The sequence below is a fragment of the Actinacidiphila sp. bgisy160 genome, assembly GCF_057707815.1.
In genome coordinates this window covers 56326-111777 of record NZ_JBYIQW010000022.1, presented here as the reverse complement: position 1 = coordinate 111777, position 55452 = coordinate 56326, and the positions used below count along the sequence as shown (strand labels likewise).

Sequence of the window (55452 nt, the reverse complement as noted above, 5' to 3'; positions counted from 1 at the left end):
AAGGTTGTGTCCGGCCCCGCGGGGCCGTGCGTGGCGCGGTGGGGGCTCAACCGCCGTCGGTGAGGCGCTTGGTCAACAGGAAGTCGGTGACTCCCGGCGGATAGTCGGGTACCGCGGCGACGACCCTGTACCCCAGGCCCTCGTAGAACCTCGGCGCCTGGAAGTCCCAGGTGCTGACACGGGCATGGAGGCAGCCGCGGTCGCGTCCGATGGCCTCGGCCCGGCGGACCAGTTCGCCGCCCACACCCCTGCCGCGGGCGGACTCCGCGACCCAGAGCAGGTCGATGTGGAGCCAGCGGGCCCAGGTGTGGCCGGCGAGACCGCCGGCCAGGCTCCACCCTCGTCCAGAGCGTGGACGTCGACGCCGAGTTCCCGGTCCGCGTCCGTGGCGCGCATCGATGCCAGCACCGGCGACACCGCTGTGTTGGAAGCCCGCAGCCGCTGCCGAAGCTCCGCGCGCCGTTGTTCGTCCACCGCTGTGGAAAACCGCACCATGGGTCACAGCCTGGCACGTTCAGGGGGAACTTCGTCCCGCAAGTTTTTCCATTCGGGCGCCTTTGTCTCTTCCTGCCCCTACGCTTTTTGGCAGCGCCGGTGGGGGCCGGCGGCATCAGGGGGCGAGACACAAGGGTTCGGCACCTGGTTGGGGACGGCTGCTAGCCCGGCGGCGTGCGGCGTCCGCTCCAGGTGCCGGACCTCCGTGCACATCGACCTCATCCGTGGGGGGAAGTGCCGAATGCCGGGAGTGGGGCCCGTGGGACGAATCCGCGTTCTCGTCGTCGACGACCACCGCATCTTCGCCGAATCGCTCGCGGCCGCCCTCGCGGCCGAACCCGATGTCGACGTCTCGGCCGCGGGGAGCGGGGCGGCCGCCCAGCGCTGCCTGGAACGCGCGGCCTCCGACGGCCGCCGCTACGACGTACTGCTGGTCGACGCCGACCTCGGGACGACCTCCGCCATGGGGGTCCGGATGATGGGTACGCCCAAGGCCGCCCCCCTGGGCGCGGCCGACGGCGGCGCCGCCGGACTGGACGGCATCGCCCTGGTGGAGCGTGTACGGTCCGAACACCCCGCCACCCGGACGGTCGTGCTCGCCGAGCGCGACGACGCGCGCCGCGCCGCCCGGGCGCTACAGGCGGGTGCCTCCGGCTGGGTCGCAAAGGACTGCTCGCTGTCCCGGCTGCTGGCCGTGATGCGTGGCGTCCTGCGCGACGAGACACATCTGCCGCCGGCCCTGCTCACCGGCGTGCTGCGGGAGTTGACCGCCGCGCGCCGGCACCGGACGGAGAGTGAGCGGCTCGTGGAGTCGCTCACCCCGCGCGAGCAGGAGGTGCTGCGCTGCATGGTGGCGGGCCTGGGCCGCAAGGCGGTCGCCGAGCGGCTGTACCTGTCACCGCACACGGTCCGCACCCACATGCAGAACGTACTTGGCAAGCTGGGCGTGCACTCGACGCTGGCCGCCGTGGCACTGGCCCGGCGGGCCGGGGTGCCCCCGGTGGACGGCGAGGGCGGCCGCGTGGGTTCGGCGGCCCCTGTCCAGCACGCCTGACGGTACGGCGCGCGGCGGATCGCCCTCCCCGCGACCGGGGAGAGCGACCCGCCGGGTCACCGCGGATACCCGCGGTTATTCACCGCCGACGCCGGTGGCCGGCGCCGAGCGGCTGGTGTCACGGTCATTGGGACGGTCGCGCTGACCGTTCTCCTGACCGCGGTCATTGAGGCCGTCGAACGGGTCGCGCTTGCTGTCGGCACGGTTGTTGTCGGTGCGGTTGTTGTCGGTGCGGCCTGTGTCGGTGCGGCCTGTGTCGGTGCGGCCTGTGTCGGCGTGGTTGTTGTCGGTGCGGCCTGTGTCGGTGCGGCCTGTGTCGGCGTGGTTGTTGTCGGTGCGGCCTGTGTCGGCACGGTTGTTGCCAGTGCGGGAGTTGTCGGCGTGGTTGTTGCCGCCGCGGCCGTTGTCACCGCGGCCGTCGAAGGGGTCGCCGCGGTTGTCACCGCGGTCGTCGAAAGGGTCGCTGTCATTCCCGCCGCGGCCGTTGCCCCCGTGGTTGCCCCCGTGGTTGCCCCCCTGGTTGCCGCCGCGGCCGTTGCCGCGGCAGTTGAAGCCGGGGCCGCCGACGAAGCCAGGCGCACCGATGAAACCGGGGCCGGCGATACCGCCGACGCTACCGGGAGCACCGACGAAGCCGGCGCCACCGATACCGCCAACACCGCCGACGAGGCCGGGTCCGGCGATACCGCCGACGCCACCGACACCGCCCACGAAGCCGGGACCGCCGACGCCACCGACACCGCCCACGAAGCCGGGACCGCCGACGCCACCGACACCGCCCACGAAGCCGGGACCGCCGACGCCACCGACACCGCCCACGAAGCCGGGACCGCCGACGCCACCACGGCCGCCGCCGGGGCCGTCGCTGCGCTTGGCGAGGGCGACGCTGTTCAGGGGCTCCTCGGCGCGGTTGTCCTCGCGGAACGGGTCCTCCACGCCGTTGAAGCGTTCGTCGCCGCGGCCGTGCTCACGGCCGCCGCGCCCGTTGTTGCGGCAGAAGACGCCGCCGATCCCGCCGATCCCGCCGACGAAGCCGGGGACGCCGATGCCTCCGACCCCGCCGATGCCGCCGACGCCGCCGATGCCGCCGACGCCGCCGCCGACGCCGCCGACGCCGCCGACGCCGCCGACGCCGCCGACGCCGCCGATCCCGCCGGTGCCGCTGCACCAGCCAGGCGCCGGGCCGACGTTGGCGACGAAGCGGGCCGAGGACCAGGCCCAGTAGTTGCCGCTGAGCTGGTACCAGCGCGGGTTGCCGGCGATGGTGCTGCCCACGGACTTGCAGACGATGGCCACCAGGGCGTTGAAGGGGATGACGCCGACGCTGGGGAATTGGACGCCCGGTCCGCTGCGGACGCGCAGACCCGTACGGGCGACGACGCGGCCCTGGAACAGGGCCGCGTTGGGGGAGCGTGCGGACTTCACCGCTACTTCACGGGACAGGTCCCGAAGGCGCTCCGAAGGGGAAACGAGTTCACTTTGGCCGTCCGGACCAGGAGGGGCAGGCACCCCGGCGGCAGGCCGGCCGTCGGTGGCGAAGGCGGTGCCCATGGTGCCGATGGCGAGGGTGCCGGCCAAGGCGCCGGTCACCGCGGTTGCGGCTATCTTGCTTGCGCGGGTGTGCAGAGTCATCTGCATCTCCAAGGTGGAGCGGGACCCGGCGGGGTCCAGGGAAATGGAAGCCGGACGCGCCCCGACTGCCTTCCACTTGACGTTGTCGGAATGTGGTGCGCCGGCAGCCGCAAAAGTGGCCATTTGAGCCTTTAAGCGGCGTTCACGGACATCACGCTAAGTGCGCCACTTTGTGTACGCAACCGGTGGCGGAGCGTGGTCGTTTGTGATCATTCCCTGGAGGTTACGCCGGGTAATCGACGTCAGCCGGGCACGTTGTCGAAGGGCGCGGTCAACTGTCGGAGCAAGTTCGCGAGTTCTCCCCGCTGGCGGCTGGAGAGCTCGCCGAGGATGGCTCGCTCCTGGGTCAGCAGGCCCGCCAGGGCCTGGTCCGCCCGGTCCCGTCCCTCCGGGGTGAGCCGTACGAGGACGCCGCGCCGGTCCGAGGGGTCGGGCAGTCGCTCCACGAGCCCCTTCTTGGCGAGCCGGTCGATCCGGTTGGTCATCGTCCCCGAGGTGACCAGTGTCTGGGTCAGCAGTTGCCCGGGGGAGAGCTGGTAGGGCGCGCCCGCGCGGCGCAGGGAGGTGAGGACGTCGAACTCCCAGGGCTCCAGGCCGTGCTCGGAGAACGCCAGCCGACGGGCCCGGTCCAGGTGTCTCGCCAGCCTGCTGACCCGGCTGAGCACCTCGAGTGGTTCGACGTCGAGGTCAGGGCGCTCCCTGCGCCACGCAGCGACCAGCCGATCGACCTCGTCCTCCATGGAGATCAGTGTAGTGGTTGTGTCGACGTGAAGTCTCTTGACGTCAAGAGATTAGCTCTGGAACCTTGTGGGCAATGTCGGCGGCAGGAAGAGAACCATCTCTCGCCAGGGAGTTCGAACACATGCCAGCAGCAGCCTGGGATCCCCAGCAGTACCTCCGCCACTCCACCCACCGCACCCGCCCCTTCCACGACCTGCTGACCCGGATACCGGAGCTGCCCGGCGCGAGCCCGCGGATCGCGGACGTCGGCTGCGGTCCCGGCAACGTGACCGCCCTGCTCGCGCAGCGCTGGCCCGGCGCCCGGATCACCGGTCTGGACAGCTCCGCCGAGATGCTGGAGGCCGCCCGGGCCCACGAGGGCCCCACCGCCGGGGGCGGCAGCCTCACCTTCCGCGCCGCCGACGCCGCCCACTGGATCCCCGACGGCACCTACGACCTGATCATCTCCAACGCCGCCCTGCAGTGGGTCGAGGGCCACGCCGACCGCTTCCCCCTCTGGGTCGAGCACCTCGCCCCCGGCGGCGTCCTCGCCTTCCAGGTCCCCGGCAACTTCACCTCGCCCAGTCACGCACTGCTCGGCGACCTCTGCGACTCCCCGGCCTGGCGCGACCGCCTCGGCGACGGCCACGGCCGCCGCTACGTCCACATCCTGCAGCCCCCCGACTACCTGGAGCGCCTCATCGAGATCCCCGAGGTCGAGGTGGACGTCGACGTCTGGGAGACCACCTACGTACAGCTCCTGCAGGGCGAGGACGCGGTGCTCGAATGGACCAAGGGAACGGCGCTTCGCCCCGTGCTGACCGCCCTGGAGGGCGACCCGGAAGCCGCCGGGGAGTTCCTCGGCCAGTACCGCGACCTGCTGCGCAAGGCCTATCCGGCGGGGCCGCACGGCACCGTCTTCCCCTTCCGGCGGATCTTCGCCGTCGCGCGGAAGGCGGGGTGATCCCGTTGATCACCGCCCTCGACCACGTCCAGCTCGCCGCCCCGCCCGGCTCCGAGGAGATCCTGCGCGCCTTCTACGCGGGGGTCCTGGGGATGAGTGAGGTCCCCAAGCCGCCGGTACTCGCCGCCCGGGGCGGCTGCTGGTTCGCCGCGGGCCCGGTCCAGCTGCACATCGGCGTGGAGGAGGACTTCCGCCCCGCGCGGAAGGCTCATCCGGGTTTACGGGTCAGCGGCATCGAGGCCTACGCGGACCGGCTGGAGTCCCGTGGCGCCGCGGTCGTCTGGAACGGTGACCTGCCGGGCCACCGCCGCTTCTGCACCGACGACCCGTTCGGCAACCGACTGGAGTTCCTGGAGTCCGTCGATCCCGCCTGACACCCCGGCGGCGCGTCACCAGCACGGCACCCGCGCCCACCAGCAGCAGCGCGCCGACGGTGATGCCACCGACCTGCGCGCCGGTTTCGGCCAGCCCGCCGGCCTCCGTGCCGGAGTCCGTGGCGGACGGGGCCGCGGTCGCGGAGGCCGAGCCGTTCGGCTGCTCACCGGACTCCGGAGCGGAGGCGGACGGCGAGGCGGAACCGGCGGGCGACTGCGAGGCGGACGGCGACGCGGAGCCGGAGGGCTGCGTCCCGGTGCCGCCGTTCTGCTCGCCGCCGTTCTCCCCGCCGCCGTTCTCCCCGCCGTTGTCGGCGCAGTCGACCCAGAAGACCTTGTGCTTGGCCCGGCCGTGCTCCTCGTCGAAGTTCCAGAAGAGCTTGTAGTGGCCGTCGGGGAGGGCGATGTCCTGTGTGCGCTCGTGGCCCGAACCGTCGAGGGTCAGCGAGCCGGACTTCACCGTCTCGCCCTTGTCCCCGTCGGTCGGCGACCACCGCTCGATGTGCCAGTCGGCCTGCTGGGCACCGTCGAAGCGGAAACCGTCGAGGTAGAAGGTGCAGACGTGCGGCTCGTTCTTGTGGAGCTCCTCGCCGGTCTTCGCGTCGTGGATCTTCACATTGCCGTTGTCGCCGGGGGCGTTGTGCGCGAGCGCGGCGGGAGCGAGCAGCACGGACGCTGCCAGGGCCACCGTCGCCGCGCACGCCGTAGTGAGGGCGCGCATGGGCGTACCACCTGAGGGAGTGAATGACGGAATGCGGGGGGAGGTGGCCAGATTCCAACGGCCTTCCGCCCCACGTCAAGAAACACCTGTCCCATTGGTCCCGGAGCGTCACGACTGCCCCATAGATCCGGGGTAACGATAGCGCCACGCGCCTTCACAGGGTGAGGAAGGCCGCCCCCAGGAGCGCCGCACCGGCCAGGGCGGCGGTCCAGGCGGTGCGCGGCCGGCGCAGACCTCCGGCCAGGACCAGGGATACGAGGAGCAGGGCACCGCCCAGCGGGATCCAGGCGTGCAGCACACCGGCGAGTCCGGTGCGCACCACGGCGTCGGTGCCGGGCTTCACCGCGACCGGTATCCGCTCGCCGGTGCGGTGGGTGACCGCCTTGTCGATCGTCACCTTCCCGCGCACGGAGCCGAGGCCCTTGGGCACGAAGGGCCCGGTGCAGGTGTCGCCGCCACAGGCGGAGACCGTCATCGTGCCCTGCTCGCGGCCCTTGGTGAGCATGACGTGCTGGGCTGTCTTCCACGAGGTCCACACCCCGGCCGCCAGCATGACCAGGATCAGCGCGCTCAGCAGGACGATACGGCCGACCAGCAGCAGCCCCCAGGCGCTCTCGGCGGTGCGGCGGGCGAGACTCCGTTTGACCATGCGGGCGATCCTTGGCCATTGCGTGGCGCTCGGTCAACCTTTCGCCAGTCAACCGTTGTAGGTGCCCTGCGCCCGCTCCAGCCCGTCGCAGATGAGCGACTCGACAGCGTCAGCGGCCCGGTCCACGAACCACTCCAGTTCCTTGCGCTCGGCGGCGGAGAAGTCCTTGAGGACGAAGTCCGCGACCTGCATCCGCCCCGGCGGGCGCCCGATACCGCAGCGCACGCGCAGGTAATCGGGGCCGAGGGACTTGGTGATCGACTTCAGGCCGTTGTGGCCGTTGTCGCCGCCGCCCTTCTTCAGGCGCAGGGTGGCGTAGTCGATGTCCAACTCGTCGTGCACCGCGATGATGTTGCCGAGCGGCACCTTGTAGAAGTCGCGCAGCGCCGTAACCGGGCCGCCGGAAAGGTTCATGTACGTCATCGGCTTGGCCAGCACGACGCGGCGGCCGCCGACGCGTCCCTCGACGACCTGGGACCGGCTCTTGTGGGTCTTGAAGCGCCCGCCGATCCGCTCGGCGAGCAGGTCGGCGACCATGAAGCCGATGTTGTGCCGGTTGCCGGCGTATTCCGGTCCGGGGTTGCCCAGGCCGGCCACCAGCCAGGGTCCCTCGGGGGCGCTTTCCGCTGCGCTCATGCTCATGGCGTCCATTCAACAGGACCGCCGCCCCGCTCCTCGCGGAGCGGGGCGGCGGCCGGGAACCGCGTGCTGCCGTACTTACTCGCCGGCGGCCTCGGCGGCCTCGCCCTCGGCGGCCTCGCCCTCGGCGGGAGCCTCGGCCTGGGCCGCGACGACCTGCAGGACGACGGTGTCCTCGTCGACGGCCAGGGTGGTGCCCTTGGGGAGCGGGATGTCCTTGGCGAGGACGGAGGTACCGGCCTCCAGGCCCTCGATGGAGACAGTGACGCCGTCGGGGATGTGGGTCGCCTCGGCCTCGACCGGCAGCGCGTTGAGCACATGCTCCAGCAGGTTGCCGCCCGGGGCGAGCTCGCCCTCGGTGCTGACCACGACCTCGACGGTGACCTTCTCGCCGCGCTTGACGGCGAGCAGGTCGACGTGCTCCAGGAAGCCCTTCAGCGGGTCGCGCTGCACGGCCTTGGGGATGACCAGCTCGGTGCCGTCACCCTCGATGTCCAGGCTGATCAGGACGTTGGGGGTACGCAGGGCGAGGAGCAGCTCGTGCCCCGGCAGGGCGACGTGCTTGGGGTCCTGGCCGTGGCCGTAGATGACACCGGGAACCTGGTGCGAGCGGCGGATGCGGCGGGCGGCGCCCTTGCCGAACTCGGTGCGCAGCTGCGCGGAGATCTTCACCTCGGACATGGGGATCACACTCCTCGTGATGACGACGGGACTCAGGTCGGTCGCCCGGCCCACGACGGGCCGTTCCACTTACGAGGAGCGCGTCGATAACGGAGTGTGCCGCGCAAACGCGGACGGCCTCCCTCGCCGAGCAACTCGCTGAGTCTACCCGGCGGGGAGGCCGCCCCGGAAATCGATCAGTGCGCGTCCTCGAACAGGCTCGTCACGGAACCGTCCTCGAAGACCTCGCGGACCGCGTTGGCGATCGTCGGCGCGATCGACAGCACCGTGATCTTGTCGAGGGCCAGCTCACCCGGCGTCGGCAGGGTGTCGGTGAAGACGAACTCGCTCACCTTGGAGTTCTTCAGCCGGTCCGCGGCCGGGCCGGACAGGACGCCGTGGGTGGCGGTCACGATGACGTCCTCGGCGCCGTTGGCGAACAGGGCGTCCGCCGCGGCGCAGATGGTGCCACCGGTGTCGATCATGTCGTCCACCAGGACGCAGATGCGGCCGCGCACGTCACCGACCACCTCGTGCACGGTGACCTGGTTGGCGACGTCCGGGTCGCGCCGCTTGTGGACGATCGCCAGCGGCGCGCCCAGGCGGTCGCACCAGCGGTCGGCCACGCGCACCCGGCCGGCGTCGGGGGAGACGACGGTCAGCTTCGAGCGGTCGACCTTCGCGCCCACGTAGTCCGCCAGTATCGGCAGCGCGAACAGGTGGTCCACCGGGCCGTCGAAGAAGCCCTGGATCTGGTCGGTGTGCAGGTCGACGGTGAGGATCCGGTCGGCGCCCGCGGTCTTCATCAGATCGGCGACGAGGCGGGCCGAGATCGGCTCGCGGCCGCGGTGCTTCTTGTCCTGGCGGGCGTAACCGTAGAACGGCACGACCACGGTGATGCGCTTGGCGGAGGCCCGCTTCAGCGCGTCGATCATGATCAGCTGTTCCATGATCCACTTGTTGATGGGAGCGGTGTGGCTCTGGATGACGAAAGCGTCCGAGCCGCGCGCCGATTCCTCGAAGCGGACGTAGATCTCACCGTTCGCGAAGTCGAAGGCCTTCGTCGGCACAAGGTTGACGCCCAGCTCACGTGCCACCTCCTCCGCGAGCTCGGGGTGTGCGCGGCCGGAGAAGAGCATCAGCTTCTTCTCACCGGTCGTCTTGATCCCGGTCACTGCACCGTCTCCTTGGTGTTCAACGCAGCTTCGCCTTCGGTCAGGGAGCTGGCGGAATTGTGTGCACCTCACACGGTACGCGTTGCCCGGCGCGACCGCGCACGTGGGGAAGGCCACTCCCCATGGCTGCCTCGCCGGTCAGGCCTCCGGCGCGGCCTGCTGGGCCTGTTCGGCGGCGTGGGCCGCGGCGCTGCCGGGCCGCTTCCTGGCCACCCAGCCCTCGATGTTGCGCTGCTGGCCGCGTGCGACGGCGAGCGAACCGGCCGGCACGTCCTTGGTGATCACGGAGCCCGCGGCGGTGTAGGCGCCGTCCCCGACTGTGACGGGTGCCACGAACATGTTGTCGGAGCCGGTGCGGCAGTGGGAGCCGATCGTGGTGTGATGCTTGGCCTGCCCGTCGTAGTTGACGAAGACGCTGGCGGCGCCGATGTTCGTGTACTCGCCGATCGTCGCGTCTCCGACGTAGGACAGGTGCGGCACCTTGGTGCCCTCGCCGACGGTGGCGTTCTTCATCTCGACGTAGGTGCCGGCCTTCGCCTTGGCGCCGAGCCTGGTGCCCGGACGCAGGTAGGCGTACGGGCCGGCCGAGGCGGCCTCGCCGATCTCCGCGCCGACGGCCACGGTGTTGCTCACCGTGGCGCCGGGGCCGACCAGGGTGTCGGTCAGCGTGCAGTTGGGGCCGACCTCCGCGCCCGCGGCGAGCCGGGTCGCGCCGTACAACTGGGTGTTCGGCAGTACGAGGGTGTCGGGCTCGAACTCCACCGTGACGTCCACCCAGGTCGACGCCGGGTCCATGATCGTCGCACCTTCCAGCATCGCCCTGCGCAGGAGGCGGTCGTTGAGGATGCGGCGGGCCTCGGCGAGCTGCACGCGGTTGTTGATGCCGGCGATCTCGCGGTGGTCCTCGGCGACGGAGGCGCCGACGCGGTGGCCGGCCTCGCGCAGGATGCCGAGGGTGTCGGTGAGGTACTCCTCGCCCTGGGCGTTGTCGGTGGTCACCTTGGCCAGTGCCTCCGCCAGCAGTCGCGCGTCGAAGGCGAACACCCCGGAGTTGATCTCGCGCAGCGCCCGCTGCTCGTCGGTGGCGTCCTTCTGCTCGACGATCGCCAGCACCGAGCCGTCCTCGCCGCGCACGATACGGCCGTAGCCGGTCGGGTCGGGCACCTCGGCGGTCAGCACGGTGACGGCGTTGCCGTCGGCCGCGTGGGCCTCGACCAGCGCGCGCAGGGTGTCCGGGGTGAGCAGCGGGGTGTCGCCCGCGGTGATCACCACCGTGCCGGTCAGCTCCGGGAGTTCCGCCAGGCCGGCCCGGACCGCGTGACCGGTGCCGTTCTGCTCGTACTGCACGGCGGTGCGGACCGCGGCGTCGGTCTCGGCCAGGTGACCGGTCACCTGTTCGCGGGCGTGGCCGACCACGACCAGCAGGTGCTCGGGATCCAGGGCGCGGGCCGCGGCCACGACGTGTCCGACCAGGGACCGGCCGCTGATCGAGTGCAGGACTTTCGGGGTCGCCGACTTCATGCGGGTGCCCTCACCCGCGGCAAGGACGATGACGGCGGCCGGGCGGTGGGCGCTCACGGAACGGGCTCCTCGGCGTGGGGTGACAGTCACGCGAAGGATACCGGGGCGTTTCGGGCGGGTGAACGCGGAAGGGTCGCGACGGCTGCCGCGACCCTTCGGTCAGTGCTCCGCTGCCAGGATTCGAACCCGGACTTAAGGGACCAAAACCCTCAGTGCTGCCGTTACACCACAGCGGAAGGAAACCCCGGCCGAACAGGACATCCGGTCAGGGTACCCGTCTGGCCTCCACCACTATGCCGCACCGACCGCCTCCAATGCGACGACAAAGATCGGCACTTCCCCTCCGCAAACCTGGGTACATGTGTCAAGAGCCGTGTTCTCGCCGACACGCGTGCTCTGTTCCGCCGTCACTCGGCCCTGCCATACTTACGAGGCCGTAAGTTACGGTGGCGTAGCCTCCGACCTTCATTGAGGGACCACCATGACCACACAGACCGACGTGATCACCGAGTCCCCGGAACCCGGGGCCGGCGACGGGGCCCCGCCTCCCCGCGCCACCCTCGGTGGTGACAAGAAGCAGTCACTCGAGCAGATCACCCTCGGACTCTTCATCGGCATCCCCTTCCTCGCCCTCCTCGCGGCGATCCCGCTGGCGTGGGGATGGGGACTGAGCTGGCTCGACCTCGGCCTGATGGTCGGGATGTACTTCCTCGGCTGTCACGGCATCACCATCGGCTTCCACCGTCACTTCACCCACGGCTCGTTCAAGGCCAACCGCCCGCTGAAGATCGCCCTGGCCGTCGCCGGCTCGATGGCCGTCGAAGGGCCGATCGTGCGCTGGGTCGCCGACCACCGCAGGCATCACAAGTTCTCCGACGCCGAGGGTGACCCGCACAGCCCCTGGCGGTACGGCGAGACCGTCCCCGCCCTGCTCAAGGGCCTGTGGTGGGCCCACATGGGCTGGATGTTCGACGAGGAGCAGACCCCTCAGCACAAGTACGCCCCGGACCTCATCAAGGACCCCGCGATCCGCCGGATCAGCCGTGACTTCTGGCTCTGGACGGCCATCTCGCTGCTGCTCCCGCCACTGATCGGCGGCCTGGCGACGATGTCGTGGACCGGCGCCGCCACCGCCTTCTTCTGGGGCTCCCTGGTCCGCGTGGCCCTGCTGCACCACGTCACCTGGTCGATCAACTCGATCTGCCACGCGGTCGGCAAGCGCCCCTTCCGCTCCCGCGACAAGTCCGGCAACGTCTGGTGGCTGGCCGTGCTGTCCTGCGGCGAGTCCTGGCACAACCTCCACCACGCCGACCCCACCTCCGCCCGGCACGGTGTGCTCCGCGGCCAGATCGACTCCAGCGCCCGCGTCATCCGCTGGTTCGAGATGCTCGGTTGGGCCAGTGACGTACGGTGGCCGACCGCTGACCGGATCGCGGCCCGCCGCAAGGAGAGCGTCAGCGAAGCGGCATGATTGACGGGTGAGCGACGGCAGCAGTAGCAGCAGGGCCAAAGACGGTACGCCCTCGCGGCGTGCCCGGCGGGTGCGCATGACGGGCAAGGAGCGCCGCGAGCAACTCCTCGACGTGGGGCGCACGCTCTTCGCCGAACGCGGATTCGAGGGCACCTCCGTCGAGGAGATCGCGCACAAGGCGGGCGTCTCCAAGCCCGTCGTCTACGAGCACTTCGGTGGCAAGGAGGGCCTCTACGCCGTCGTCGTGGACCGCGAGATGCGGTGCCTGCTGGACATGGTCACCGGTGCCCTCACCGGTGGTCACCCCCGCGAACTGCTGGAACAGGCCGCCTTCGCGCTGCTGGACTACATCGAGCAGTACACCGACGGCTTCCGGATCCTCGTACGGGACTCGCCGGTCGCGCAGTCGACCGGCACCTTCGCCTCGCTGATCAGCGACATCGCCACGCAGGTGGAGGACATCCTGGGCATGGAGTTCAAGCAGCGCGGCTTCGACCCCAAGCTCGCCCCTCTCTACGCCCAGGCGCTGGTCGGGATGGTCGCGCTCACCGGGCAGTGGTGGCTGGACGCCCAGAAGCCCAAGAAGGCGGAGGTCGCCGCGCACCTGGTGAACCTCTCCTGGAACGGCCTGTCCGGCCTCGAGCCCAGGCCCCGGCTGATCGGCCACCGCAAGAACTGACGTCGGCCCCGCTCCGCGCACGGGACGAGGGCGGTGCTCCCCGCGGGGAGCACCGCCCTCGTCCTGCTCTTCCGCGACGGGCGGTCAGCCGGTGTTGCGCAGGCCCGCCGCCACGCCGTTGACCGTCAGCAGCAGTGCGCGGGCGAGCAGCGGGTCGGGCTCCTCGCCGCGGCCGGCGGCCTCGCGCTGCCGGTGCAGGAGAGCCACCTGCAGGTAGGAGATCGGGTCGAGGTAGGCGTCCCGGATCCGGAAGGTCTGCTGGAGCACCGGCTGCGCGTCCAGCAGGTCCGCCTCACCGGTGATCCGCAGCACCTCGGCGACCGTCAGCTCGTGCTCGGCCTTGATGACCTCGAAGACGTGCTTGAGCTCGCCGGGCACCAGGGTGCGGACGTAGTGCCCGGCGATCCGCAGGTCCGTCTTGGCCAGCGTCATCTCGACGTTGGACAGGAAGTTCCGGAAGAAGTGCCACTGCTCGTACGCCTCGGCGATGTCCGCCTCCCGGCCCGCCTCACGGGCGGCCCTCAGGCCCGAGCCGACGCCGAACCAGCCCGGCACGATCTGCCGCGACTGCGTCCAGCCGAACACCCACGGGATGGCCCGCAGCCCGTCCAGGCCCGCCCCGCTGTCCGGGCGGCGCGAGGGGCGGGAGCCCAGGTGCAGCTCGGCCAGCTGGTCCACGGGGGTGGAGGCGAAGAAGTACGCGGGCAGGTCCGGGTCCTCCACCAGCCGCCGGTACGCGCGGTGCGCGGCGTCGGAGACCACGTCCATGGCCGCGTCCCAGCGGGACAGCGCCTCCTCGGACTGGCGGGGCGCGGTGTGCAGCGCCGAGGCCTGCAGCGTGGCCGCGACCGTCAGCTCCAGGTTCTCCCTCGCCAGGGACGGGATCAGGTACTTGTCGGAGATGACCTCGCCCTGCTCGGTCACCTTGATCTCGCCCTCCAGCGTGCCCCACGGCTGCGCCAGGATCGCGTCGTGCGTCGGGCCGCCGCCCCGGCCGACCGTGCCGCCGCGGCCGTGGAACAGCCGCAGCCGCACCCCGTGGCGGTGCGCCACGTCGCGCAGGCTGCGCTGCGCCCGGTGGATCTCCCACTGCGAGGTGGTGATGCCGCCGAACTTGGAGCTGTCGCTGTAGCCGAGCATGACCTCCTGCACGTCGCCGCGGAGCGAGACGAGCTTGCGGTAGGAGGGGTCGGAGAGCATCTCGTCGAGCAGCCGGTCGGCGACCCTCAGCTCGTCGGTGGTCTCCAGCAGCGGCACGATGCCGATCTTGGCGATCCCCGCGTGCAGATCGATCAGCCCCGCCTCGCGGGCCAGCACCGCCGCCGCGAAGACGTCGTCCGAGCCCAGGCACATCGAGATGATGTACGACTCGATGACCTCCGGTCCGAAGCGGTCGAAGGCCTCCCGCACGGTGTGGAAGACGCCCAGCGTCTTCGCCCCCGCCGCGTCCAGCGGCGCCGGGGACGGCGCCAGCGGACGCCGCGAGCGCAGCTCCTTGGCGAGCAGCCTGCGCCGGTAGTCCCGCGGCATGTCCGCGTACCGCCAGGACTCCTCGCCCAGCCGGTCGAAGAGCTGGCCGAGGGCGTGGTGGTGGGCGTCGGCGTGCTCGCGGACGTCCATGGTGGCCAGCTGCAGGCCGAAGGCGGCGAGCGTGCGGATGGTGCGGTCCAGCCGGCCGTCGGCGATCAGCTCACCGCGGTTGGCGCGCAGCGAGTCCTGCAGCAGACGCAGGTCGGCCAGGAGGCCGCCGGTGCCGAGGTAGTCGCGCCCGGGCACGTGCGGCGTGCCGCTCGCCAGCCGCTCCCGGGTGTTGAGCAGCTTCTGCCGGATGCAGGTGGCCTTGAGGCGGTAGGGCTCCTCGGCGTTCAGCCGCTTGTAGCGGGGGCTGATCTCCGGCAGGCGCTGCAGGTCCTGCTCCAGGCCGGCCAGCAGCTCGGGCGAGGCGCCGGAGTTGCGGATCGAGTTCGACAGCGCCGCGCGCAGGTCGTCGACCAGCTCCAGGGCGTCGGTGATGCCGTGCTCGTGCTGCAGGATCAGCACGTCCCAGGTGACCTGCGGGGTGACGTTGGGGTTGCCGTCCCGGTCGCCGCCGATCCAGGTGCCGAAGGTCAGCGGACGGGTCTTCGCGGGCAGCGGCACGCCGATCCGCTCCAGCTCGACCGCCAGGTCCTCCAGTACGTCGCCGACCGCGCCCGCGTGCAGCTCGTCCAGGTAGTAGATGGCGTTGCGCGCCTCGTCGGCGGGTTCGGGGCGTACGACGCGCAGCTCGTCGGTCTGCCAGAGCAGGTCGATGTTCTCCGCCAGACGCAGGTCGCTGCGGCGGCGGTCCCCGCCCGCCGCGCCGGACTCCTCCAGCAGGGCGGCGATAACCCGCAGCTTGTTCAGCACGCTGCGCCGGGCCGCCTCGGTGGGGTGGGCGGTGAACACGGGACGCACGTTGAGGTGGCGCACCGTCTGGCGCAGGTGCTCCGGGTCGGCGTCCTTGAGCAGGTCGGCGGTACGGGCCAGCAGCCCGCCGTCGGCCGCCCGGCGGGACCGCAGCTCACGGCCGCGGTGTACCTGTTCGGTGACGTTCGCCAGGTGGAAGTAGGTGGAGAACGCCCGTACCAGCTTGGCCGCGGTCTCCAGATCGGTCTCGCCGAGCAGGGCGGCGGCGGCCTCGCCGTCGCTGCGGGTCAGCGCCCGCACCCTCTCGACCAGATCGAGGAGTTCCGGGCCCTCCTGCCGTACGAGCGTCCCGCCGAGGAGGTCTCCCAGACGGCGGATGTCCGCGCGGAGGGGGGCGCTGCCGGTGGTGTTGTCGGCGCTGCTCACAGGTGCGGCTCCTAGTGCAGTGGAATGGTCGGCGGCATTGTCCGGACCGCGCTGTCCGACGGCACAAGGATAGGTCGGGGCCGCGTGCCGGAACCGGGCTGACCGCCAGGCGGACACCGGCGCGTCTAGGCTGGTCCGTATGAGTACGACGGGGGAGTACGTACCGGACGGGGCCGGCGGACGAAGCCGGGTGGCCGCCGGGCCGTGGTGGTGGCCCAGGCGGCGCAGCATGGCGCTCGACGTGTCCCTGGCCTTCGTCTCGGCCGTGGAATGCCTCCTCGAGGGCGCCGCCTTCGCGGAGAAGACCGGGGTCTCGCCGGTCGTCACGGGTCTGTTCGGCCTCCTGGTCGGCTCGGTGCTGGTGCTCCGCAGGCGCTGGCCGGTCCTGGTGGTCCTGGTCTCCATCGCCGTCACGCCGGCCCAGATGGGCATCCTGCTGAGCATCGTGGGCCTCTACAGTCTGGCCGCCTCCGACGTACCGCGGCGGATCATCGCGGTGCTGTCCGGGATGACCATGCTCGGCATGCTGATCGTCACCTTCCTGGAGATGCACGGTGACCTCGGCGGCGCGGCCTACCACGCGCCACTGGCCGTGGTCGCGCTCACCTCGGTGCTCGCCGCGGTCGGCGTCACCGCGCCGCCGGTGTTGCTGGGCCTGTACGTCGGCGCCCGCCGCCGGCTGGTGGAGAGCCTGCGGGAACGGGCGGACGGCCTGGAGCGGGAACTGTCGCTGCTGGCCGAGACGGCCACGAGCTCCGCGGAGCGCGCCCGCATGGAGGAGCGCACGCGGATCGCGCGCGAGATGCACGACGTCGTCGCGCACCGGGTGAGCCTCATGGTCGTGCACGCGGCAGCACTCCAGGCGATCGCCGTCAAGGACCCCGAGAAGGCCTCCGCCAGCGCGCAGCTCCTCGGGGACATGGGGCGGCAGGCGCTCAACGAACTGCGCGAGATGCTCGGCGTCCTGCGGACGGAGCCGGTGACGGCGGCGCGGGCGGCGGCGGGTGCGGGTGCGGACGTGGATGCGGTGGTCGGTGTGGCGGTCGCTGCGGAAACGATTGCGCACCCGCCGGGTCCGGCCGCGGCCGGGGACGCCGAGCCGGAGGACGAGCAGGGGCCGTGCCTGGCCGAGCTCACCGGGCTGCTCGACGAGTCGCGGGCCGCCGGGATGGACGTCGAGCTCACGGTGGAGGGACAGGAGCGTCCGCTGGCGGCGCGGGTCGAGGCGACGGTCTACCGCGTCGTGCAGGAAGCGCTCACGAACGTCCACAAACACGCGCCCGGCGCGCGGGCCCGCATCCGTCTGGCCTACCGCGATGCGGAGGTCGCGGTCCTGGTGCAGAACGGGCCCTCCGGCGGGGCGCCGGCGCTTGTGCTGCCCAGCGGGGGCAACGGGCTGGTCGGCATGAAGGAGCGGGTCACCGCGCTGGGCGGGGGGTTCGCCGCCGGCACGACCCATGAGGGCGGGTTCCGCGTCTCGGCGATGCTGCCCGCGTGACGTCTGCTGTCGCGTACGGGTTCGGCTCGCGCCCTTCGGGCGCAAGGACGCGGGCTGCGGATGGGAGGGCGGGGGCCGGCCCGCCCGGCGGTCACGTCGTGAGGCGGTGGGGGCGCGAGCCCGTCGTGAGGGTGCCCAACGCCTCGTCGATGCCGGCGCCCAGGTAGTAGTCGCCCGTGTGGTCGACGCAGTAGACGCGCCCCTCCGCGTCGATCGCGAGCTGCCCGTGGCCCGCCGACTCCTCCCCCAGCGGCGCCACCTCCGTGTCGAGCGCGCTGCCCAGATCGCCGAGGGTGCGTGCGAAGTGGAGCCCGTGGAGCGGGTCCACGCGGACCGTGCTGGGCGCGACGTGGCGGCCGGAGGCGGCGACGGCGGGCACGGTGAGGCCGCCGAACTCGGCCCAGGCCTCGACCGCGGCGGGGAAGACGCTGTGGCGGTGGCCACCGGGGGAGGCGTAGGCGCGGAGTGTGTCGGCCCAGACCTCGGCCTGCCGGATGTCCCAGCGGCCGGGCTGCCAGCCGGCTGCGCGCAGGGCCGCGTCGACGCCGGCGGGGAAACGGGTGGTCGAGTTCATTCGGCGTCGGTTCCAGGGTCGAAGGCGCGGACGCCGAAGTGCGCGAGCAGCGCCTCGCAGGAGCGGCAGGGCGGGGCGTAGGTGCCGTGGGCGGGGTCGCCGTCCTCACGTATGCGGCGGGCGGTGAGCTTGGCGCCCTTGAGGGCCTTGCGGGCCTCGCCGGCGGTGAGCGGCTTGCGCGAGGCGCGCTTGCTGCGGGCGCCGTCGACGGTGGTGAGGTGGCGGGACAGCAGCACCGGCTCGGGACATCGCCCGGTGAAGCGCTCACGCTGGGCGACGGGGAGGGTGTCGAGGAAGTCCTGGACGAGCGGGTGCAGCGGGGGCGGCTGGTCGGCCTTGACGCCGGTGCAGGTGAGGACCTCGTCCTTGACGGACAGTGCGGCGGCGACCGCCGGCAGGATCCCGTCGCGCCGGTGGCGCAGTACCGGTGGAGCGGGTGCTTCGCCGGCTCCCCAGTTGAGCCGCGGATCCGCGGTGTCTGTCGTCAGCATTTTCGTACGGCCCTCCGATCCGTCCTCGCGGGGAGGACGTCCCCCTATGTGCGTAAGACTGCCAAACGGACAAGGCGTTACGGAAGTCGGTTGTGAGGTGAGAGGTTTATTTTGTGCCGGATGTCACGGCACCGTGCGACGTCGCGTGTCGCGGTCCGATGTGCTGCCGCAGTGGTGCTCCTTGCGTTGGCCAGTGGTTGTACGGATAGTAGCGCCGGGTCGGACGGATTCGACCAAGGCCTCCACGGGAGCGGCACAACGGACCCTGTTCAGCGCGCAGTTGAAGGTGCCGGCGCCGTCGGCCACCTGCGTCACCCGGCGCGGACAACTCGCCGCGGTTGGCCGTACACCCGTGACCTGAACCAGCGGAAGCACCTCTTGCCACACCCCATAGGCTGTGCCCAACACCAGATTCAGCATGGGGGCATCGGCAATGACGACAGGTCGGCCCGGGCATCGGGCCGCGCCACCGAACGCGGCCTACGCCGGTCAGATCGTGCACTTCCCGGACCCGGTGCGGCGCGCCCGCCACCCGCAGGGCGTACGCGTGGACGAGCGCGGCTTCCCCGACTTCTCGCCGTACGCCCGCGCGGCGGCCGAGATCGCAGAGCCGCCGGACGGCTTCGGCATCGACGAACTCCGGCTGACCGACTACGTGTCGGCCAACGCCGCGCTGCACGCCGCCGGTCACGAGCTGTGGGGCAGCCTGCCCCCCGTCGCCACGCCGCACGGGTGGACCTGGCACCACGTCGCCGGCAGCCGTCGTCTGGAGCTGATCCCCGCCGAGGTCAAGTCGCTGCTGCGGCACCACGGCGGCCTGGCCACCACCGCCTCCGCCGACCACGACAAGCGCGGCACCCGGCCGCTGCAGGAGACCCGGCCGGTCCACTTCGGGCTGCGCAAGGACGGGGTCGCCGTCACCGAGCAGCAGGTCCGGGACGTCGAGGAGGAGCTCGGCTACCGGCTGCCCGGCGCGTACCGGACCTTCCTGAAGGCGGCGGGCGGCAGCGCGCCGCGCGGCGTCGCCCTGCTGCCCATGCTGGGACTCCTGGTCGACCAGCCCTTCTTCACCGTGCGGGACGAGGCGGCGGTCAACGACCTCGGCTACGTCAACAAGTGCCTGCGGGACCACCTCACCAAGGACTACCTGGCGATCTGTTACGTCCAGGGCGGCGTGCTCGCCGTGAAGTCGCGCGGCGCCGACCTGGGTTCCATGTGGCTGTGCCCGTACGACGACGTGCGTGACGCCGACGGCGCCTTCGGCTCCACCGAGGAACGGGTCTGCGGGCTGCTGCTGCCCTGCGGCGAGGACTTCGACGCCTTCCTGGCCGCGCTCGCCGGCGACCCGCCGGAGCTGGAGACGGTGGCGAACCTGATGGTGGACGGCGGCTTCGCCCGCGCCGTTCCGGTGGAGGGGTGAGGCAGCACATGGTCACCTTCGCGCAGGCGCAGGAGCGCGCCGAGCGGTGGATCAACGCCGACGTCCCGGCCTACCTCGCCCGCGAGGTGCGGGTGCGGGAGTTCGACCGGGGCTTCGTGGTCTGGTCCGAGCCGAGGGACGGCGGTCCGACCTCGGACGACGGGGAGACCCGCATCGTCATCGCCCGGGACAGCGGCGAGGCCACGCTCTGGCCCGCGTTGCCCGTGGGCGAGATCATCCGCCGCTGGGAGGAGACCTACGGCGCAACGGCCGAGGCGGTCGCGGACGCCGTGCCGGAGCCGCCCCGGCGGATCGACCTGGAGGCGACCTCCTTCCTGCTGAGCCCGCCTCAGTGGCTGCAGGACGCCGCCGACCGGCTCGGCATCCCCGACCGCCGCAACGCCGACGGCGCCCCCGGCGACACCGTCCCCATGCCGCCGCCCGCCCCGGCGCCGGTCACCGCGCCCGGTCCCGCCACGCCCACCCAGCCGTACGTCCCCACCCCGACCCCGCCGTTGCCGACGCCGTACGGCGGGGCGCCGACCCCGCCGCCCGCGGCGTGGCGGGACGCCAACGACGGCCAGGGCGCGGGAGCCTCCGTGCCGCCGCCGGCGACGGTGTACGCGCCGCCGATCAGCGACTCGGACGACGCCCATACGCCGCTGCCGGTGACGAGCGCCGACGCCAGCACCGAGCGGCTGCCCGGTGTGGGCGAGACCGGGACGCCGCTGCCGCAGGGGGGTTACGGCTACCCCGGCGCCGGTGCGGGCGCGCCGCCCCCACCCCCGTCGGCTCCCGGGCCCGGCGCCTACGGCTACCCGGGTGGCGCGGCCGCGCCTCCGCCGCCGGGGCCTCCTCCGCCGCCCACGCCATTCGCCGGTCCGCCCCCGCCGCCGCCCGCGCCGTCCACCCCCGCCAGGCCCGCATCCGGGGACGTGCACCAGGCCGCGACGATGCTGTCCCGCCCGGACGGCCCGCCTCCGCCGCCCCCGCCGCCCGGCCCGGCTCGCGGGGTCGCCGACGTGGCCGCCGCCGAGACCTCGAAGGCCGGTCCGCCCGGCCCACCCGGGCCGCCCGCGCCGCCGCCCGGTCCGGGAGTGCCCGGCACCCCGGCCGCCGGGTACGTGCCCACGCAGCTCGTGCAGGCGCTCCCCGCGAACGACCGGCCCGGCCCGCCCGCACCCCCGCCGCCGGGGCCCGCGGCCGGGGACGTGCACCAGGCCGCCACGATGCTGTCCCGCCCGGAGGGCGGCGCCGGAGCGCCGGCACCGCCTGCGCCCTCTCCGCCGGGCCCGGTGGCGCCGCGGCCCGCGGCGTACGGCTACCCCCAGCCGCCGCAGCCCCAGGCCCAGGCGCCCACCGGGGTGCCCACGGTCGGCCCCGGCTACATGGCCGTACTCCGCTATCGCGCGCAGGACGGCTCGGAGCAGCAGCTGATCCGCCGTTCCGCCCCCGGAACGCCGCACCCGGAGTGGCAGATCCTGCACGAGCTGCGCGCCCTCGGCGTGCCTCCGCAGGCGGTGCTGGAGCTGCACACCGAATTGGAGTCGTGCGACCTGCCGGGCGGCTACTGCGCCCGGATGATCCGCGAGACCTGGCCCCAGGTGCGGATCAGCAGCACCGCCCCGTACGGCAAGGACCACGCGAGCCGTCGAGCGGGCGTCCAGCACCTGCTGACGCACCTCGGCGAGCTGCACCAGGTGGCGAGCGCCCCGGCGCACGCCCACCCGCACCGGGTGCCGCTGCCCGAGCCGCACCGGATCCAGCGCGTCCCCCCGGTCCCGCTGGACGCGATCGGGCACGAACTGGCGCAGTCCTTCGGGCCGCAGGGCGTGTTCCGCTTCGACCAGCGGGCGGTCGCCCGCCAGGGCGTGCCGGACCTCGTCGCGCAGACGCTCACCTGGTCCGGGCTGCCGGTGGACTTCGGCCCGTTCTTCTGGGCCCAGGCCCAGCCCGGGCGGCCGGTGCCGACCCTGGCCGAGCTGGCGGCCGAGCGCGGCGCGCAGCCGGCCCCGGACGCGGGCTCGTACCTGGTGATGGGCAACGACTTCGGCCGGCAGCTGTGCGTGCAGTACGGCACGGCGCACATCGTCGCGGTGCCGCTGGAGGCCGGGCCGGGCGGTGCGGCGGCCGTGCCGCAGTTCGTCAACTCCAGTCTGCCGGAGTTCGTCCGCTGCCTGGCGCTGCTCGGGAAGATGTGGCGCTGGCGGCTGGGCCTGACACCCGAGCAGGCGGGCCGCTGGACGGTCGACTTCCAGAACCAGCTGGCCGCGCTGGACCCGGCGGCGGTGGCGTCGCCCGAGCACTGGTGGCCGGTGCTCATCGAGCAGATGTGGGACGGAATGCTCTAGTCGGCACAGGAGGGTCACCGGACGGCGGACCGCCTGCCCGGCAGGCGTCCGCCCGCCCGCCGGGGCCACGGGCAGGGAACCGGGCCGTCCGGGGGGAAGTGTCCTGGAGCCGGCTCGCCGGGGTGCGAAGGCGGCGCGACATCGCCACCGGCACGCCCCGGCCTGCTACGTGACGACTCGCCGGGAAGCCGGAGCGCGGTGCGGCCGCTTCGGCGGTCACTCCGGGGACGGGACGGGGGACGTGAAGGGCCGGGTGTGCTGGCGGCAGACGGTGCCCCGGGGAGGCAGTGCGCCGGTGAGGAAGTAGCGCACCTCGTGCAGGCCGGCGCAGGTGCTGGGGTTCAGCAGCGTGGTGTGCCCGTAGCCGCGGACGGTGATCAGACGGGCGTTCCCCAGGTGCCGGGTCGCCGCCACCGCTGCCCGGTACGGGGTCGCCGGGTCGTACGTGGTGTTCACGGTGAGGAGGGGGACGGTGGAGCGGTTCCACGGTCCCGTGTAGGGGTGGGCCGCCCGCGCGGGCCAGGTGGCGCACGGTTCGGGCAACCACGTCCAGTACGATCCGACGTCGCCCGACCGGGCCCGGGCGTACCGTTCGAAGTGGCGGTAGCGTCGTGGATCGCGCGGGTTGGGGCTCTCCGAGCACTCCACGGCGAGTGGCGGTTCCACCTCCGGGTACGCCGGTTGCTCCTCCGCCTTCGAGGGCACCGGGGCAGCCGCGGGGGTGGCGGTGGAGTCCTGCCGGGAAGGCGCGCGGCCTTCCCACAGGTCCTGGAGGTCCTGGGCGAGTTCGGTCCACCCGGGGGCGACGACGTACAGCCCGTTGACGACCGCCGCCACGGTGGCCGCGTAGGTCCACTCTCCCTGAGGGTGTTCGCGCAGGCGCCGCAGCAGCCGCTGGTACTTGTCCCGGGTGGCTCGCGGGGTGCCGGCCGAGAAGGCGCAGCGGTCGGCCGTCGTACGGCCGCATAGTTCCAGGAAGCGGGACAGGGTCCGGGCCGACCCGATGTCGGCCCCCTGCCGCAGCTCGGTGGGCAGTTCGGGACGCATCCGCACCCACCTGACCGGATCGACGTTGCCGTCCAGGACCACGGCCCGGACCCTGCGGGGGAAGAGATTGGCGTAGGTGGCGCCGAGGAACGTCCCGTAGGAGACGCCCAGGTAGCTGAGCCTCCGGTCGCCCACCGCGCGGCGCAGAAGGTCCAGGTCGCGGGCGGTGTCCGCGGTGGAGACGTGCCGCAGCAGAGCGGGGAGGCGGTGCCCGCAGATCCGGCCCAGCTCGGCGAAGGCGGAGATCCACGCCTCCCGTTCACGGGCGCCGACGGGGAAACCGTCCGGCACCCGCGCCGCCCACGCGGTGAACTCCTCCACGGAGCGGAAGCACCTGACGGCCGTCGAGCGCCCGACGCCGCGGGGGTCCCAGCTGACGATGTCGAACCGCTCGCGCAGTTCGCGGGGGAACCTTTCGTACGCCAGGGGCAGCGCCGCCGTTCCGGCGGCCGCGTTGCCGGGGCCGCCGGGATTGAAGAACAGGGAACCGACGCGGCGGTCCGGGTCGGTCGCCGGCCGCTTGATGACGGCCAGTTCGATCATTCGCCCGTCAGGGTGCAGGTGGTCGAGCGGGACTTCGGCCGTCGCGCAGGTGAAGCCCGGCGCGTCAGGGCAGGGGCTCCATGCCAACGAGGGCACGGTGGCCGGTGCGGAGCGGCCGGTGGCCGCGGCCGGGGCGGCGGCCACGGCGCAGGCCACGGCCGCCGTCACGGCGATGCCCTTCCAGCACGGACCCTTTCGGACTGACATGCGTGACCCTTCCCGAACTCCGGCTCGCGGGAGCTCCGCCCTCACCCGCAGCCTGTGTGAGTCGGGCCACGGGTGCCCGCGGGGGTGACCTGTACGGGCGCTGCTGCAGGTCCGTCCGGATGAGCCGGGCGGTCGGCCGCCCCGGTGGACGGGCCATGGGTCCCAGCCCGTCGACGGATAACGGCCCCTCAGGCCCGTGGACGGGTGCGAGACCGTGCCGGCGACCTCGGCGTCCGCACCCGCACCCGCACCGTTCCTCGCCCCGGCCGGCTTCACCTTGCCGGCCACCCGTCGCGACAGCCGCACCGCTCGGGCGGCCGCATCACCGCGACCAGCCCGGCCTGCGTGATCAGATTCGGATCATCGAAAGCAGTGGGGACCGTCGTCCGCGGCCGATCGCGCTCTGTTCCGCGGCTTCGGCCGTCCGGAACCGCGGTCGGAGTGTCGCGTTATGAGCAAATCGGGCAAATCCCCGAGAATGGAGGCATGAGTACGGCACACCCCCGCGGCCACGGCTTCGCCACCGTCCGTGGCCGCGGGTACCGCACCGAACAGGTCGACCGCTTCCTGGAGGAGCTGTCCGAGGACCGCGACGCTGCCTGGGAGCGTGCCGCGCGGCTCACCGTCCTGGCCAACGAGATGAGCTCGGAGTGCGCGGCTCTGCGCGACGTGGTCTCCACCCTCTCGCCGCCCACCTACGAGTCCCTGGGGAAGGGCGCGCTGGACCTGCTGCGGCTGGTCGAGGAGGAGGCCGCCTCCGTCCGCGAACAGGCGGAGGAGGAGGCCCGGCACGCGCACGACGCGGCCGAGGCCGCCCGCCGCACGCTCATGGACGAGGCCCGCGCGGCCGCACACGCCCGCCGCGGCGCCGCCGACGAGGAGGCCGAGCGGCGGCTGGAGCAGGCCCGCGCCGTCGCCGGGCGCGTCCTCGGCGACGCCCGCGAGGAGGCCGGCCGGCTGCGGGACGACGCCGACCGGGACCTCGACGCCGCACGGCGGGAGAGCGAACACACCCTCGCCGAACTGGAGAAGGAGCACCGCGAGCGCTTCGACACCCAGGAGCACGAACTCGCCGAGGGCGAGGCCGGGGTCGACTCCCGCCTGGCCGAACTGACCTCCTACGCCGAGGCCATGGTGGACGACGCCCGCCGGGCCCTGGCGGAGACGGAGGAGGCCGCCAGGCGCCGCCAGGAGAAGGCCGACGCCACCGCCGCGGAACTCCTCGCCCAGGCCCGGGTCCGGGAGGAGCGCATCCGGCTCGCCGCCGAACGCGAACTGCGCGAGCACGAGGTCCGCCGGGAGGAGATCCGCGAGCACCTCGCCCACGTCCGCAGCAGCCTCGCCGCCCTCACCGGCCGTGAGGTCCCCGAGACCGAGGACGATCCCGGCCCCGCCGCTGCCGACGTGCCCGCCCCCTCCCCCGGGGACGATCAGGAACCGTCGTAGGCGGGGAACTCCCCGCTGTCCACGACCCACGGCCCCACGGGGACGGTGTCTCCGAAGGCGTAGTCGTGGCGCGCCCGGTAACGGGGGCCGTCATCGCCGGGCGCCGGTCCCGGATCGGAGAGGACGGCCAGCGTCTTGTCGCGCGGGTCGATGATCAGATAGAGCGGGATGCCCATGGCGGGGTAGTCCCGGGTCTTGTCGCGGTAGTCGTTCTCCGGGTTGGACGTCGACACGACCTCGGCGACCAGGGCGACGTCGGCGGGGTCGAGGAAACCGAGCGTGTCGAGGGCCCGTTCCGGCACGACGACCAGATCCGGGCGGCGCATGCGCCCTATGGCGGGTGCCTCGATCTCGGGGCCGCTCCAGGCGGTGTGGCCTGTCCATTCGGCATCGCTGTCGATTTGCCGCTGAAGTTGACGTGCCAGCCGCAGGGCGATCAGCTCGTGCCGGTTGACCGGCGGCATCATCATCGTGATGACACCCTCGCCGATCTCCACGGCCCAGGCCTCTTCCCGGGTCATGAGGTCCTCGGCGACGGCCCGCATGCGCGCGTAGGTCTTCGCGTCCATGGGCTCACCGTACCGCCGGGTCCTCCTCCAGGACCGGGAAGCGGCGGGGGGCCACCAGGAGGACGGCGGCCAGGGACAGGACCGCCGCGACGGCCGCGCCGGCGTAGACGTGGTCGACCGCAGCCGCGACGGCGCGGCGCACCTGGTCGTCGACGTGGGCGGCGCCGGCGATCGAGTCGAGGTCGGTGCCGGAGCCGTGCAGCCGGGACGCGAGGGTGGTGTTGGCGACGGCGCCGAAGACGGCGGCCCCCACGCTCTGGCCGACCTGGCGGCAGAAGAGGATCGACGAGGTGGCGGTGGCCCGTTCGCTCCACGGGACGGTGGACTGCACACCGACGATCAGCGGGAGCTGGAAGAGGCCGAGGGCGGCGCCGAGGGCCAGCATCACCAAGGTGGGCTGCCAGGCGGGACCGGCGTACGGGAGCGTCACCAGCACGACGAGGACGACGGTGGCCGCCGCCATGCCCAGGGCGGCGGTGTTGCGGAAGCCGATGCGCAGGTAGACGCGGTTGCTGAGGGCCGCGGAGACGGGCCAGCTGAGCGTCATCACCGACAGCACGAAGCCCGCCGCGATCGGCCCGAGCCCGAGCACGGTCTGGGCGTACGTCGGGAGGAAGACCGTCGGGGCCACCATGAGGACGCCGAGCATGCCCAATGCCAGGTTGACGGCTACGATCACCCGGCGCCGCCAGACCCAGCCGGGGATGATCGGCTCCGCGGCCCGGCGTTCGGCCCACACGGTGAGGGCGCCCATGACGAGGCTGCCGCCGAGCAGCCACCACCGGGCGGGCCCGCCCTGGACGAGGCCGGTGATCAGCAGCCCGCCGGAGAGGAAGAGCAGCAGCGCGCCGGGCCAGTCGACGCGGTGCCGGGTCCGCTCGCCGACCCGCTCGCGCAGATGGCGGGAGATGAGCAGGAGCGCGACCGCGCCGATCGGCAGGTTGATCAGGAAGATCCAACGCCAGCTGGCGTACCCGGCGAGCAGCCCGCCGCACAGCGGCCCGAGAACGGCCGAGACCGCCCAGACCGTGGAGATCGCGGCCTGGATGCGGCCACGCTCCTTCAGCGGGTACAGGTCGCCGGCGACCGTCTGCACGGTCCCCTGGATGGCACCGCCGCCGAGCCCCTGCACGATGCGGAAGGCGATCAGGCCGGCCATGCTCCACGCCCCGGCGCACAGCACGGAACCGAGCAGGAAGATGCCGATGCCGGTGAGCAGCACGGGCTTGCGGCCGAAGGTGTCGGCGAGCTTGCCGTAGACCGGGAGGGTCACCGTGACCGCGAGCAGGTAGCCGGAGAAGAGCCAGGAGAAGACGGAGAAGCCGCCCAGCTCGCCGACGATCTGCGGCACGGCGGTGGAGATGATCGTGGAGTCCATCGCCGCCAGCGCCATGGCCAGCATGAGCGCGGCGACCACCGGGCCGCGCCGCTGCGGCCCCTGCCGGCGCGCGGTGGCGGCTGCGGTCGCGGTCTGCTCGGTGCGCTCCACGGGACCCCCTGGTTGTGTGTACGACACACGATTTCATGCCCGGCCCCCGTGCGCACAGGGGGTTCCCGCAGGCCGGACGGCGCGGCTTGAACCTCCCGCGACCGGAGGGCGCACTCTCGACCCCGAGCCGGGTCAGCCGAAAGTCGCAGTCCCCCTAGGGGTCCCACCGAACTTTCTCCTACCCCCGGTTCGTACCGGCGGAGGACGAGGGGGCCCTCCTGGGCTCCCTAGCCTTCTGGTGGGGCTAACCCCCGGGCCGATACGGAGACGCGCACCATCGTCCCGGCCCCCTCCCCGAAGCCAGTCTTGGTACGCGACGAAGCACGCCCCGAACCGGCGGCGACGACCACTCGAACAGGAGCATTCCAGTGACAACGGCAGTATCGATTCCCAAGTCCGGGGGCAGCGGAGAACGTACGGCCGTGGCCGCCCGGGCCCGTCAGGTCACCAAGGCGTACGGCTCGGGCGAGACCCGGGTCGTGGCCCTCGACGCGGTCGACGTCGACATCGACCGCGGCCGCTTCACCGCGATCATGGGGCCGTCCGGCTCCGGCAAGTCGACCCTGATGCACTGCCTCGCCGGTCTCGACACGGTGACCGAGGGCCAGATCTGGGTCGGTGAGACCGAGATCACCAAGCTGAAGGACAAGAAGCTCACCCAGCTGCGCCGGGACAAGATCGGCTTCATCTTCCAGGCCTTCAACCTGCTGCCGACCCTGAACGCGGCCGAGAACATCACGCTGCCCATGGACATCGCCGGCCGCAAGCCCGACCCCCAGTGGCTGCAGCGCGTCGTGGAGACCGTCGGCCTGGCCGGCCGCCTCAAGCACCGTCCCGGCCAGCTCTCCGGCGGCCAGCAGCAGCGCGTCGCCGTGGCCCGCGCCCTCGCCGCCCGTCCCGAGATCATCTTCGGTGACGAGCCGACCGGAAACCTCGACTCGCGCGCCGGCGCGGAGATCCTCGGCTTCCTGCGCCGCTCCGTCGACGAACTCGGCCAGACCATCGTCATGGTCACGCACGACCCGGTCGCCGCCTCGTACGCCGACCGCGTCCTCTACCTCGCCGACGGCCGGATCGTGGACGAGATGCGGGACCCGACCGCCGACTCCGTCCTGGAGCGCATGAAGGACTTCGACGCCCGCGGGAGGACGTCGTGACCGTCGTCAAGACCTCGATGCGCAACTTCGTCGCGCACAAGGGACGCATGGCGCTGTCCGCCATCGCCGTCCTGCTGTCGGTGGGCTTCGTCTGCGGCACGCTCGTCTTCACCGACACCATGACGTCCACCTTCGACAAGCTCTTCGCCGCCACGGCCTCGGACGTCACCGTCACGCCCAAGGGCGCGCCCACCGACGACGAGATGCAGATGACCACCAAGGCGGCCACCGTGCCCGCCTCCGTGGCCGGGGAGCTGCAGCGGGTCGAGGGCGTCAAGTCCGCGACGGGCGAGGCCAACAGCCAGACCCTGACCGTCACCGACGCCGCCGGCGACAACCTCGGCCCGACCTCCGGTGCCCCCACCATCGGCACCAACTGGGACCCCACCGAGCTGCGTTCGGTCGACGTCACCTCCGGCCACGCCCCGCGCGGCCCCACCGAGGTGATGGTCGACGCCGACACCGCCGACAAGAAGCACCTGGAGCTGGGCGACGAACTGCGCGTCATCGCCATCCCCGGTGAGTTCCGGGCCCGCATCAGCGGCATCGCCACCTTCAAGGTCACCAACCCCGGTGCGGCGATCTTCTACTTCGACACCGCCACCACCCAGACCAGGCTGCTCGGCGCCAAGGACGTCTTCAGCAGCGTCGGCCTGACCGCGAAGCCCGGGGTCAGCGACGAGCAGCTGAAGAAGAACGTCACCGCCGCCCTCGGCGCCACCGCCGGCTACAAGGTGCAGACCCAGGCCGAGTGGACCGCCGAGAACCAGAAGGACATCGCCGGCTTCCTCGACGTCATCAAGTACGCGATGCTCGGCTTCGCCGGGATCGCCGTCCTCGTCGGCGTCTTCCTCATCGTCAACACCTTCTCGATGCTGGTCGCCCAGCGCACCCGGGAGATCGGCCTGATGCGGGCCGTCGGCGCCAGCCGCCGCCAGGTCAACCGCTCGGTGCTGGTCGAGGCGCTGCTGCTCGGTGTGGTCGGCTCGGTGCTCGGCATCGGCGGCGGCGTCGGGCTCGCCGTCCTGCTCATGAACCTCATGGGCAGCGCGGGTATGAACCTCGACACCTCGTCCTTGACGATCAAGGCCACGACCCCCGTCATCGGGCTCGTCCTCGGCGTGGTGGTGACCGTCCTCGCCGCCTACCTGCCCGCCCGGCGGGCCGGCAAGGTCTCCCCGATGGCCGCGCTGCGCGACGCCGGCACCCCCGCCGACGGCCGTGCCGGCAAGGTGCGCGCCGTGATCGGCCTGGCCCTCACCCTCGCCGGTGCCGCCGCGCTCCTGGCCGCCGTGCGGGCCACCAAGGCCGCGGACGGCTCGATGTTCCTGGGCCTCGGCATCCTGCTCACCCTGGTCGGCTTCGTGGTCGTCGGGCCGCTGCTCGCCGGCGTCGTCGTCCGGGTGATCAGCGCGGGCGTCCTGCGGATCTTCGGCCCGGTCGGCCGCCTCGCCGAGCGCAACGCGCTGCGCAACCCGCGGCGCACCGGCGCCACCGCCGCCGCCCTCATGATCGGCCTCGCGCTCGTCGCGGGCCTGTCGGTGGTCGGCTCCTCGCTGGTGGCCTCGGCGACCGACCAGCTCGACAAGTCGGTCGGCGCGGACTTCATCATCGCCTCCGACAGCGGCCAGCCGATCACCCCGCAGATCGAGCGCGCCATCAAGGCCGCGCCTGACCTCGCCCACGTCACGGACTACAAGTCCCTGGACGTCGAGCTCACCGCCCCCGACGGGTCGGTGTCCGACACCTCACTGACCGCCGCGGACCCGACGTACGCCCAGGACCTCCAGGTCAAGACGGTCGCCGGGGAGCTGTCGGCCGCGTACGGGGCGAGCGCGATGTCGGTCGGCGAGAGCTTCGCCGACAAGCACAAGGTCAAGCTGGGGGACAAGCTCGCCGTCCGCTTCGAGCACGGCGACACCGCCACGCTGACCGTGGCCGCCATCACGTCCGCGGACACCGTCTTCGACCAGGGCGCGATGTACACCAACATCACGACCGCGGCGCGCTACGTGCCGGCCGACCGGATGCCGGTCAACGACATCATGTTCGCCGCTGCCAAGGACGGGCGGCAGGACGCGGCCTACGCGGGGCTGAAGAAGGCGCTGCACGACTTCCCGCAGGTCCAGGTCCGCAACCAGGCCGACTACAAGCAGATGCTCAAGGACCAGATGGGCCAGCTGCTCAACCTGATCTACGGCCTGCTGGCCCTGGCGATCATCGTCGCGATCCTGGGCGTCGTGAACACCCTCGCTCTGTCGGTGGTGGAGCGCACCCGGGAGATCGGCCTCATGCGGGCGATCGGCATGTCGCGGCGGCAGCTGCGACGCATGATCCGCCTGGAGTCGATCGTCATCGCCCTGTTCGGCGCGGTGCTCGGCCTCGGCCTCGGCATGGGCTGGGGCGCCTCCGCCCAGCAGCTGCTGGCGCTCCAGGGGCTCGGCGTCCTGGAGATCCCCTGGCCGACGATCATCACCGTCTTCATCGGCTCCGCCTTCGTCGGACTCGTCGCGGCGCTGGTGCCGGCGTTCCGGGCGGGTCGGATGAACGTGCTGGGCGCGATCGCGACGGAGTAGCGCGCGGGCGCGCTGCGGCCCCGGGTACGTGCTCATCGTGCCCGGGGCCGTTGTCGTGTGCGGGTGCGTCGTGATCGCGGTTGCGGTATCTCCCCCCGCCCGCCCGATCGGGGGTGCCCCGGCCGAAGGCTGGGAACCGCCCGCCGCGGGCGCGACGGACCCGTACCCGGCGAGCGAGCCGCACAGCTCACGGCGCCGGGTGTCCGCGGAGCGTCGTACGCTGGGACACCCCGGCTCGTTCGACGCGTCGGGCTGTTCGCGTTGCCCCGCCTGTCTGCCCTTGGGACGGAAAGCCACATGAGCCTGAACGGTCTGCTCGACGTCGTCGTGGACGACCCCGCGCTCGCGGAGGCCGTGCGCGGTGCCGCGGACGGCAACCGCCCGCACGTCGACCTGGTGGGCCCGCCCGCCGCCCGCCCGCTGGCCATCGCCGCGCTCGCGGCCCGCGCCGGCCGCACCCTGCTGGCGGTGACCGCCACCGGCCGCGAGACCGAGGATCTGGTCGCGGCCCTGCAGTCGCTGCTGCCCGAGGACTCCGTCGTGGAGTACCCGGCCTGGGAGACGTTGCCGCACGAGCGGCTGTCGCCGCGCTCGGACACCGTGGGCCGGCGCCTGGCCGTGCTGCGCCGGCTGGCCCACCCCAGCGCGGACGACCCGACCGCCGGCCCGGTGCGCGTCGTGGTCGCGCCGATCCGCTCCGTGCTGCAGCCGCAGGTCAAGGGCCTGGGCGAGCTGGTCCCGGTGGCGCTGCGCACCGGGCAGACCGCCGATCTGAACGACGTCGTGGACGCCCTGGCGGCCGCCGCGTACGCCCGCGTGGAGCTGGTGGAGAAGCGCGGCGAGTTCGCCGTGCGCGGCGGCATCCTGGATGTCTTCCCGCCCACCGAGGAGCATCCGCTCCGGGTGGAGTTCTGGGGCGACGACGTCGAGGAGATCCGTTACTTCAAGGTGGCCGACCAGCGCTCCCTGGAGGTCGCCGAGCACGGCCTGTGGGCGCCGCCCTGCCGGGAGCTGCTGCTCACCGACCAGGTGCGGGCCCGCGCCGCCGAGCTGGCCGAGGAGCACCCGCAGCTGCGCGAGCTGCTGGACAAGATCGCCCAGGGCATCGCCGTGGAGGGCATGGAGTCCCTCGCCCCGGTGCTGGTGGACGACATGGAGCTGCTGCTGGACGTGCTGCCGTCAGGGTCGCTGACCGTGGTCTGCGACCCCGAGCGGGTCCGTACCCGGGCCGCCGACCTCGTGGCGACCAGCCGGGAGTTCCTGGAGGCCTCCTGGGCCGCCTCCGCCGGGGGCGGCGAGGCGCCGATCGACCTGGGCGCGGCCTCGCTGTGGAGCATCGCCGACGTGCGCGACCGGGCTCGTGAGCTGGGCGTTCCCTGGTGGTCGGTGAGCCCGTTCGCGGCCGATGACGAGCTGGACGCCGACACCCTCAAACTCGGCATGCACGCCCCGGAGGTCTACCGGGGCGACACCGCCCGGGCGCTCGCCGACACCAAGGGCTGGCTCGCCGACGGCTGGCGCACGGTCTACGTCACCGAGGGCCACGGCCCCGCCGCCCGCATCGTGGAGGTGCTGGGCAACGAGGGCATCGCCGCCCGGCTGGACACGGGGCTGGACGGGCCGTTCGAGCCCTCCGTGGTCCATGTGGCCTGCGGCTCGCTGGAGAGCGGCTTCGTCGATCCCGCCCTGAGGATCGCGGTGCTCACCGAGACCGACCTGTCCGGCCAGAGGTCCTCCACCAAGGACATGGGCCGCATGCCGTCCCGGCGCCGCAAGACCATCGACCCGCTGACGCTGCAGGCGGGCGACTTCATCGTGCACGAGCAGCACGGCGTCGGCCGCTACGTGGAGATGGTGCAGCGCACCGTCCAGGGCGCCACCCGCGAGTACCTGGTGGTCGAGTACGCCCCGGCGAAGAAGGGCCAGCCAGGGGACCGGCTCTTCGTTCCCACCGACCAGTTGGAGCAGATCACCAAGTACGTCGGCGGCGAGTCGCCCTCGCTGCACCGCCTGGGCGGCGCGGACTGGACGAAGACCAAGGCGCGCGCCAAGAAGGCGGTCAAGGAGATCGCCGCGGACCTGATCCGGCTGTACTCCGCCCGGATGGCCGCGCCCGGCCACAGCTTCGCGCCGGACACCCCCTGGCAGCGGGAGCTGGAGGACGCCTTCCCGTACGCGGAGACCCCGGATCAGCTCACGACGATCGCCGAGGTCAAGGAGGACATGGAGAAGTCGGTCCCGATGGACCGGCTGATCTGCGGCGACGTCGGCTACGGCAAGACCGAGATCGCGGTGCGCGCGGCCTTCAAGGCCGTGCAGGACGGCAAGCAGGTCGCCGTCCTGGTGCCCACCACCCTGCTGGTGCAGCAGCACTTCGGCACCTTCTCCGAGCGCTACTCGCAGTTCCCGGTGGTGGTCAAGGCGTTGTCCCGCTTCCAGACCGACACGGAGGCCAAGGCCGTCCTGGAGGGCCTGCGCGAGGGATCGGTGGACGTCGTCATCGGCACCCACCGGCTGTTCTCCTCGGAGACCAAGTTCAAGGACCTGGGCCTGGTCATCGTCGACGAGGAGCAGCGCTTCGGCGTGGAGCACAAGGAGCAGCTGAAGAAGCTCCGCGCCAACGTCGACGTGCTGACGATGTCCGCCACGCCCATCCCGCGCACCCTGGAGATGGCGGTCACCGGCATCCGTGAGATGTCGACGATCACCACCCCGCCGGAGGAGCGGCACCCGGTGCTGACCTTCGTCGGCCCGTACGAGGAGAAGCAGATCGCCGCCGCGGTCCGCCGCGAACTGCTGCGCGAGGGCCAGGCCTTCTACATCCACAACCGGGTGGAGAGCATCGACAAGGCCGCCGCACGGCTGCGCGACCTGGTGCCCGAGGCGCGGATCGCCACCGCGCACGGGCAGATGGGCGAGTCCGCGCTGGAGCAGGTCGTGGTCGACTTCTGGGAGAAGAAGTTCGACGTGCTGGTCTCCACGACGATCGTCGAGTCCGGCATCGACATCTCCAACGCCAACACCCTCATCGTCGAGCGCGGCGACAACTTCGGCCTCTCCCAGCTGCACCAGCTGCGCGGCCGGGTCGGCCGGGGTCGCGAGCGCGGTTACGCCTACTTCCTCTACCCGCCGGAGAAGCCGCTCACCGAGACCGCCCACGAGCGGCTGGCGACGATCGCCCAGCACACCGAGATGGGCGCCGGCATGTACGTCGCGATGAAGGACCTGGAGATCCGCGGCGCGGGCAACCTGCTCGGCGGCGAGCAGTCCGGTCACATCGCGGGCGTCGGCTTCGACCTGTACGTCCGCATGGTCGGCGAGGCCGTCGCGGACTACCGGGCGTCCCTGGAGGAGGGCGGCGGCGCGGCCGAGGAGGCACCGCTGGAGGTGAAGATCGAGCTGCCGGTCGACGCGCACGTGCCGCACGACTACGCGCCCGGCGAGCGGCTGCGCCTGCAGGCCTACCGGGCGATCGCCTCGGTGAACTCCGAGGAGGACATCACGTCCGTCCGCGAGGAGCTCACCGACCGCTACGGCAAGCTCCCGGAGCCGGTGGAGAACCTGCTGCTGGTCGCCGGGCTGCGGCTGCTGGCCCGCCGTCTCGGAGTCTCCGACATCACCCTGCAGGGCAACAACGTGCGCTTCTCCCCGGTGGAGTTGCGCGAGTCGCAGGAGCTGCGGCTGAACCGCCTCTACCCCCGCACGGTCGTGAAGCAGGCGGCCAGGCAGATCCTGGTGCCGCGCCCCGCCACGGCGCGGATCGGCGGCAAGCCGGTGGTCGGCCGGGAACTGCTGGCGTGGACGGCCGAGCTGCTGACCGCGGTCCTGGACAGCTGAGGCGCTCGCCGCCTCCGGGGACGCGACAGGGCCCCGTCCGCGCGAGGTCGAGGTGCGCGGACGGGGCCCTGTCGTTCCGGGGCGCCCCGCGGTTCAGCCCAGCAGGCGCCGGAGGTTCAGCCGGCCCCACAGCAGGCTGGCGGAGAACGACAGCACCATCACCGCCAGGACCAGCCCGACCAGCAGCAGCGCGGCCACCGGTCCGCTCAGGTGCGGCGAGACCGCGCGGTGGACCAGTTCCTCGACGAAGAGCACGTGCACCATGTACGCGCCCAGCGCCGCGCCGGCCAGGTGCTTCAGGCGCGGCCGGAAGCGCTCCGGGACGCGGATCCGGCTGACCAGCAGCAGGACGCAGACGCTCATCGCGGCCACGAACGCGTGGGCGTTGGGGATGACGTAGTGGACCCGCGTGTTGTACCAGAGGCACCCGGCCATGGTGAGCGGGAGCAGCACGAGCAGCCACCGGCGCCACGGGACGGCGCCGGCCGGCAGGGCGAAGAGCATGGCGCCACCGACCGCGTACACCAGGGAGTAGGTGCCGAAGCCCCAGGCCACGGGGGGCAGGTCGGTGTGGGTCAGATCCCCGACGAGGGCGATGACGCTCGGCAGGACCGCGATGCCCAGCAGCGCCGCCCCCAGCCCCCAGGGCCGCTTGCCCTCCTTGACGAGCATCGCGAAGGCGAGCAGCACGATGATCGGGATGTAGTTGTACATGAACCACAGGTGGTAGGCGGGCTGCACGGAGCCGAGGAGCGAGTCCCTCGCGAGCTCGGTCATCGGCCGCTCGTTGCGGTCCCGGAGCCAGGCCCACACCAGGTAGACCGCCGTCCACGCGAAGAGCGGGACGGTGTTGCGGACGACCCGCTGCCACATCCGGGCGCTGTCCCGCGGCGGGGAGCCGACCAGCACCGCCCATCCGGCGATGGCGAAGTACATGGGCACCGCGAACGGGTTGACCGCCTCGGCCACGTGCCCCGCCCAGTACGACCCGGCCCCGTGGGACGCGTCGTTCCCGGTAGAGCGGATGAACTGGGAGCCCACGTGGCCCAGCATGACGGTGGCGGAGCACAGCAACCGCATCAGGTCGATGTCGTAGCGGTGTTCCCGCGCGCCGGCGGAGTGACCGGAGGAGGCGGAACCGCGCTGCAACGGCAGTCGTACGGCTGTTTCATTCGACACCGCGCGATGATCGGGCACACGGGTGTCGAGGAACCGAACGGTCGCCCAACTCCCCGGATCCCGCGGGCATCGGAACGGTCTCGTTCCGACGGGCGGCCCCGCTCGTCTCCGCCGGGCGCCGGCGCGCCCGTTCACCCCCGGCCACCGGTCGCGCCGGTGCCTTTCCGGTGGTGCCGGCCGCGCTCTCCTCCGGGGACGTGGTCGTCCCTGGTGTCGTCGCTCCACGGCACGCCGCCGAGTACCGCGCCGGCCGCCTCCGGGGTGACCTTCTTGCCGGTGCGGTTGCACCCGGGCGGCGGACGGCTGTGGGAGGGGTCGCGCGTGACGGACGGCACCCGCGTGACCTGCGGCGCGATCGCGTCTCCACGCCGGATTCACCTGGACGCCACCCCTCGGCCGCCGGTCTTCACCAGGTTCGCACCCCCCGCCCCCCCCGCGGTGTCGCATAGTCTGCCGGGGCAGGTGAAATCGGACAGCGACCGGAGCGGATCCATGCACATCGCCGTCTTCGCCGAGGCGCCGGGCCGTGGGCCTGGCCACCGCGCTGCGCGGCGCCGACCCCTTCGCGGAGCACGCCGCCGAGGACTCGCCCGAATCGACGCTCACCGCGATCGGCGACGTACTCGGCGACGAAGCCGGGGAACCGGGGTACACGGAGGTCCGGGAACTGCTCGGCGTCACCCGGTTCGGAGAACGGATGGACCTCGCGTCGGGGCCGGCGGGCACGGACGGCCCGGCCGTCCCGCCCACCGATCCGCTGCCCACCGGGCCCGCGCCGACGGACCGGACCCCCGCAGCCCACCTCGCGCACGTCAGGGAACCGGCAGGCGCGGGCCGGACCGCGGACGCCCTCGCCGACGGTGTCCGTGTACTCCACGACCATCCGATCCCCGAGCCCGGCCGGACCCTGGCCGAGCTCCGCGAGCGCACCCGGGAGTGACCGCCGATCTCCGCCCAGACGACCACCGACGCCCCCGCCCTCACCACCGGTCCCGCGACCGGGGCGAGCGAGGCCTCCGCCGCGTCCGCCGCCCGGCCGCGTGAGCACAGATACGACATCGACCTCCTGCGCGTCCTGTGCTCCATCGGTGTCATCGTCTGCCACGCCGCCGGTCAGCTTCTCAACGCCGTGGGCCGCGAGCCCTCCGGCGGCCGGCCCGTCTACTGGACCGGGCTCGTCTCGGACGGGCTGACCCGGTGCGCCGTGCCGCTGTTCTTCGCGATCGCCGGCTGGGTCGTGCTGGTCGGCGCGACCCCCGAGGACAGCACGCAGGTCCGTAGACGGCTGACCCGCATCGTGCTGCCGATGGGCGTGTGGACCGCCGCGTACCTCGCCTGGGACTGGATCCGGCACACCAACTCCCGCCCCACGCAGCGGCTGGTCTTCGAGTCGCTGTTCGGCTCGATCCAGCCCGCGTTCCACCTCTGGTACCTGTACGCCTACGTGCCGGTGATCCTGCTGCTCTCGCTCGCCGCCCTGATCAAGGCGGGGAAGCGGCCCTGGGGCCTGGGCACCGTGTTCGTCCTGCTGGCCATCGCGCCCACCTTCACGGGCGACATCGGCAAGGTCCTGCATGTGAACCTGCCCGGCTTCGCCTGGACCCTCTCCCCGTACCAGGTCGCGTACGCCGCCGCCGGGTCCGCCCTGCTCGCGCTGCCGCTCGCGGCCACCACCGGCCGCCGTCGGCGTCTGAGGTGGCTGGCCGCCGCGGTCTGCGCGTGGGCCGCGGTCGTCGCGTACGAGCGCTGGCTGCACTACCCCTCGCCCTATGCGGGCCTCGCCGTGCCGTTCCTGGCGGGCGCCCTGGTGATGGCCCTCAACCGGATCAGCATTCCCGAGCGCTTCCGCCCGCTGGTGTCCCGGCTCGGCGGTGCGGCCTTCGGCGCCTACCTGGTGCACCTGATGTTCCTGCGGGCACTCGCCCCGCACCTGGTCTCCGCCGACGCGGGCTGGCCGGGCGCCGTCCTCATGATCACGCTGCTGGTGACCGGGACCGTGGTGCTCTCGTTCGCCGCCAGCCTGCTGTGGACGCGCCTGCGGCTCAACCGCTGGCTGGGCTGACACCCCGTACGACAGCGGAGCCCCCCACCCGGGTGAACACCCCCCGGGAGCAGGTCGGCCTGGTGCTGTGCGCCCCGACCCGATCAGGCCGTGCTCCCGCACCGGCATGATGAACAGCGGAAGCGGCGGACGGAGGGGCGCCGTGTCAGCGACACGGCGCCCCTCCCCGAAGGCCCGGCCCTGCGGGGAGGCTCAGCCAAGGACGGTCTTCAGCTTCGCGACGTTGTCCTGCGTCACCTTCCACAGCGCCTCCTGGCGTCCGTGGACGTCGGCGATGGTGGCCGACAGGTTGTCCAGGATGCCGACGGAGCGCTCCGCGAGGACCGCGCCGAGGTTCCGGTCGTGGACCGAGACGCCCCACTCCGGGCGCTCGATGTCGGACAGGAAGTACGCCATCTTCGGGTGGGAGATCAGGCTGATGATGGGCGTGCCGCAGCCGAACGGGATCATGCCCGCGTGGCCGCGCATGCCGATCACCAGCTTGGTGCGCGCGAAGGCGGTGCGCAGCTGGTCGGTGTCGAAGTCGTACATCGGCTCGACCGGCATCGAGATGCCGTACTCGCGCCGCAGGTCGAAGACGAAGCGCTCGTCGTCCAGGGCGTGGGCGGCGTACCGGACCTCGGCGTGCTTGCCGATGGCGCGGACCGCGGTGGCCATCTCCCGCAGGAAGTGGTCGTAGTCGTGGCCGAAGCGCAGCCCGGCGCGGTCGTAGGCGCAGTTGATCAGCACCGTGTCGTCGCGCTTCACCGGGTCCTGCCAGCCGGGCACCAACTGACGGGAGACGGTGGTCGGGCAGGGCTGGAAGATCACCCGGTCCCGAAGCTCCGCGGGGAGCAGCGCGCGCACCTTCTCCACCGAGCCGTGGTTGCGCAGACCGAAGAACGCCGACTTGGAGACCAGCAGCCGCAGGCTCTCCTCGAAGCGGCGGCGGGTGTACGACTGGCCGTCGAAGGCGTTGTAGCCGACCGCGAAGACCGCCAGCGGGACGTCGATCTTCTCCAGCAGCCGGTCCGGCACGTTCCACTGCCACGCGCTGTTGCCGTTCGGCGAGGTGTCCGGGATGAACAGGCCGCCGCCGCCGATGACCAGACCGCGGCGGGAGTTCACCCGCTCCAGGGCCGCCTCGTCGAAGAGCTTGTGCGCGTGGATGGAGTGCCAGCTGCGGTCGCCGGTGTCCGGGCCGAAGCACAGCCGTACCGTCTCGGGCAGGATCTTGTCGCCCGCGTTGCCCTGCCGCTCCATGTAGAACGCCACGTGCGCCAGCTGCTCGGAGGGCGTGCCGGTCTCGGCCGGGCGGGCGGCGATCGCCTCCGCGCGCTCGTACGAGATCCGGCAGGCGCGGTCGCTGACGTCCGCGTTGAGGCCGGCCAGGGCGTACTCGCGGGAGGCCGCGTTGTCGCCCAGGACCCACGCCATGTTCGCCAGCCGGCCGAAGGGGCGGGCGGCGGCCGGGGCGTGGGCCGTGGAGAGCAGCAGGTGGGCCGTGGCCTCCTCGTAGCGGGAGGTGGCCATCAGGGCCTGGCCGAGCAGCTCGTGGGAACGGCTCTCGTCGGCGGGGATGGGGGAGCGGCCGAGGATCTCCACGGCGTCCTCGTACCGGCCCTTGGACAGGTAGGCCTCGGCGACCTGGCGGACGCTCTCGTGCCGGCCCTCGCTCGCGACGAGGTGGCGGCCGAAGTGGATCAGCAGGTCCGGGTGCTTCTCGTCGGGCAGGGCCAGGAAGCGCTCGACGAACTCCGCGTGGGGAAGGTCGTACTCCTGCCACGCGGCCTCGGCGCCCGAGTAGCCGTGCTCGCCGCCGTTCCACGGCTTGTGACGGCCGGTGAAGTGCAGGATGACGACGTCTTCCTCGTCGGGGGAGCGGTCCCCGTTCAGCCGCCGCTTCACGAAGTTGTAGCGTGGGTCGATCTTGATGAACTTGCCCGCGAGCAGGGCGTTGAGGATGCCCTGGTCGTGCTTGTCCAGCTCGTACGTGCCGGCGGTGCCGACGGAGTCGATCTGCGCGCAGAACTCGTCGGTGAGGTACTCCTTCTGGATCACCAGCAGTCCGCTGTTGAGCTTGGACCGGTCCAGGAAGAACTGCGCCACCGCGCCGATGCCGTACCGCATCCGCAGCAGCTCGCTGATGTCACCGAGGACGACCATGTCGGTGTCGAGCGTGATGATCGTGTCGTAGTCGCGGATCCGGAAGACGTCGAGGATGAAGTACGCCTTGCGGACCAGGTAGTTCTCCGGGTCGCCCTTGACGAAGTCGTCGTAGCGCTCGGGGACCACGCGGCGCATGACGACACGCGGGTGCAGCTTGCGGATCTCGGTGATCGAGGACGGCTGCAGGTCGTCGTAGAGGACGACGAAGTCCTCGCACAGGCCGGGGTTGGTCAGTGCCAGGCTGCGCAGCAGGGTGAGGAAGCCGGGCAGGTAGTTCTCGTCGACGTACGACGCGAAGGCGACGCGGCGCTTGCCGGTCAGCGTCTCGCTCCGGGGCGCCGGAACCAGGACAGGGGCGGTCATCGGAGCGATATCCTCATTTCAGTGACGTCCTGGGCGCGGGCCATGACCCAGTCCTTCTCGTCCGCGTAGCCGTGCGCGGCGGCGATCGGCAGCTTCATCGCTTCCTGGAGGCGGTAGGCACCGGTGTCGTAGAAGTCGAAACCGATGAGGTCGATCTTCGGGTTGACGTCCAGGAAGTCCAGCAGCCACAGCATGTTGAAACCGCTGGTGGGGATGGACGGCATCGCCTTCTCGTCGATCCTGCCGATCTCGCGCACCGGCCAGCGCAGCGTCCGGTCGCCCACGTAGCGCTGGGCGCCGGGGACGAGGCGGCGGCGGAGCGAGTTGCGCCACTGGTGGTGGATGCCGCCGAAGACCAGCCGCGTCTCGACCTTCTTGTCCCAGTTGAAGTCGTGCATGTGGATCGTCGCGTGGATGTCGGTCCTGGTGCCGGTGGCCGGTGCCTCGATCCGGTAGGAGTTGAAGCGGACGACGAGGTCGTAGGAGTCGATCTCCCGCCCCATCGTGCCGGTGCCCACGCGCTGGGAGTTGGCGACCAGGCAGATCGTCTTCCCCGCGATCAGGTTGCGGAAGTCGCTGAGGCCGACCATCTCCGAACCGGTCAGCCCGGGGTCGGGGATCGGGTCCAGATCGCGCAGCCGGCGGTCGTCGGCGTACATGCGGAGCAGCCGGGTCGAGCCGGCCAGCCGGCCGCGGTCCCGCTCCAGGCGGAGGTCGACGTAGTCCGTCAGCGCCGCCCGCACGGACGTCGCGGGACGCTCCTGCTCGGCCATCGAGACCAGCGCCGCCACGAGCCGGGACTCGGCGCGCTCCCAGTCGCCGGCGTCCTTGAGGGCCAGGCCTTCCGCCCACAGCTCGGTCTCCGGGACGCCCTTGAACTCACCGGCGCCCGGGGTCTCCCGCTGGAGCAGGTCCAGCGTCTCCGCCAGGCGCTCGCCGCTCTGCCGGAGCCTGGTGATCCGGCCCGCGATGTTGAGGTCGTCCTTGGGGGTGAGCGCCAGGAAGCGCTCGTACGCCGCGACGGTGGCGGCGTCGTCGCCGAGCGCGTCCATCAGGCGCGCCCGCAGCCGCCAGCCGGCCCGGGACTGCTTGCGGACACCGAGGACCGTCTCGGTGATGCGCGTCGCGAGCCGCAGCTCGTCGGCGCCGCGCACGTCCACGGCCTTGTTGCCCACCTCGAGCAGGGCGTCGAAGACCTCGGGGCTCGACTTCGGCCAGGTGCTCTTGCCGCCGGAGAGGGCGGCCGCGTCACCGGGGTCCGTCATCGCGGCCGCGTACCGGGCCAGCAGTTCCCGGATCGCCTCGGCGAGCCGGCCCTTCTGCGGGTCCAGGTTCTTGACGAGCTTGCCGCCATGGACGGCGCAGGACCGGACGCACTCGGCCACGGAAACCGAAGCGATAGGAATATCCGCCCCCGCGGCATTGTCCAATCTTTTCTCGAGCCATCCAGCCCGGAACTTGACCATGCTGCTCCCAACAATGACACGGCCGCTGGGGAGAACTGCATGGGTTTCCCGCGCGGATCAACAGACGCCGCCCGGACGCCTCGACGCACATGGACACGCGCACGGCACATGGGGCGGAGCGATCACGATAGGGAGTGGATGTGACGTTCAAGTGAACGAGGATCCAATCGGATGCGAACGACCATGGCCGCCGTCGACGAGCACCGCGGACGACGTGGGAAAAGCGGGAATTCGCATTCCGTATTCCGTGCGTTCACCTTGCCGAAGCATTTCCGACGCCCGGTCCGGATCTAGTCCGATACGCTTGTCCCCCGGCGTCGTCCGGAGGGCCGGATTCCGTGGCCCGCCTCGAGATCGTGTGGATTCCCAGGTGCCCAAACTTTCGGTAATCGTCCCCTTCCGCAATATTCAGGCATACGCGCACGACATGTTGTGCGGGCTGGCCAACAACGCGGGGGAGGGCACCGAGTTCATCCTCGTCGACGACCACTCGACGGACGGCACCCCGGAGATCCTGGAGCACTGGGAGCGCCGACTGCCGGGCATGAGGGTGATCCGGCACGAGGTGAACAGAGGCGTCGCCCAGTCCCGCAACAGCGGACTGGACGCGGCCGGCGGGCAGTACGTGACCTTCCTGGACGGCGACGACTGGTACGCCCGCGGCTACCTCGACCGGCTGGTCGCAGGCATCGAGCGGCTGGGCTGCGACTTCGTGCGCACCGGGCACATCAAGGCCACCGGCACCGAGCGGACCGTGCACCGCCCTCCGGCCAGGCTCTGGGACGCGGTGCTCCACCCGCGCGACGCGATCACGCCCTCGCACGTGTCGACCATGGTCGACTACCCCTTCGTCTGGGCCGGGATCTACCACCGCCGGCTCTTCGAGGGCGGCGGCATGCGCTACAGCACCAGCCTGCGGACCGCGGAGGACCGCGAGTGGGTCTGGCGGCTGCACCTGACGGCCGAGTCCTTCGCGGTGATCCGCCCGCTCGGGGTCTTCTACCGGCGCGGGGTCAGCGACTCGCTCACCCAGATCGGCGACGGCCGGCAGCTGGACTTCATACCCGCCCACGACGCGATTCTCGAGAACGTCCGCGCCGACCGCGAGGCCGAGCGCTTCCTGCCCAAGATCGTCCGTACCTACTGCGCGCTGATCGCCTTCCACATGTCCAACCTGCGGCGCTACGACCCCGAGACCGGCCGGCAGCTCAAAAGGCGGTCCGCCGCGGCCCTGGCCCGCATGCCGCAGGAAGTGCTGGACCGGACCCTGGCCGAGATGGACATCGAGCGCGCCGGCGTGCTCCTGCGGCTGCGCGCCGACGCGCGGAAGGCGGCGTGACGATGACCCTGTCGACGGCCGGGCGGGCCGGGGAGAGCATGAACCACGACCGGGCCCAGATCTTCGAGGTCTCGACCCTCTACGGCGCCGCGACGCTCGCCGCCGCCCTGGACGCCGGCGCCTTCGGGCCCCGTACCGGCACCCGGCGCATCCTGCTGGTGAGCAACAACGCCCCGATCCCCGAGACGGTCGCGCAGCTCTCCGACATGCACGGGTACCAGCGGATCGTCACCCGCTTCGACGAGGTCGTCTCGTGGAACGAGGTGATCCACCCGCACCTGCCCGCCAAGTGGGCCCCGCTGGAGGACGAGAGCTCCATCTGGGAGCGGCTGTTGCGGCACTCCTGGGGCCTCGGTGACGTGTCCGTCGAACTCGTGGTGGAGTCGATCCAGGTCAACCCGGCACGCGCGCTCGCCACGATCTTCGCCGAGAGCGCCGTCCACGTGTACGCGGACGGCCTGATGAGCTACGGGCCCACCCGTGAGAAGCTGCCGGGCCCCCTCGGCAACCGCGTCCAGCGGGTCCTCCACCTCGACCTGGTCCCGGGGCTTCGCCCGCTGCTGCTGGCGGAGACCGGTGCGGAGCCCGAACTCGTCCCCGACGAGGCGTTCCGGGCCGTGCTCGAGGAGATCGCCGTCGATGCGGCGGACGACCCCCGGCTCACCGCGCTCGCCGAGGACCCGCCGACCGCGGTGCTGCTCGGCCAGTACCTCGCCGCCCTGCGCATCCTCACCCCGCAGGAGGAAGAGGAGTTGCACGTCTCGATGGTCCGCGGCGCGGTCGCCGCGGGGCACCGCTCGATCGTCTTCAAGCCCCATCCCACGGCGCCGGCCGGCTACTCGAAGGCGATGGAGGAGGCCGCGGCGGCCGAGGGCGCACGGCTGCGGGTCCTGGACGGCCCGCTGCTGGCCGAGACGCTGTACGAGGTCTGCCGGCCGCAACTGGTCGTCGGCTGCTTCTCCACCGCGATGCTCACCGCGAGCGCCTACTACGGCGTCGCGATCGCACGGGCCGGCACCCGTCTGGTCCTGGACCGGCTCACGCCGTACCAGAACAGCAACCGCATGCCGCTCACCATCGTCGACCACCTCGTGCCCGACGTCGCCGTTCCGGCCGGCCAGGGCGGCGCGGCCGGTGAACTCACCGCCCTCGTGCGGGCCGTGGGCTTCTGCATGCAGCCCAGGATGCACCCCGGGCTGCGCGAGGAGACCGCGGCGTGGCTGCGGGACCACCTCGGCCCGGACACCGAGCACTACTTCCGGCGCCGCCGCCTCACCTCGCTCGGGCTGCCCGGTGGCGGCCCGCTCAGCGCCACCCAGCGGCTGCGCGGCAACACCACCGTGCGCCGCATGGTGCGCGTGGCCCGCCGCCTCCGCGCCCGCGCGGGCCGGTAGGGTCAGGCCCTAACGTCCCACCTGCCCCAGCCAGGTCAGCGTCCGCCGTACCTCCAGCGAGAAGGGGTGGTGCGGGCCGTGCACCCGGTCGGAGTCGTACAGCAGGCGGGACAGCACGTCGTGGGCGGCCGCGCGATCGCCCACCGACAGCAGCAGATGGCCGATCCGGCGCCGCACCTCCAGCGGCAGGTCCGGGTCGGTGGCGCGGTACTGCTCGAAGGAGGGCAGCAGCGCCCGGTACTCGGCGAGTGCCGCCGGGGCCTCGCCCAACTGCTCCAGACACTGGGCGGCCTCGTAGCGGTACTGCAGCGACTGGCGACCCAGCGGCCCCGACTCGGCGGCCAGTTCGTCCGCGAGCCGGCGCAGCTCCGGCAGGGCGCGGCGGTACTGGCCGTCCTCCATCAGCGTGGCCGCGTACTGCTTGCGCAGCATCCGCACGACCGGGGACTGCTCGCCGTGCTTCTCCGCCGCGGCCGGCAGCACCCCGCCCAGGATGTCGACCGCCTGCGTGATGCGGCCGGCGTCGAGCAGCCGCTTCACCTCGTCGACGGCCTCCGCGATGCCGTGGCCCGCGGGAGCCGCGGTCGCGGTCGCGGCCGGGGTGGGGGTGGGCTGCGGCGGGGCGGCCGGCCGGTCCGGCCAGGGAGCGAGCGGGCGCAGGAAGGGGCGGGTGGGGTCCATCGGCCCGAGGGGGCGGTGGACGACGCCGGGCACCGGCAGCAGCGGCGCCAGCCGGCGATAGGTCTCCTGGGCGTCCGCCGGGCGTTGCTGCGGGTCCTTCGCCAGCAGCTGCAGCACCAGTGCCTCCAGCGGCTCCGGCACCTCCGGGCGCACCTGCCGCAGCGGCACGGGCTGCTCGTACAGGTGCCGGTGCAGCACGCCGAGCGCCGTGGCGCCGGCGAACGGGACCGTTCCGCTGACCAGTTCGTGCAGCAGCACCCCGAGGGCGTACAGGTCCGTACGGGGCCCGACGGCGCCGCTCATCGCCTGCTCCGGCGCCATGTACGCGGGCGTCCCGATAGGCGTGCCGGTGTGCGTGAGCCGGGTCGTGTCGGTGTCGAGCACGGAGGCGACGCCGAGGTCCAGGACGACCACGGTGCCGTCCGGACGCACCATCACGTTGCGGGGTTTGAGGTCGCGGTGCACGATCGGCACCGCGTGCACCGCCGACAGCACGGCGCACAGCTGCACCGCGACGGCGACCGCCCACGGCCAGGGGTACGGGTCGTGCTCGGCGAGGTGGTCGGCGAGGTCGGCGCCCTCCACGTACTGCATGACGAAGTACAGCTCGTCGGCGTCGCTGCCCGCGTCGTGGACGGTGACCAGCCCCGGATGGTCGACCTGGGCGGTGACCCGGCACTCCCGCTCGAAGCGCCGGCGCAGCTCCTCGGCGTCGGCGCCGCCGGCCACCTTGTCCGGGCGCAGCAGCTTCACGGCCACCCGCCGGTCCAGCCGCCGGTCGTACGCGGTCCACACCTGGCCCATGCCGCCCTGGCCGAGGACCGTGGCCAGCTCGTAACGGCCGGCGACGATCCGTCCGTTCACCGACCGCCCTCCTGCTTGCGCAGCAGGTCGCTCAGCTCGTCCAGTTCGGCCCGCACCTGGTTGATCCGCGGTGGGTGCGGGGGCGGGGGCACGGGCGACTGCGGCGGTACGGGGGCCTGCGGCGCGGGGGACGGGGGCGGGGTCGTGCGGTACGGGTTGTAGTCCACCGGCGGCTGCGGCGGCGCCGGGTGGTGGGGCTGCGGGTACGGCACGGTCGTGGCGTACGACGGGTAGCCGGGCACCGCGGCCGCCCGGTGCAGCGCCAGGTCGGCCACCAGGTAGTGGACGCCGACCAGGGGGACGAGGGCGATGGCGGTGAGCATCGCCACGTCGGTCCAGGGGCTCTCCTCCGGCAGCGTGCCGACGGTCGCGAAGGAGGCGATGCTCACCGCGGTGCAGATCCAGAAGAACACCCAGTCCATGGTCCGGCGCCGCTGGATGGCCAGGTGCAGCAGCGGGAGGCCGGACAGGAAGCCGCAGCTGATCGCGGTGATCGTGAGGAAGATGGCACGGAGCGTGATCGCCGTGGCCTTGGACTGAGCGGGTGGGTACGGCGGGACCGGGCCGGGGCCGTTCATCACTGCTCTCGGACTCCCTGGACATCAGTGCGGAGGACAGCTGCGGGTGGTATCGCGAGAGTATCCGCCGTCCCCGACGGGCTGTCACCCGATCCCGTAACTATTCGGGACGCACCGTGCCGTCGGTCAGCCCGTCGTAGAGCCCCTGCACCAACTGCTCACCCAGCTGTCCCGCCAGCCGCAGGGCCTCCTCGAAGGCGGCCATGGTGCGGAAGCGTTCCCCGTACCGGCGTTGTTCGGACAGCGGCAGCCGCGGCACCTGGAGCCGGCGGACGTCCAGCCGGGTCGCGGTGGAGGCGTAGCTGCTGGCCTGGCGGTTGTTGGCGGTACCGCGCAGGAAGCCGGCGAGGAACCAGGGGTCCAGGGCTGCCGGGTCGGGGCGCAGCAGGTGGAGGTTGCGGCCGAGGGCCGCCCCCGCGGTGGCGGCGTCGACGACACGGGCGGCCGGGCCCCGGCCGAGCACCGGCACGACCACGTCGCCCTCCCGCGTCAGGACCGGCTCCTCCGCGGTCGGTACTTCGGGCAGGGTGCCGCTCGGGGCGCCGCCGCCGAGGACGTCGTGCTCGGTGAGCACGGCGGGACCCTCGCCGGGGCGGGCGCCCCCGGTGCCGCCCGCGCGCAGCACCAGCGCTCCGGCGCGGGCCAGCTCGCCGACCGTGGTGAGCGGCCAGCGGGCGGGCTCGGCCGCCCCGGCGGGGGCGGGGGCGAGTTCGGCGGTGCGCAGCAAGGTGAGGGCCAGCCGGTCGCGCACCCCAACGAGTTCGGCCGCCCCACCGCCCGCGGCGGGCGGCGGCAGATGGCGGGCGGGGGCCAGGTCCACGTCGTCGTCGAGCAGGTCGATGACCTTCAAGGCGCGGCTGACCCCGGGCCGCTCCTCCGTGGTGCCGTGCCGGTCGAAGGACTGCCAGGCGTCCAGTACGGTGGCGCGCACCGTCTGCCAGGGCACCTTCTCGCCCCCGGGGGCGGTGTCCTGCGCCCCCGCGGTGTCGACCAGCAGCAGATGCGGGGAGGCCGCTGTGCCGCCGTCCGGCCTGCGCAGCACCCACAGGTGGAGCGGGATGCCGTACGGGGGCGCGGCGCCGGCCGGGAGCGCGACCACCGCGCGCAGGGTGCCGCGCCGCAGCAGGTCGGCGCGGATCCGGCGGCCGGAGCGGCGCGAGGCGGCGGCGGGCGGCATCAGCAGCACCACCGTCCCACCCTCCCGGACCCGCGCCAGGCAGTGCTGCACCCAGGCGAGTTCGGACTCCGTGCGGGCCGGGAAGCCGTACTCCCAGCGGGGATCGTAGGCGAGCTCCTCGTGACCCCAGTTGCGCTCGTTGAACGGCGGGTGGCACAGCACCGCGTCGGCTGCGAGCCCGGGGAAGGCGTCGGCGCGCAGGCTGTCGCCGCCGGCCACCCGTACCACCGCGGCCGGGTCGGCGTGCAGCGCCAGCCGCAGCGCCGCCAGCGCGGCCAGGTCCGGGTCGGCCTCCTGGCCGTACACCTCGTGCGGGGCTTCGACGGCGCGCAGCAGGGTGCCGGTGCCGCAGGCGGGATCCAGCACGGTGCGGGCGGGGCCGGCGAGCGCGGCCATCAGCTCGGCGGGCGCGGGCGGGGTCAGCGTGTACTGCCGGGGGTTGGCGTCCAGATAGCGCCCGAGCAGGAACTCGTAGGCCTGGCGCGGGCCCATTCCGGCGGCGAGCCCGGCCGCGCCGCGCAGCAGTTCGGCGTCGAGGGGGGTGCCGAGGGCGAACCGTCCCCCGAAGTGCCGCTCGAAGAGTTCCCGTACGGCGTCCTCGGCCGCCGCGCCCTCCAGCTCGGGCGCGCCGGCTGGACGTTCACGGACCAGCAGGCAGACGGCGCCGGCCTGCCGGAGCGCGGCCGCGGTGCCCACCGGATGGGACTCGGCCCGCTGCCAGACCCGTTCGCGCAGCGGGACCTCGGCCAGTTTGCCCTGGGCGCGGAGCCAGCTCTCGACCTCGGACAGCGCGAAGGCCGGGCTGGTGTCGGTGCCCCCCACCGGCTTGGGGAAGTCGGCGTGCCTGCGGCGCCAGTTGCTGACGGCCGCCCGCCCCACCCCGGCCAGCCGTGCGATCCCGGCGGCGGTCACCTCGCTTGCGTTCTCCGGCACCTGGCTGGCTCCCTTCCCGTGCGGGGTGCGGCTGTGGCCACGAGCATACCGGTGAACACAAGGCGTACCCCTTCACGCCGTGAATCCATGTGAATCGAGAATTCGTGTTGACTCGGTTCACAGCTCATGCTGTGATTGTCCCATCGGTTCACGGAGTTCCTGGGGCGTTCGGCCGGCCCGCAACCGTCATCCACACGCTGTCCACCAAGGGGGACGACCCTCATGACCACCACTCGCGGCGCGCTCACGGCGCTCGGCTGTCTCACCGCCGCCCTCACCATCGCCGCCTGCGGACCGCTCGACAGCACGGCGGAACCGGCCTCCACGGCTCTCGCCGACCAGCCGTCCGCCACCATCGAGAAGAAGGCCGTGGCCGCCATGAAGTCCGCCCCGGCGATGACCGTCGCCCTCGACGGCATCTCCGACGGCGAGCGGATGAAGTTCCGCATGACGATGAGCACGGCCGGCGACTGCAAGGGCGAGGTCACCGTCGAGGGCGGCACCGTCCGGCTCGTCAAGGCGGGCCCCTCGCTCTACATGAAGGGCGACGACGCCTTCTGGAAGGCCCAGGGCTCCGACGGTGCCGCCATGAAGGAGCTGCTCGGCGACCGGTGGATGAAGACCAAGGCCGACACGCCGGACAACAAGGACCTCGTCGAGGCCTGCGACCTCGACGCGTTCCTCGCCGAGCTCGAGAAGGACTCGGACGGCGACCTGGGCGGGAAGAAGGGCGAGCCCGCCACCCTCGCCGGTACGCCCGCCGTGCCGATCACCAGCAAGGACGGGGCCGAGACCACCACCGCCTACGTGGCCACCGAGGGCAAGCCGTACGTGCTCAAGGTGGTCGTCAAGGGCGGCAAGGAGCCTGGCACCATGCTCTTCTCCGACTTCGACAAGCCGGTGGAGATCACCGCCCCGGCGGCCAAGGACGCCGTCGACATCGACAAGCTCGCCGGCTGAGGCCGCCGGCCACGATGTTCGGGCCCTGGCGCGCGCCGCGCCAGGGCCGTCCCCTTCCCGAGAACGGCGGAACGCACCATGGAAGACCGGATACCCGACGACATCGCGGCCCTCGCCGCGGCCGAGGGCCTGGGGCGGCACCGCCTCACGATCCTGCCGAAGCGGCACGGCTTCCTGATGACGTGCAACTTCGTGTTCATGATCCTCGTGGGGCTGGCCTGCTTCGTGCTGCCCGGCATCTGGTTCCTCCACCACGCCCTGCGGACCCCGAACTTCTCCCGCAAGGCCGCCGCCCGCCGGCTCCACTTCTTCGAGTTCGGGCTGATCGAGATCGACCACGCCGGTGTCCCCGCCGCCTTCCGCTGGGACTCGATGACGGTGCTGCAGGAGATCACCGATTCCTACGTCAACGGCGTCCACGTCGCCACCGGTTACCGCTACACGCTGCACAAGGGCGACGGCACCGTGCGGAAGATCCTCAACTTCTACGCGGAACCGGAGCGGTGGGGGCCGTTCATCCAGCAGGAGGTCGCCGGGTTCCAGCTGCCGGGGATGCTGCGGATGCTGGAGGAGGGGCGGACGCTGACCTTCGGGGACATCTCAGTCAACCGTACCGGCGTCGCCACGTCCCGGCGCGGGGCCGTCACCTGGCCGGAGATCGAGGACGTCCGGGTCGCCGACGGCGTGCTCGTGCTGAAGAAGGCCGGCAAGTCCCTGTCCTGGTCCTCCAGGAAGGTCAAGGACATCCCGAACTTTTTGCTCTTCCTCGCACTTGTGGACGAACTGCGCCGAACCGCCGTCATGCGCTGACCGTTCGGCCGTCGCAGGCCCCCTGACGGGCCGCGGCTCCCACCTCTACAGTGCCAAGGTGCGTACAACCAGGGCGGGAACGGCAGCGGTGGCCGTCGTCGTGCTGCTCGGCGCGGGTCTGGCCGGGTGCACTGGCGAGGACCTCGGAGGCGGCACGGGCAGCGGCGCCGGGAGCGACGCGGTCCCGAAGGGCAGCGCGCTCAAGGCGGTGGACGAACTGGCGGTGAAGGGCCGGGCGCCCAAGACCGGCTACGCGCGGAACGAGTTCGGCGCGGCCTGGGTGGACACCGACCACAACGGCTGCGACACCCGCGTTATCTCTATGCTTCGCGCTGTGGCATGTCCGTTCTCGCAGCGTATGCAGGATGTGGTCGGCTGTGCGTACTGAGAGGCACATGAGTCACAGGCCGCTGCGTGCGCGCGGGAAGAGGGTCGTCCTTACGGTCACCATCGCCGTCACGCTCGTCGCAGGCTGTGATGGTATGGAGCCGGGCGGAAGCTCCGCCGGATCCGGACCGGACGCCGCTGCCGGGCGGGCGGCGAGCCCGCTGACGAATCCGGACGGAACCAAGCCGGGGCTCGGCGCGCTCACGTCGGAGGCGGAAAAGGCGAAGGCGCGCAAACTCGTCGAAGAACTCAGAGTCAAGGGGCGTGGGCCGAAGACGGGCTACGAACGGGACGAGTTCGGCTATGCGTGGATGGACACGGCGGATGGGGTGCCGCTGGCGAGGAACGGTTGTGACACCCGGAACGACTTGCTGAAACTCCATGGACGGGACGTCCAGTTCCGTACGGGTTCCGACTGTGTGGTCGTGTCGATGAACCTGTACGACCCTTACACCGGCAAGGACATCGCCTGGAAGAAAGCCAAGGCCACCGAGGTGCAGATCGACCACGTGGTGCCGTTGTCGTACGCCTGGCAGATGGGTGCCTCACGTTGGAGCAAGGAGAAGAGGCAGCAGCTGGCCAACGACGCGCTGAATCTCCTGCCGGTCTCGGGCTCCACGAACTCCGCCAAACGCGATTCGGGTCCGGCGTCCTGGCTGCCGCCGAACAAGTCGATCCGGTGCTCGTACGCGGTCCGCTTCGCACAGGTTACGGAAAAGTACGAGCTCCCGGTGACGGCCCCGGACAAGAGGATGATGCTTAAGCAGTGCGAGGGCTGAGAGGGCTGTGGTGACCTGGGGAAATAATGTCGCTTCGCTGCGCGACGCATAGGCTCCATTGCCGTGGCTGACCGCATACAGAAGATCGTGACGAAGCTGCCGGGCCTGAAGAGCGTCACCGAAGTCTGGAAGACGGCTGACCGCAGTCTCGGGCGGGGAGACGCTGATTTCGTCGCGGACCTCGCTATCGCGCTCGCCGGGGCTTACGCCTCTGACGCCGGGCGGATATGGCAGTACAGGAGCGTCTTCGACTACCTGCTCCGGCTGCTGGCCACTACGCCCGACCCCGGCAACGTCGCCCAAGCACTGCGGCTGGTTTCTTCCGCGGAGGCCGCTGACAGGAAGCTGGACCGCTATACCGCCTCCCTGCTGGCCTCCAGCCAACCGACCGAGGAGCTCGCAGTGGCGTTCACTGGACACGCCACTGAGGAACTTCGGGCGTGCCTGGTCCATGAGCTGGTGCTCAGAGGCGTCGACGTCGCGGAGTCGCCGGGGATCGCCGGGTGGGCGACGTCGCCGCACTGGAGGCATCATCCTCTGGGTTGGCTGCCGTTGACCCTGTTGGAGCTGGAAGGCCGACCGGATCTGCCGAGTTACAGCGCGCGCGGTGGCAGCCACTCGATGCCGTACGGCCCGCCGGCGAACCGTGAGGTGCCGCGTGATGACCGGGCGCCCGTGCCGCCGGTCGAGGAGACGACGACCGAAGCCGTTGCCAAGACCACCGGCGTTGCTGTGACGAACTGGGCCGAGGAGTCGAATGGCCGGGTCGAAGCACGAGTCTTCGATCTGGCAGCTCCTCTGGAAGCCGAGTCGGTTCCGAGGATGCTGTTGGCACTCGGGCTGAAGTGCCTGGAAGGCGCCGGGACGAAGAAAGCCGCCCTATCGGTTGCGGCCTGCCCGCCAGAGCACCCATGGCGGGTTCTCTTCGCCGCCGCGTCCACGGGCGGTGCCTACAACTCCGGCGTCCGAGGTGCCTACGGCCGGCTGGCCGCCTGGCAGTCCGTAGCCGGCCTCTCCGGTGCGGAACAGGGCTGCCCCGCGGAAGAGGTCGAGGCGGTGGCACGGGCATGCGCTTGGTATGCATTTGGCGCCGACACCAAGTGGTTCGAGCGTGTGGCCTGGGATATCGGCCTCGTCGCGGTCTCTGCAGAACGCCGACGGCTGGCGATGCTGGCCGCGACGGACACCGACTGAGCGCGGTCCTGACCGGTGCGTGGGGTCAAGTCCTGACCACTTCGTCGGCCTTCCTCGCGGCTGTCCGGAAGACGGCATGAAAGCCGGACGGCCGCGAGTCGGCGGTATCGCGAGACTATGGGGACGGAACGGCCCGCATGGCACGGCGAAGACCGGCTCGCGCGGCGGTGAGGTCGTCCTCCGCCTCACGCAGTTGGCCCTCCAGGGCGGTGATCCGATCCCTGGCCTCCGACAGCGCTTGCTCCAGCGCGGTATTCCGCCGCTCGATCTGCTGTACCCGCTCGATCAGCTCGTGCTGGTTCACGCCCTCCAACTCGGCGCCGAGAGAGAGCCTGACCCGGTTGCGGAGCCGATCGCGCTCCTTCTTGAGGTCCTTGATCTCTTCGCGGGCCAGTGCAAGGTCCGTCCGCAACCCGGCCGGAGACACCTGGGACGCTTCTGGAGTGTGGGAGTTCTGGCGACCTCGCGTTCGCTGGGCGGTGAAGCCGTCCTGAACGGCCTGGTGCACCTGAGGCTGGTTGTAGACGAACCACGTGGACACCGAGGCCTCCCGTGCCACTTGGGCGACGGTGATCCGTTGCCCCGAGCGGAGAAGGGCATCCACGGCGTCGAGTGCACGCCTCGTCTTTTCTTCGCTGTCCTTGGCGCGGCTGACGCGCAGCCGCTCGATCCGAGCGTTCCGGTCGTTGCCGCTGGCAGCAGCAGGGATCTTCATTCCGAGCTCCGTGTCGTCAGCGACTGAAGGGGGACGAAGGCCGCTGCCGAACGTGCCTTGCGCAGCTCGCGTGAGGCGGATTCGACGGCGGCCCGCTCCTCGGCGGGCATCGCGTCCAGCTTCCGCCGCATCTCGTCGGCCGACTTCGAGTAGGCGCGGACCTGGTCGTCGAGATTGTGCACGACCCAGTCGGCGGCCTCCATGGCCAGGGCGGCCTCCTTGTCGGCCCGCAGGTCCGCGATCTGCTGTTCCAGGGCGGGGAGGTAGGAGGGATCGGGCCGGTAGAAGTCGCATCCGGCGCACTGGAAGCGGATGCGGCAGTGCCCGCCGCCGGCTTTGACGTTGCTCGGCTCGGTGCAGCCGCCATAGGGAACCCCGACGCTTTCCACCTCGTAGGCGAGGGGGTCGCTGAACCCGCGGGCGGCTCCGTGCCGGTCGACGGCGAGTGCCGCGACCGTGCGCACGGCCTCCTGCTTTCGGCTGAGGGAAACCTTGTAGTAGCCCATGGTGACGTCCAGCGAACGATGGTCCATGAGTTCCCGCAGGACGTCGGGGCGGGTGCCCGCGTCCGCATGGCGTTGGGCGTACGCGTGGCGGAAGCCGTACGGGACGATCTGGGTGCGGTCGTAGGCGAGCAGGGCGCCGTCCTCGTCGAGACGGTCGTCCACAAGGTCAGGGATCAGTTCGTCGACCCAGTTCCGGAAGATCCGGTTGCAGAAATGCGAGGTGTTCAGATGCCCGCGGCGTGGACGATTGCGCTGTCCTGGAGAGGGAAACAGCCACTGGGCGCAAGCCGGTACGGCCGGTAGCGCATAGAGCTCCTTCTGCCAGGATTCGATCAGTTGGGCGGTGCTCTCCGAGATGGGCAGACGACGGCCGTGTCGTCGCCGCTTGTGGTTGTCGTAGATCAGCGTCGGTTTGCCGTCGACCCGCTCCAGGCAGTCGCGGCGCAGGCTGGTGACTTCGCCCGGACGCCGACCGGTGTCCCGGAGGACCGCGTAGACCACCTGATACATCCGCGCGAAGTCGGCGGCCGTCCAGCCGCCGCTCGTGTACCCCGTCGAGGTGCCCAGCAGACCCAGGTGTGCGTCGAGTTGGGCGATGATGTGCTCGGGGATCGCACGGCCGAGATCGTCCTCGGTCACCTCCACGGCGGCGATGCTGTGGAAGCGGGGGTTGAGCGCGAAGCCGCCGGGCACGTGATCCATCATCTCGGCCTGACGGGCGTAATCCAGGAACGTGCGCCAGTGACGGAGCAGGGCTCTGCGGTGGCTGGTGGAGTAGTCGTGACCGTCCTCGGGCCGCTTGGTGATCCGGAACAGGTCCACTACGGCGTTCATGTCAGTCATGGCGAGGCGCTCCGGCTCATCCCCGTGGGGGCGGCCTGCCAGCGCAGAGGACGCGATGGTCGCGGCGTAGACGGTCTGCCGCAGGTTCATGACGTTGGGGCGTGCCGTGCGGCCGTACTCCTTGACCAGTTCCCGCAGCCAACGCTGCCGTACCGGACGGAAGTCGATCTTGCCGTGGACGGCGGCGTACTTGCGACCGCGTCCGGCCGTCAGCCCGATGAGAGCGCACTCCCAGATGTCGCCCGAGGTCGGATCGGTGCCCTCGAACTCGACGCGTGCGCGTCGGAGGTGCAGGAGAACA

The 55452-nt window shown here is 71.9% G+C and carries 44 protein-coding genes and 1 tRNA gene (1 of these 45 only partly in view); 21 read left to right on the top strand and 24 right to left on the bottom strand.

Annotated features, from left to right (window positions below; genetic code table 11):
• Window positions 1-46: 46 nt before the first annotated feature.
• Entirely contained in the window at window positions 47-502 is a 456-nt protein-coding gene (locus AC3EUJ_RS19255; RefSeq protein ID WP_431962896.1) for a GNAT family N-acetyltransferase, read from the bottom strand.
• Between the two features lie 234 nt (window positions 503-736).
• Here AC3EUJ_RS19255 and AC3EUJ_RS19250 point away from each other — a divergent pair, with 234 nt between their 5' ends.
• The gene (locus AC3EUJ_RS19250; protein ID WP_431962894.1) at window positions 737-1549 is read left to right on the top strand and encodes a LuxR C-terminal-related transcriptional regulator; all 813 of its coding nucleotides are present in this window, start codon (window positions 737-739) and stop codon (window positions 1547-1549) included.
• A 75-nt stretch (window positions 1550-1624) separates the two neighbouring features.
• Here AC3EUJ_RS19250 and AC3EUJ_RS19245 read toward each other — a convergent pair whose 3' ends face one another.
• Both AC3EUJ_RS19245 and AC3EUJ_RS19240 read right to left on the bottom strand, forming a co-directional pair.
• Window positions 1625-3181 carry an SH3 domain-containing protein gene (locus AC3EUJ_RS19245; protein ID WP_431962892.1) on the bottom strand — a complete coding sequence of 519 codons (1557 nt, stop codon included), beginning with the start codon at window positions 3179-3181 and terminating at the stop codon, window positions 1625-1627.
• Window positions 3182-3423: 242 nt separating this feature from the next.
• Window positions 3424-3921, bottom strand: coding sequence for a MarR family winged helix-turn-helix transcriptional regulator (locus tag AC3EUJ_RS19240; RefSeq protein WP_431962890.1), 498 nt, complete (start codon window positions 3919-3921; stop codon window positions 3424-3426).
• 122 nt (window positions 3922-4043) lie between these two features.
• Here AC3EUJ_RS19240 and AC3EUJ_RS19235 point away from each other — a divergent pair, with 122 nt between their 5' ends.
• Both AC3EUJ_RS19235 and AC3EUJ_RS19230 read left to right on the top strand, forming a co-directional pair.
• Window positions 4044-4865 (top strand): trans-aconitate 2-methyltransferase, encoded by an 822-nt coding sequence (locus tag AC3EUJ_RS19235; RefSeq protein WP_431962889.1) that lies wholly within the window; start codon window positions 4044-4046, stop codon window positions 4863-4865.
• Between the two features lie 5 nt (window positions 4866-4870).
• Window positions 4871-5239, top strand: coding sequence for a VOC family protein (locus tag AC3EUJ_RS19230; RefSeq protein WP_431962912.1), 369 nt, complete (start codon window positions 4871-4873; stop codon window positions 5237-5239).
• 875 nt (window positions 5240-6114) lie between these two features.
• On the opposite strand, the gene AC3EUJ_RS19225 is transcribed toward AC3EUJ_RS19230, so the two are convergent.
• From AC3EUJ_RS19225 to AC3EUJ_RS19200, 6 genes are all read right to left on the bottom strand, one after another.
• Entirely contained in the window at window positions 6115-6609 is a 495-nt protein-coding gene (locus AC3EUJ_RS19225) for a hypothetical protein (RefSeq protein WP_431962887.1), read from the bottom strand.
• A 48-nt stretch (window positions 6610-6657) separates the two neighbouring features.
• Window positions 6658-7260: an aminoacyl-tRNA hydrolase gene (gene pth, locus AC3EUJ_RS19220; protein WP_488180964.1), complete on the bottom strand. Its 603-nt coding sequence runs from the start codon at window positions 7258-7260 to the stop codon at window positions 6658-6660.
• A gap of 66 nt (window positions 7261-7326) precedes the next feature.
• Window positions 7327-7929, bottom strand: a complete 603-nt coding sequence (locus tag AC3EUJ_RS19215; protein WP_431962883.1) for a 50S ribosomal protein L25/general stress protein Ctc — start codon at window positions 7927-7929, stop codon at window positions 7327-7329.
• A gap of 176 nt (window positions 7930-8105) precedes the next feature.
• A complete protein-coding gene (locus tag AC3EUJ_RS19210; RefSeq protein WP_431962881.1) occupies window positions 8106-9083 on the bottom strand; it encodes a ribose-phosphate diphosphokinase in 978 nt (325 codons plus the stop codon).
• Window positions 9084-9221: 138 nt separating this feature from the next.
• Entirely contained in the window at window positions 9222-10661 is a 1440-nt protein-coding gene (gene glmU, locus AC3EUJ_RS19205) for a bifunctional UDP-N-acetylglucosamine diphosphorylase/glucosamine-1-phosphate N-acetyltransferase GlmU (RefSeq protein ID WP_431962879.1), read from the bottom strand.
• A 108-nt stretch (window positions 10662-10769) separates the two neighbouring features.
• Window positions 10770-10840: transfer RNA gene (locus AC3EUJ_RS19200), tRNA-Gln, on the bottom strand.
• A gap of 245 nt (window positions 10841-11085) precedes the next feature.
• On the opposite strand from AC3EUJ_RS19200, the gene AC3EUJ_RS19195 reads away from it, so the two are divergent.
• Together AC3EUJ_RS19195 and AC3EUJ_RS19190 are read left to right on the top strand one after the other, a co-directional pair.
• Window positions 11086-12075, top strand: coding sequence for an acyl-CoA desaturase (locus tag AC3EUJ_RS19195; RefSeq protein WP_431962877.1), 990 nt, complete (start codon window positions 11086-11088; stop codon window positions 12073-12075).
• Window positions 12076-12151: 76 nt separating this feature from the next.
• Window positions 12152-12754: a TetR family transcriptional regulator gene (locus AC3EUJ_RS19190; RefSeq protein ID WP_431962910.1), complete on the top strand. Its 603-nt coding sequence runs from the start codon at window positions 12152-12154 to the stop codon at window positions 12752-12754.
• 84 nt (window positions 12755-12838) lie between these two features.
• Here AC3EUJ_RS19190 and ppc read toward each other — a convergent pair whose 3' ends face one another.
• Window positions 12839-15568 (bottom strand): phosphoenolpyruvate carboxylase, encoded by a 2730-nt coding sequence (gene ppc, locus AC3EUJ_RS19185; protein ID WP_431962875.1) that lies wholly within the window; start codon window positions 15566-15568, stop codon window positions 12839-12841.
• A gap of 139 nt (window positions 15569-15707) precedes the next feature.
• On the opposite strand from ppc, the gene AC3EUJ_RS19180 reads away from it, so the two are divergent.
• The gene (locus AC3EUJ_RS19180) at window positions 15708-17066 is read left to right on the top strand and encodes a sensor histidine kinase (RefSeq protein WP_431962873.1); all 1359 of its coding nucleotides are present in this window, start codon (window positions 15708-15710) and stop codon (window positions 17064-17066) included.
• Between the two features lie 91 nt (window positions 17067-17157).
• Here AC3EUJ_RS19180 and AC3EUJ_RS19175 read toward each other — a convergent pair whose 3' ends face one another.
• Together AC3EUJ_RS19175 and AC3EUJ_RS19170 are read right to left on the bottom strand one after the other, a co-directional pair.
• On the bottom strand, window positions 17158-17640 hold the full coding sequence (locus AC3EUJ_RS19175) for an SUKH-3 domain-containing protein (protein ID WP_431962871.1): 483 nt from the start codon (window positions 17638-17640) through the stop codon (window positions 17158-17160).
• Window positions 17637-18131 (bottom strand): YwqJ-related putative deaminase, encoded by a 495-nt coding sequence (locus AC3EUJ_RS19170; RefSeq protein WP_431962869.1) that lies wholly within the window; start codon window positions 18129-18131, stop codon window positions 17637-17639. Before AC3EUJ_RS19170 ends, AC3EUJ_RS19175 begins: the two co-directional genes overlap by 4 nt.
• Before the next feature lie 433 nt (window positions 18132-18564).
• On the opposite strand from AC3EUJ_RS19170, the gene AC3EUJ_RS19165 reads away from it, so the two are divergent.
• Together AC3EUJ_RS19165 and AC3EUJ_RS19160 are read left to right on the top strand one after the other, a co-directional pair.
• Window positions 18565-19551: an HNH endonuclease gene (locus AC3EUJ_RS19165; protein WP_431962867.1), complete on the top strand. Its 987-nt coding sequence runs from the start codon at window positions 18565-18567 to the stop codon at window positions 19549-19551.
• Window positions 19552-19559: 8 nt separating this feature from the next.
• Window positions 19560-21902: an SUKH-4 family immunity protein gene (locus AC3EUJ_RS19160; protein WP_431962908.1), complete on the top strand. Its 2343-nt coding sequence runs from the start codon at window positions 19560-19562 to the stop codon at window positions 21900-21902.
• A gap of 216 nt (window positions 21903-22118) precedes the next feature.
• Here AC3EUJ_RS19160 and AC3EUJ_RS19155 read toward each other — a convergent pair whose 3' ends face one another.
• Window positions 22119-23699: an alpha/beta hydrolase gene (locus AC3EUJ_RS19155; protein WP_431962866.1), complete on the bottom strand. Its 1581-nt coding sequence runs from the start codon at window positions 23697-23699 to the stop codon at window positions 22119-22121.
• 486 nt (window positions 23700-24185) lie between these two features.
• Here AC3EUJ_RS19155 and AC3EUJ_RS19150 point away from each other — a divergent pair, with 486 nt between their 5' ends.
• Complete coding sequence (locus AC3EUJ_RS19150; protein WP_431962864.1) at window positions 24186-25145, top strand: DivIVA domain-containing protein; 960 nt, start codon at window positions 24186-24188, stop codon at window positions 25143-25145.
• On the opposite strand, the gene AC3EUJ_RS19145 is transcribed toward AC3EUJ_RS19150, so the two are convergent.
• Window positions 25130-25714, bottom strand: a complete 585-nt coding sequence (locus tag AC3EUJ_RS19145) for a Uma2 family endonuclease (RefSeq protein WP_431962862.1) — start codon at window positions 25712-25714, stop codon at window positions 25130-25132. The genes AC3EUJ_RS19150 and AC3EUJ_RS19145 overlap by 16 nt on opposite strands.
• A gap of 4 nt (window positions 25715-25718) precedes the next feature.
• Complete coding sequence (locus tag AC3EUJ_RS19140; protein WP_431962860.1) at window positions 25719-27203, bottom strand: MDR family MFS transporter; 1485 nt, start codon at window positions 27201-27203, stop codon at window positions 25719-25721.
• 368 nt (window positions 27204-27571) lie between these two features.
• Here AC3EUJ_RS19140 and AC3EUJ_RS19135 point away from each other — a divergent pair, with 368 nt between their 5' ends.
• The 3 genes from AC3EUJ_RS19135 to mfd all read left to right on the top strand — a co-directional run bounded on the left by AC3EUJ_RS19135 (window position 27572) and on the right by mfd (window position 34773).
• Window positions 27572-28360 carry an ABC transporter ATP-binding protein gene (locus tag AC3EUJ_RS19135; protein WP_431962858.1) on the top strand — a complete coding sequence of 263 codons (789 nt, stop codon included), beginning with the start codon at window positions 27572-27574 and terminating at the stop codon, window positions 28358-28360.
• On the top strand, window positions 28357-30936 hold the full coding sequence (locus AC3EUJ_RS19130) for an ABC transporter permease (RefSeq protein WP_431962856.1): 2580 nt from the start codon (window positions 28357-28359) through the stop codon (window positions 30934-30936). The genes AC3EUJ_RS19135 and AC3EUJ_RS19130 overlap by 4 nt, the downstream gene beginning before the upstream one ends.
• A gap of 297 nt (window positions 30937-31233) precedes the next feature.
• Window positions 31234-34773, top strand: a complete 3540-nt coding sequence (gene mfd, locus AC3EUJ_RS19125) for a transcription-repair coupling factor (protein ID WP_431962854.1) — start codon at window positions 31234-31236, stop codon at window positions 34771-34773.
• A 93-nt stretch (window positions 34774-34866) separates the two neighbouring features.
• On the opposite strand, the gene AC3EUJ_RS19120 is transcribed toward mfd, so the two are convergent.
• Window positions 34867-35952 (bottom strand): acyltransferase, encoded by a 1086-nt coding sequence (locus AC3EUJ_RS19120; RefSeq protein ID WP_431962852.1) that lies wholly within the window; start codon window positions 35950-35952, stop codon window positions 34867-34869.
• Window positions 35953-36083: 131 nt separating this feature from the next.
• On the bottom strand, window positions 36084-36287 hold the full coding sequence (locus tag AC3EUJ_RS19115; RefSeq protein WP_431962850.1) for a hypothetical protein: 204 nt from the start codon (window positions 36285-36287) through the stop codon (window positions 36084-36086).
• Window positions 36288-36478: 191 nt separating this feature from the next.
• Between AC3EUJ_RS19115 and AC3EUJ_RS19110 the strand changes: the two genes are divergently transcribed.
• Both AC3EUJ_RS19110 and AC3EUJ_RS19105 read left to right on the top strand, forming a co-directional pair.
• A complete protein-coding gene (locus AC3EUJ_RS19110; RefSeq protein ID WP_431962848.1) occupies window positions 36479-36892 on the top strand; it encodes a hypothetical protein in 414 nt (137 codons plus the stop codon).
• 6 nt (window positions 36893-36898) lie between these two features.
• Window positions 36899-38014, top strand: coding sequence for an acyltransferase (locus AC3EUJ_RS19105; protein WP_431962906.1), 1116 nt, complete (start codon window positions 36899-36901; stop codon window positions 38012-38014).
• A gap of 192 nt (window positions 38015-38206) precedes the next feature.
• Here the strand turns inward: AC3EUJ_RS19105 and AC3EUJ_RS19100 are convergent, their stop codons facing one another.
• Window positions 38207-40525 carry a glycosyltransferase gene (locus tag AC3EUJ_RS19100; RefSeq protein WP_431962846.1) on the bottom strand — a complete coding sequence of 773 codons (2319 nt, stop codon included), beginning with the start codon at window positions 40523-40525 and terminating at the stop codon, window positions 38207-38209.
• Window positions 40522-41910, bottom strand: coding sequence for a glycosyltransferase family 29 protein (locus AC3EUJ_RS19095; RefSeq protein WP_431962844.1), 1389 nt, complete (start codon window positions 41908-41910; stop codon window positions 40522-40524). Before AC3EUJ_RS19095 ends, AC3EUJ_RS19100 begins: the two co-directional genes overlap by 4 nt.
• Window positions 41911-42361: 451 nt before the next feature.
• Between AC3EUJ_RS19095 and AC3EUJ_RS19090 the strand changes: the two genes are divergently transcribed.
• Window positions 42362-43330 carry a glycosyltransferase family 2 protein gene (locus AC3EUJ_RS19090; protein ID WP_431962842.1) on the top strand — a complete coding sequence of 323 codons (969 nt, stop codon included), beginning with the start codon at window positions 42362-42364 and terminating at the stop codon, window positions 43328-43330.
• Window positions 43331-43332: 2 nt separating this feature from the next.
• Window positions 43333-44724, top strand: a complete 1392-nt coding sequence (locus AC3EUJ_RS19085) for a polysialyltransferase family glycosyltransferase (protein ID WP_431962840.1) — start codon at window positions 43333-43335, stop codon at window positions 44722-44724.
• Between the two features lie 9 nt (window positions 44725-44733).
• Here the strand turns inward: AC3EUJ_RS19085 and AC3EUJ_RS19080 are convergent, their stop codons facing one another.
• From AC3EUJ_RS19080 to AC3EUJ_RS19070, 3 genes are all read right to left on the bottom strand, one after another.
• Window positions 44734-46269, bottom strand: a complete 1536-nt coding sequence (locus tag AC3EUJ_RS19080) for a protein kinase domain-containing protein (protein WP_431962838.1) — start codon at window positions 46267-46269, stop codon at window positions 44734-44736.
• Complete coding sequence (locus AC3EUJ_RS19075; protein ID WP_431962836.1) at window positions 46266-46847, bottom strand: hypothetical protein; 582 nt, start codon at window positions 46845-46847, stop codon at window positions 46266-46268. The genes AC3EUJ_RS19080 and AC3EUJ_RS19075 overlap by 4 nt, the downstream gene beginning before the upstream one ends.
• 100 nt (window positions 46848-46947) lie before the next feature.
• Window positions 46948-48957, bottom strand: coding sequence for an N-6 DNA methylase (locus AC3EUJ_RS19070; protein WP_431962834.1), 2010 nt, complete (start codon window positions 48955-48957; stop codon window positions 46948-46950).
• A 222-nt stretch (window positions 48958-49179) separates the two neighbouring features.
• Between AC3EUJ_RS19070 and AC3EUJ_RS19065 the strand changes: the two genes are divergently transcribed.
• The 5 genes from AC3EUJ_RS19065 (at window position 49180) to AC3EUJ_RS19045 (ending at window position 53087) form a co-directional block, all read left to right on the top strand.
• On the top strand, window positions 49180-49917 hold the full coding sequence (locus AC3EUJ_RS19065) for a hypothetical protein (RefSeq protein WP_431962832.1): 738 nt from the start codon (window positions 49180-49182) through the stop codon (window positions 49915-49917).
• Between the two features lie 78 nt (window positions 49918-49995).
• Window positions 49996-50727 (top strand): DUF6585 family protein, encoded by a 732-nt coding sequence (locus AC3EUJ_RS19060; protein WP_431962830.1) that lies wholly within the window; start codon window positions 49996-49998, stop codon window positions 50725-50727.
• 58 nt (window positions 50728-50785) lie between these two features.
• Window positions 50786-51115 (top strand): hypothetical protein, encoded by a 330-nt coding sequence (locus AC3EUJ_RS19055; protein ID WP_431962828.1) that lies wholly within the window; start codon window positions 50786-50788, stop codon window positions 51113-51115.
• 7 nt (window positions 51116-51122) lie between these two features.
• Complete coding sequence (locus AC3EUJ_RS19050; protein ID WP_431962826.1) at window positions 51123-51893, top strand: HNH endonuclease family protein; 771 nt, start codon at window positions 51123-51125, stop codon at window positions 51891-51893.
• A gap of 63 nt (window positions 51894-51956) precedes the next feature.
• A complete protein-coding gene (locus AC3EUJ_RS19045; protein ID WP_431962824.1) occupies window positions 51957-53087 on the top strand; it encodes a DUF6183 family protein in 1131 nt (376 codons plus the stop codon).
• 115 nt (window positions 53088-53202) lie between these two features.
• Here AC3EUJ_RS19045 and AC3EUJ_RS19040 read toward each other — a convergent pair whose 3' ends face one another.
• Together AC3EUJ_RS19040 and AC3EUJ_RS19035 are read right to left on the bottom strand one after the other, a co-directional pair.
• Complete coding sequence (locus AC3EUJ_RS19040; protein WP_431962822.1) at window positions 53203-53802, bottom strand: DUF6262 family protein; 600 nt, start codon at window positions 53800-53802, stop codon at window positions 53203-53205.
• Window positions 53799-55452, bottom strand: the 3' portion of a protein-coding gene (locus tag AC3EUJ_RS19035; protein ID WP_431962820.1) for a tyrosine-type recombinase/integrase. The gene runs 398 nt beyond the window's last position; 1654 of the gene's 2052 nt are visible here — the last part of the coding sequence; its start codon lies off the right edge, out of view; it ends in the stop codon at window positions 53799-53801. Before AC3EUJ_RS19035 ends, AC3EUJ_RS19040 begins: the two co-directional genes overlap by 4 nt.

Bases quoted from the DNA above. Each gene is read 5' to 3' on its own strand.
- AC3EUJ_RS19250 (WP_431962894.1), top strand. From the start codon at position 737: ATGCCGGGAGTGGGGCCCGTGGGACGAATCCGCGTTCTCGTCGTCGAC.
- AC3EUJ_RS19245 (WP_431962892.1), bottom strand. From the start codon at position 3,181: ATGACTCTGCACACCCGCGCAAGCAAGATAGCCGCAACCGCGGTGACC.
- AC3EUJ_RS19240 (WP_431962890.1), bottom strand. From the start codon at position 3,921: ATGGAGGACGAGGTCGATCGGCTGGTCGCTGCGTGGCGCAGGGAGCGC.
- AC3EUJ_RS19235 (WP_431962889.1), top strand. From the start codon at position 4,044: ATGCCAGCAGCAGCCTGGGATCCCCAGCAGTACCTCCGCCACTCCACC.
- AC3EUJ_RS19225 (WP_431962887.1), bottom strand. From the start codon at position 6,609: ATGGTCAAACGGAGTCTCGCCCGCCGCACCGCCGAGAGCGCCTGGGGG.
- pth (WP_488180964.1), bottom strand. From the start codon at position 7,260: ATGGACGCCATGAGCATGAGCGCAGCGGAAAGCGCCCCCGAGGGACCC.
- AC3EUJ_RS19215 (WP_431962883.1), bottom strand. From the start codon at position 7,929: ATGTCCGAGGTGAAGATCTCCGCGCAGCTGCGCACCGAGTTCGGCAAG.
- AC3EUJ_RS19195 (WP_431962877.1), top strand. From the start codon at position 11,086: ATGACCACACAGACCGACGTGATCACCGAGTCCCCGGAACCCGGGGCC.
- AC3EUJ_RS19190 (WP_431962910.1), top strand. From the start codon at position 12,152: ATGACGGGCAAGGAGCGCCGCGAGCAACTCCTCGACGTGGGGCGCACG.
- AC3EUJ_RS19180 (WP_431962873.1), top strand. From the start codon at position 15,708: ATGAGTACGACGGGGGAGTACGTACCGGACGGGGCCGGCGGACGAAGC.
- AC3EUJ_RS19175 (WP_431962871.1), bottom strand. From the start codon at position 17,640: ATGAACTCGACCACCCGTTTCCCCGCCGGCGTCGACGCGGCCCTGCGC.
- AC3EUJ_RS19170 (WP_431962869.1), bottom strand. From the start codon at position 18,131: ATGCTGACGACAGACACCGCGGATCCGCGGCTCAACTGGGGAGCCGGC.
- AC3EUJ_RS19165 (WP_431962867.1), top strand. From the start codon at position 18,565: ATGACGACAGGTCGGCCCGGGCATCGGGCCGCGCCACCGAACGCGGCC.
- AC3EUJ_RS19160 (WP_431962908.1), top strand. From the start codon at position 19,560: ATGGTCACCTTCGCGCAGGCGCAGGAGCGCGCCGAGCGGTGGATCAAC.
- AC3EUJ_RS19155 (WP_431962866.1), bottom strand. From the start codon at position 23,699: ATGTCAGTCCGAAAGGGTCCGTGCTGGAAGGGCATCGCCGTGACGGCG.
- AC3EUJ_RS19150 (WP_431962864.1), top strand. From the start codon at position 24,186: ATGAGTACGGCACACCCCCGCGGCCACGGCTTCGCCACCGTCCGTGGC.
- AC3EUJ_RS19145 (WP_431962862.1), bottom strand. From the start codon at position 25,714: ATGGACGCGAAGACCTACGCGCGCATGCGGGCCGTCGCCGAGGACCTC.
- mfd (WP_431962854.1), top strand. From the start codon at position 31,234: ATGAGCCTGAACGGTCTGCTCGACGTCGTCGTGGACGACCCCGCGCTC.
- AC3EUJ_RS19100 (WP_431962846.1), bottom strand. From the start codon at position 40,525: ATGACCGCCCCTGTCCTGGTTCCGGCGCCCCGGAGCGAGACGCTGACC.
- AC3EUJ_RS19085 (WP_431962840.1), top strand. From the start codon at position 43,333: ATGACCCTGTCGACGGCCGGGCGGGCCGGGGAGAGCATGAACCACGAC.
- AC3EUJ_RS19075 (WP_431962836.1), bottom strand. From the start codon at position 46,847: ATGAACGGCCCCGGCCCGGTCCCGCCGTACCCACCCGCTCAGTCCAAG.
- AC3EUJ_RS19065 (WP_431962832.1), top strand. From the start codon at position 49,180: ATGACCACCACTCGCGGCGCGCTCACGGCGCTCGGCTGTCTCACCGCC.
- AC3EUJ_RS19060 (WP_431962830.1), top strand. From the start codon at position 49,996: ATGGAAGACCGGATACCCGACGACATCGCGGCCCTCGCCGCGGCCGAG.
- AC3EUJ_RS19050 (WP_431962826.1), top strand. From the start codon at position 51,123: ATGAGTCACAGGCCGCTGCGTGCGCGCGGGAAGAGGGTCGTCCTTACG.
- AC3EUJ_RS19040 (WP_431962822.1), bottom strand. From the start codon at position 53,802: ATGAAGATCCCTGCTGCTGCCAGCGGCAACGACCGGAACGCTCGGATC.